The 57,427-nt window shown below is 64.4% G+C and carries 48 protein-coding genes (1 of these 48 only partly in view); 26 read left to right on the top strand and 22 right to left on the bottom strand.

Annotated features, from left to right (window positions below; genetic code table 11):
* Positions 1-60: the end of a hypothetical protein gene (locus ACIQTZ_RS13795; RefSeq protein ID WP_397325095.1), read on the top strand. It extends 138 nt beyond the left edge of the window; the window shows 60 of its 198 coding nt (coding positions 139-198); the start codon falls outside the window, past its left edge; it ends in the stop codon at positions 58-60.
* Positions 57-287 carry a hypothetical protein gene (locus tag ACIQTZ_RS13790; protein ID WP_400335275.1) on the top strand — a complete coding sequence of 77 codons (231 nt, stop codon included), beginning with the start codon at positions 57-59 and terminating at the stop codon, positions 285-287. The genes ACIQTZ_RS13795 and ACIQTZ_RS13790 overlap by 4 nt, the downstream gene beginning before the upstream one ends.
* A gap of 68 nt (positions 288-355) precedes the next feature.
* On the opposite strand, the gene ACIQTZ_RS13785 is transcribed toward ACIQTZ_RS13790, so the two are convergent.
* The 5 genes from ACIQTZ_RS13785 to ACIQTZ_RS13765 are packed head-to-tail and all read right to left on the bottom strand — an operon-like array spanning position 356 to position 5,134.
* On the bottom strand, positions 356-1,387 hold the full coding sequence (locus ACIQTZ_RS13785) for a lactonase family protein (protein ID WP_402981659.1): 1,032 nt from the start codon (positions 1,385-1,387) through the stop codon (positions 356-358).
* Positions 1,388-1,396: 9 nt separating this feature from the next.
* On the bottom strand, positions 1,397-2,227 hold the full coding sequence (locus ACIQTZ_RS13780) for an aldo/keto reductase (protein ID WP_402981656.1): 831 nt from the start codon (positions 2,225-2,227) through the stop codon (positions 1,397-1,399).
* A 45-nt stretch (positions 2,228-2,272) separates the two neighbouring features.
* On the bottom strand, positions 2,273-3,325 hold the full coding sequence (locus ACIQTZ_RS13775) for an SDR family oxidoreductase (RefSeq protein ID WP_402981653.1): 1,053 nt from the start codon (positions 3,323-3,325) through the stop codon (positions 2,273-2,275).
* Positions 3,322-4,293 carry an aldo/keto reductase gene (locus ACIQTZ_RS13770; RefSeq protein WP_400269946.1) on the bottom strand — a complete coding sequence of 324 codons (972 nt, stop codon included), beginning with the start codon at positions 4,291-4,293 and terminating at the stop codon, positions 3,322-3,324. The genes ACIQTZ_RS13775 and ACIQTZ_RS13770 overlap by 4 nt, the downstream gene beginning before the upstream one ends.
* 19 nt (positions 4,294-4,312) lie before the next feature.
* Positions 4,313-5,134, bottom strand: coding sequence for an aldo/keto reductase (locus ACIQTZ_RS13765; RefSeq protein WP_402981650.1), 822 nt, complete (start codon positions 5,132-5,134; stop codon positions 4,313-4,315).
* 186 nt (positions 5,135-5,320) lie between these two features.
* On the opposite strand from ACIQTZ_RS13765, the gene ACIQTZ_RS13760 reads away from it, so the two are divergent.
* Positions 5,321-6,208: a helix-turn-helix transcriptional regulator gene (locus ACIQTZ_RS13760; protein WP_400335284.1), complete on the top strand. Its 888-nt coding sequence runs from the start codon at positions 5,321-5,323 to the stop codon at positions 6,206-6,208.
* A 21-nt stretch (positions 6,209-6,229) separates the two neighbouring features.
* On the opposite strand, the gene ACIQTZ_RS13755 is transcribed toward ACIQTZ_RS13760, so the two are convergent.
* Positions 6,230-6,439: a dodecin gene (locus tag ACIQTZ_RS13755; RefSeq protein WP_400335286.1), complete on the bottom strand. Its 210-nt coding sequence runs from the start codon at positions 6,437-6,439 to the stop codon at positions 6,230-6,232.
* Between the two features lie 190 nt (positions 6,440-6,629).
* Here ACIQTZ_RS13755 and ACIQTZ_RS13750 point away from each other — a divergent pair, with 190 nt between their 5' ends.
* Positions 6,630-7,061, top strand: a complete 432-nt coding sequence (locus ACIQTZ_RS13750; RefSeq protein ID WP_400335288.1) for a universal stress protein — start codon at positions 6,630-6,632, stop codon at positions 7,059-7,061.
* 79 nt (positions 7,062-7,140) lie between these two features.
* Here ACIQTZ_RS13750 and ACIQTZ_RS13745 read toward each other — a convergent pair whose 3' ends face one another.
* The 7 genes from ACIQTZ_RS13745 to ACIQTZ_RS13715 all read right to left on the bottom strand — a co-directional run bounded on the left by ACIQTZ_RS13745 (position 7,141) and on the right by ACIQTZ_RS13715 (position 15,382).
* Entirely contained in the window at positions 7,141-8,835 is a 1,695-nt protein-coding gene (locus ACIQTZ_RS13745; protein WP_402981647.1) for a thiamine pyrophosphate-binding protein, read from the bottom strand.
* The gene (locus ACIQTZ_RS13740; protein WP_402981644.1) at positions 8,832-9,638 is read right to left on the bottom strand and encodes a cyclase family protein; all 807 of its coding nucleotides are present in this window, start codon (positions 9,636-9,638) and stop codon (positions 8,832-8,834) included. Before ACIQTZ_RS13740 ends, ACIQTZ_RS13745 begins: the two co-directional genes overlap by 4 nt.
* Before the next feature lie 9 nt (positions 9,639-9,647).
* Complete coding sequence (locus tag ACIQTZ_RS13735) at positions 9,648-11,243, bottom strand: phytoene desaturase family protein (RefSeq protein ID WP_402981641.1); 1,596 nt, start codon at positions 11,241-11,243, stop codon at positions 9,648-9,650.
* A 13-nt stretch (positions 11,244-11,256) separates the two neighbouring features.
* Entirely contained in the window at positions 11,257-12,972 is a 1,716-nt protein-coding gene (locus ACIQTZ_RS13730; RefSeq protein ID WP_402981638.1) for a flavin reductase, read from the bottom strand.
* 29 nt (positions 12,973-13,001) lie between these two features.
* Positions 13,002-14,240, bottom strand: a complete 1,239-nt coding sequence (locus ACIQTZ_RS13725) for a styrene monooxygenase/indole monooxygenase family protein (protein ID WP_402981635.1) — start codon at positions 14,238-14,240, stop codon at positions 13,002-13,004.
* Positions 14,241-14,293: 53 nt separating this feature from the next.
* On the bottom strand, positions 14,294-15,082 hold the full coding sequence (locus ACIQTZ_RS13720) for an SDR family oxidoreductase (RefSeq protein ID WP_402981632.1): 789 nt from the start codon (positions 15,080-15,082) through the stop codon (positions 14,294-14,296).
* 144 nt (positions 15,083-15,226) lie between these two features.
* The gene (locus ACIQTZ_RS13715; protein ID WP_400335305.1) at positions 15,227-15,382 is read right to left on the bottom strand and encodes a hypothetical protein; all 156 of its coding nucleotides are present in this window, start codon (positions 15,380-15,382) and stop codon (positions 15,227-15,229) included.
* A 159-nt stretch (positions 15,383-15,541) separates the two neighbouring features.
* On the opposite strand from ACIQTZ_RS13715, the gene ACIQTZ_RS13710 reads away from it, so the two are divergent.
* Entirely contained in the window at positions 15,542-16,519 is a 978-nt protein-coding gene (locus ACIQTZ_RS13710) for an AraC family transcriptional regulator (protein WP_402981629.1), read from the top strand.
* 72 nt (positions 16,520-16,591) lie between these two features.
* Here ACIQTZ_RS13710 and ACIQTZ_RS13705 read toward each other — a convergent pair whose 3' ends face one another.
* Together ACIQTZ_RS13705 and ACIQTZ_RS13700 are read right to left on the bottom strand one after the other, a co-directional pair.
* Positions 16,592-17,293 (bottom strand): FadR/GntR family transcriptional regulator, encoded by a 702-nt coding sequence (locus tag ACIQTZ_RS13705; protein WP_402981626.1) that lies wholly within the window; start codon positions 17,291-17,293, stop codon positions 16,592-16,594.
* Between the two features lie 74 nt (positions 17,294-17,367).
* A complete protein-coding gene (locus ACIQTZ_RS13700) occupies positions 17,368-18,159 on the bottom strand; it encodes an alpha/beta fold hydrolase (RefSeq protein ID WP_402981623.1) in 792 nt (263 codons plus the stop codon).
* 131 nt (positions 18,160-18,290) lie between these two features.
* On the opposite strand from ACIQTZ_RS13700, the gene ACIQTZ_RS13695 reads away from it, so the two are divergent.
* The 5 genes from ACIQTZ_RS13695 (at position 18,291) to ACIQTZ_RS13675 (ending at position 23,622) form a co-directional block, all read left to right on the top strand.
* The gene (locus ACIQTZ_RS13695) at positions 18,291-19,793 is read left to right on the top strand and encodes a four-carbon acid sugar kinase family protein (protein WP_402981620.1); all 1,503 of its coding nucleotides are present in this window, start codon (positions 18,291-18,293) and stop codon (positions 19,791-19,793) included.
* Between the two features lie 26 nt (positions 19,794-19,819).
* Positions 19,820-20,722: an NAD(P)-dependent oxidoreductase gene (locus tag ACIQTZ_RS13690; RefSeq protein WP_402946849.1), complete on the top strand. Its 903-nt coding sequence runs from the start codon at positions 19,820-19,822 to the stop codon at positions 20,720-20,722.
* 133 nt (positions 20,723-20,855) lie between these two features.
* Positions 20,856-22,322 carry a GntP family transporter gene (locus ACIQTZ_RS13685; protein ID WP_402981618.1) on the top strand — a complete coding sequence of 489 codons (1,467 nt, stop codon included), beginning with the start codon at positions 20,856-20,858 and terminating at the stop codon, positions 22,320-22,322.
* Entirely contained in the window at positions 22,322-23,197 is an 876-nt protein-coding gene (locus ACIQTZ_RS13680) for a class II fructose-bisphosphate aldolase (RefSeq protein WP_402981616.1), read from the top strand. The genes ACIQTZ_RS13685 and ACIQTZ_RS13680 overlap by 1 nt, the downstream gene beginning before the upstream one ends.
* A 38-nt stretch (positions 23,198-23,235) precedes the next feature.
* Positions 23,236-23,622 (top strand): DUF1304 domain-containing protein, encoded by a 387-nt coding sequence (locus tag ACIQTZ_RS13675; protein ID WP_402981613.1) that lies wholly within the window; start codon positions 23,236-23,238, stop codon positions 23,620-23,622.
* An 11-nt stretch (positions 23,623-23,633) separates the two neighbouring features.
* Here the strand turns inward: ACIQTZ_RS13675 and ACIQTZ_RS13670 are convergent, their stop codons facing one another.
* Together ACIQTZ_RS13670 and ACIQTZ_RS13665 are read right to left on the bottom strand one after the other, a co-directional pair.
* Positions 23,634-24,053: a VOC family protein gene (locus ACIQTZ_RS13670; RefSeq protein ID WP_402981610.1), complete on the bottom strand. Its 420-nt coding sequence runs from the start codon at positions 24,051-24,053 to the stop codon at positions 23,634-23,636.
* 476 nt (positions 24,054-24,529) lie between these two features.
* Positions 24,530-25,546 (bottom strand): Lrp/AsnC family transcriptional regulator, encoded by a 1,017-nt coding sequence (locus tag ACIQTZ_RS13665; protein ID WP_402981607.1) that lies wholly within the window; start codon positions 25,544-25,546, stop codon positions 24,530-24,532.
* A 102-nt stretch (positions 25,547-25,648) separates the two neighbouring features.
* Here ACIQTZ_RS13665 and ACIQTZ_RS13660 point away from each other — a divergent pair, with 102 nt between their 5' ends.
* Genes ACIQTZ_RS13660 through ACIQTZ_RS13645 form a run of 4 tightly spaced genes read left to right on the top strand, consistent with a single transcriptional unit; the run spans position 25,649 to position 30,022 of the window.
* The gene (locus ACIQTZ_RS13660; protein ID WP_402981604.1) at positions 25,649-27,067 is read left to right on the top strand and encodes an MFS transporter; all 1,419 of its coding nucleotides are present in this window, start codon (positions 25,649-25,651) and stop codon (positions 27,065-27,067) included.
* Positions 27,064-28,272: an amidohydrolase gene (locus ACIQTZ_RS13655; protein ID WP_402981601.1), complete on the top strand. Its 1,209-nt coding sequence runs from the start codon at positions 27,064-27,066 to the stop codon at positions 28,270-28,272. Before ACIQTZ_RS13660 ends, ACIQTZ_RS13655 begins: the two co-directional genes overlap by 4 nt.
* A 59-nt stretch (positions 28,273-28,331) precedes the next feature.
* A complete protein-coding gene (locus ACIQTZ_RS13650) occupies positions 28,332-29,672 on the top strand; it encodes an acyltransferase (protein ID WP_402981598.1) in 1,341 nt (446 codons plus the stop codon).
* Positions 29,669-30,022 (top strand): GNAT family N-acetyltransferase, encoded by a 354-nt coding sequence (locus ACIQTZ_RS13645; RefSeq protein WP_400269970.1) that lies wholly within the window; start codon positions 29,669-29,671, stop codon positions 30,020-30,022. Before ACIQTZ_RS13650 ends, ACIQTZ_RS13645 begins: the two co-directional genes overlap by 4 nt.
* Here ACIQTZ_RS13645 and ACIQTZ_RS13640 read toward each other — a convergent pair.
* Positions 30,019-30,363 carry a hypothetical protein gene (locus ACIQTZ_RS13640; RefSeq protein ID WP_402981595.1) on the bottom strand — a complete coding sequence of 115 codons (345 nt, stop codon included), beginning with the start codon at positions 30,361-30,363 and terminating at the stop codon, positions 30,019-30,021. The two genes, ACIQTZ_RS13645 and ACIQTZ_RS13640, sit on opposite strands and share 4 nt — an antisense overlap.
* Positions 30,364-30,794: 431 nt before the next feature.
* On the opposite strand from ACIQTZ_RS13640, the gene ACIQTZ_RS13635 reads away from it, so the two are divergent.
* The 9 genes from ACIQTZ_RS13635 to ACIQTZ_RS13595 all read left to right on the top strand — a co-directional run bounded on the left by ACIQTZ_RS13635 (position 30,795) and on the right by ACIQTZ_RS13595 (position 46,767).
* On the top strand, positions 30,795-32,396 hold the full coding sequence (locus ACIQTZ_RS13635) for a sigma-70 family RNA polymerase sigma factor (protein WP_402981592.1): 1,602 nt from the start codon (positions 30,795-30,797) through the stop codon (positions 32,394-32,396).
* 227 nt (positions 32,397-32,623) lie between these two features.
* Complete coding sequence (locus ACIQTZ_RS13630) at positions 32,624-38,716, top strand: hypothetical protein (RefSeq protein WP_402981589.1); 6,093 nt, start codon at positions 32,624-32,626, stop codon at positions 38,714-38,716.
* A gap of 96 nt (positions 38,717-38,812) precedes the next feature.
* Entirely contained in the window at positions 38,813-39,238 is a 426-nt protein-coding gene (locus ACIQTZ_RS13625; protein WP_402981586.1) for a hypothetical protein, read from the top strand.
* 202 nt (positions 39,239-39,440) lie between these two features.
* Positions 39,441-40,283, top strand: coding sequence for a sulfurtransferase (locus ACIQTZ_RS13620; RefSeq protein ID WP_402981583.1), 843 nt, complete (start codon positions 39,441-39,443; stop codon positions 40,281-40,283).
* Positions 40,284-40,485: 202 nt separating this feature from the next.
* Entirely contained in the window at positions 40,486-42,048 is a 1,563-nt protein-coding gene (locus ACIQTZ_RS13615) for a pyridoxal phosphate-dependent decarboxylase family protein (protein ID WP_402981580.1), read from the top strand.
* The gene (locus ACIQTZ_RS13610) at positions 42,045-43,388 is read left to right on the top strand and encodes a lysine N(6)-hydroxylase/L-ornithine N(5)-oxygenase family protein (RefSeq protein WP_402981577.1); all 1,344 of its coding nucleotides are present in this window, start codon (positions 42,045-42,047) and stop codon (positions 43,386-43,388) included. The genes ACIQTZ_RS13615 and ACIQTZ_RS13610 overlap by 4 nt, the downstream gene beginning before the upstream one ends.
* Positions 43,385-43,975 carry a GNAT family N-acetyltransferase gene (locus tag ACIQTZ_RS13605; RefSeq protein ID WP_402981574.1) on the top strand — a complete coding sequence of 197 codons (591 nt, stop codon included), beginning with the start codon at positions 43,385-43,387 and terminating at the stop codon, positions 43,973-43,975. The genes ACIQTZ_RS13610 and ACIQTZ_RS13605 overlap by 4 nt, the downstream gene beginning before the upstream one ends.
* Entirely contained in the window at positions 43,972-45,813 is a 1,842-nt protein-coding gene (locus tag ACIQTZ_RS13600; RefSeq protein ID WP_402981571.1) for an IucA/IucC family protein, read from the top strand. Before ACIQTZ_RS13605 ends, ACIQTZ_RS13600 begins: the two co-directional genes overlap by 4 nt.
* Before the next feature lie 174 nt (positions 45,814-45,987).
* Positions 45,988-46,767, top strand: a complete 780-nt coding sequence (locus ACIQTZ_RS13595; RefSeq protein WP_402981568.1) for an SDR family NAD(P)-dependent oxidoreductase — start codon at positions 45,988-45,990, stop codon at positions 46,765-46,767.
* Here the strand turns inward: ACIQTZ_RS13595 and ACIQTZ_RS13590 are convergent.
* The 3 genes from ACIQTZ_RS13590 to ACIQTZ_RS13580 form a co-directional block, all read right to left on the bottom strand.
* Positions 46,757-47,734 (bottom strand): class C sortase, encoded by a 978-nt coding sequence (locus ACIQTZ_RS13590; protein ID WP_402981565.1) that lies wholly within the window; start codon positions 47,732-47,734, stop codon positions 46,757-46,759. The two genes, ACIQTZ_RS13595 and ACIQTZ_RS13590, sit on opposite strands and share 11 nt — an antisense overlap.
* 9 nt (positions 47,735-47,743) lie before the next feature.
* Entirely contained in the window at positions 47,744-49,243 is a 1,500-nt protein-coding gene (locus tag ACIQTZ_RS13585) for a SpaH/EbpB family LPXTG-anchored major pilin (protein ID WP_402981562.1), read from the bottom strand.
* Positions 49,244-49,341: 98 nt separating this feature from the next.
* Positions 49,342-53,676 carry an LPXTG cell wall anchor domain-containing protein gene (locus tag ACIQTZ_RS13580; RefSeq protein WP_402981559.1) on the bottom strand — a complete coding sequence of 1,445 codons (4,335 nt, stop codon included), beginning with the start codon at positions 53,674-53,676 and terminating at the stop codon, positions 49,342-49,344.
* Between the two features lie 760 nt (positions 53,677-54,436).
* On the opposite strand from ACIQTZ_RS13580, the gene ACIQTZ_RS13575 reads away from it, so the two are divergent.
* Entirely contained in the window at positions 54,437-55,117 is a 681-nt protein-coding gene (locus ACIQTZ_RS13575; RefSeq protein ID WP_402981556.1) for a ScbR family autoregulator-binding transcription factor, read from the top strand.
* 47 nt (positions 55,118-55,164) lie between these two features.
* Here ACIQTZ_RS13575 and ACIQTZ_RS13570 read toward each other — a convergent pair whose 3' ends face one another.
* The gene (locus ACIQTZ_RS13570) at positions 55,165-56,226 is read right to left on the bottom strand and encodes an FUSC family protein (RefSeq protein WP_402981553.1); all 1,062 of its coding nucleotides are present in this window, start codon (positions 56,224-56,226) and stop codon (positions 55,165-55,167) included.
* A 121-nt stretch (positions 56,227-56,347) separates the two neighbouring features.
* Between ACIQTZ_RS13570 and ACIQTZ_RS13565 the strand changes: the two genes are divergently transcribed.
* Both ACIQTZ_RS13565 and ACIQTZ_RS13560 read left to right on the top strand, forming a co-directional pair.
* Entirely contained in the window at positions 56,348-56,818 is a 471-nt protein-coding gene (locus tag ACIQTZ_RS13565) for an SRPBCC family protein (RefSeq protein ID WP_402981550.1), read from the top strand.
* On the top strand, positions 56,815-57,330 hold the full coding sequence (locus tag ACIQTZ_RS13560; protein ID WP_402981547.1) for a GNAT family N-acetyltransferase: 516 nt from the start codon (positions 56,815-56,817) through the stop codon (positions 57,328-57,330). Before ACIQTZ_RS13565 ends, ACIQTZ_RS13560 begins: the two co-directional genes overlap by 4 nt.
* Positions 57,331-57,427: the final 97 nt, after the last annotated feature.

Here is a 57,427-nt window from a genome sequence, read left to right as displayed (position 1 = left end):
GCGCACAACGGGGTTGCCACGGTGTGGCGGCGCCGTTCAGCCGCCGATATTTCGGCATGAGCAGGAGCATCCTCAGCAGGCCGGAGGACTACCGGCACGTTCCCGCCACCGAATGGACCGGGCTGAAGTCCGGAGACCCGGTGTGGATCTACGACGTAGCCTGGGGCGCGGGAACAGGACGGGTAGACGACATTTCCCAGCACCAGGAACTCCTGTGGGTTGTCCTGGAGCCGGGTGGCCGCAAACTCCTCTGCGGCACCGACGATGTTGAGGTGTGGGCCGCCTAGGAATCACCGAGCTGGCATTTGGTGCCAATGTTTGAGCGGAGCATTGGCACTCAATGCCAGCTCGGCGTTTAAGGGACGGCTGGGATCAGCACACTTGGCGAGCCGGTCTCCACGCGGCTGACAGGGCCGTCCGGCAGTCCCGTGCTCGGGTCCAGGCTGAAACTTACGACGTCGTTGGAGCCTTCGTGCGCCACGTACAGCCAGCCGTCGCGGACCAGGTGATGCCGTGGCCGGTCACCGCCGCTGGGCACATCGGCCACGGGTGCCAGGCCGCCGTCGCCGCCAACCTGCAGGACGCAGATCCGGTTGGAGCCGCGCACTCCAACGTAGGCGAAGCGGCCGTCCGGTGAGATGGCAATCTCAGCCGCCGAGTCGCCGTCGTACGCTTTGTTCACGCTGGCGGGAATCACCTCGGCGAGCTCAAGGATTCCCTGGGGCCCCGGCCGGATCGCCGCCACCTCAACGGAGTATTCGGTGTCCACGAAAACCGTGCCGCTCGAGTGCCTGGCCATGTGCCGTGGGCCGGAGCCTTTGGGCAACACAACGTGGTGGTCGGAACTGAGCCCCTCGCCTGGCCGGTATGTCCAGACGCGGACCAGGTCGTGCCCCAGATCGGTTGTGAGGATCCGGCCGTCGGGAAGCATCAGTGACGAATGTGCGCGGCTGGGCCGCGGCTCGTCCCCATCGGTGCGGTGGGGGTCGACGGCGGCCTCCGCACTGGCGCGCGAGGTGATGGCGCCGTCGTCGTCCAGTTCGTAAAGGATCACTTGCCCGTCACCCCAGCAGGTGACGACGATAAAGCGGCCCTGGGGATCCACGACAACGTGGCACGCCGCCTCCCCGGCAGGCCAAGGTTCGCCGAACGGCTCCAGTTCAGCCACCCCGGTCCGCCGGAAGGCCCGCACCATCTTGCCCTCCTCGGCAACCGCGTAGACCACGGGCCGGCTGGGATGCACAGCCAGGAAGGATGGTGAATTGGCGGCAACGGCCAGGCCCAGGTGAGTGAGTCCGCCCTTGTCATCGGCGGTCAGCGCGCCGATTCCTTCGCCGTTGCCGTCGCGGTCGGCGGTGTAGCAACCGGTCCAAAGCACAGTGGTCATCAGCGGCGCTCAGTGTCCCTGGACGTCGGAGTCGACGCCCGCATCCGGGCCGCCGTCGAGGGTTTGCAGGCCAGCAAGATCGTCCTGGTCCAGCTCGAAGCCGAAAACGTCCAGGTTCTCCTGCATGCGCTGCGGATTGGCGGTCTTCGGTATCGCCACCAAGCCTTGCTGAACATGCCAGCGGAGAACCACCTGGCCGGGCGACTTGCCGTGCTTTTCGCCGATTCTTGCCAGCACCGGGGCATTGAGCAGTTCGCTGCTGGCACCCAGTGGGCTGTAGGACTCCGTGACGATGCCGTGGCTCTGGTTGAACTCGCGGGCCAAGGCACGGGGGATCGACGGGCTCACCTGGATCTGGTTGACCGCCGGGATGATGTCCGTCTCTGCGAAGAGCCGGTCCAAATGTGCAGGTTTGAAGTTGGAAACCCCAATGGAGCGGACCTTGCCCGAAGCCTGCAATTCCTCGAAGGTCTTCCACGTGGAGACGAACTCGTCGCGGCGCGGCAGCGGCCAGTGGATCAACAGCAAGTCCACGTAGTCCAGGCCCAGCCGCTTGAGGGAACCGTCCAGGCCCGCAACGGCCTTGCCGGAGCCCTGGAATTCACCGTCGAGCTTGGTAGTGATGAACAGTTCGTCCCGGTCCACCCCACTGTTCCGGATCCCATTGCCCACTCCGGTTTCGTTCCCGTATTTCACCGCGGTGTCGATGTGCCGGTACCCACGGGAGACGGCCTCCACCACGGCCTCCGCAACCTGGGCATCGTTCAGCGGCCACGTGCCTAGGCCCAACTGGGGGATCTTGAAGCCATCGTTGAGTTCGATGAGCGGGGCAGCGGCCATGGGCGCGATCTCCTTTGCTGAAACGAAAGAAAGGTTACTTGTTTTCTACGCTGGTGAGGCAGTTGTTGGCAACAAGCTGCGGCGCGACCAGTCATGGAGCCTGTCAGTCAACTCCATGAACTCCTGGTTCACCACTTGCAGTTCAGGGTGCCTGTCATGCCAGTCCACGATCTCCCTGGCACCGTCGGCGAAGGGAATGGTCGCCGCGTAATCCGGAACCAATGCCTTGATCTTTGAGTTGTCGAACACCACGGAATGGGACCGGTCGCCCAGCAGGTTCGGCCCGAGTTCAGGGCTGTGGGCAGCAATTGTCTCCGAGGAAACGTGGAACAACTCCGGTTCGGGAACCCCCGCGGCCCGCGCAAACAAACGGTACACCTGGTTCCAGGGAAGGAACTCGTCCGAGGTGATGGTGTAGCTTTCGCCGATTGCCTGCGGCCGGCCAAGGAGCCCAACAAAGGCCTTCGCGAAGTCACGGCTGTGCGTCAGCGTCCAGAGCGACGTTCCATCCCCATGCACCATGACCGGCAGTCCGGCGCGCATCCGGTGAATGTCCGTCCAGCCGCCCACCATCGCAATCTTGGTGCGGTCATAAGTGTGCGAAGGACGTACCACCGTCACCGGGAAATCCTGCTCCCGATAAGCCTCGAAGAAGATCTCCTCGCAGGCAATCTTGTCCCTTGAGTACTGCCAAAAAGGGTTCTTCAGGGGCGTGGACTCCCGGATCGGCAGGGTAGTTGGCGGCTTCTGGTAGGCGGAAGCGGAACTGATGAACACGTACTGTCCTGTCCGCCCGCGGAACAAGTCCAAGCCGGCCCGCGCCTGATCGGGAGCGTAGGAGATAAAGTCCGCAACGGCGTCGAACTCCCGTCCGCCAAGCACCTCCCGCACGGCCGCGGGGTCGCGCACATCCGCGTGGAGAACCTCGGCGCCCTCAGGAACCGGCCGCCCGGCTGACCGTCCGCGGTTGAGGATGGTCAGCCGGTGGCCCAATGCGACGGCGCGTTCAGCCGCCGACGCACTGATGACGCCGGTCCCGCCAATGAACAGGATGTTCCGCGGCGGGACGGTGCCCGTTTCGGGGAGGACGCTGCTCACCAGGCGTAGTCCTCGGGTGCGGGGCGGTGGCCCGGGAAGATGTCATCCAGCCGCTTGAGGGCATCGTCGTTGAGGGTGACATCCAGCGCGCGGATTGCGGAGTCCAGCTGCTCCTGCGTGCGTGGGCCCACGATCGGTGCAGTCACGGCCGGCTGGTGGAGCAGCCAGGCCAAAGCGACATCGCCGGGTGCGTGTCCCAGTTCATCGGCGAAGTCTTCGTACTGCCGGATCTGGTCCTCGTGCTTTTTGAGGGTCTCCAGGGCCCGTCCCTCGGAGCGGCGGACGCCTTGTTCCTGCTGCTTCAGCACACCGCCCAGAAGGCCACCCTGCAAGGGAGACCAGGGAATGAGGCCCAGCCCGTACTGCTGGGCTGCGGGGATGACCTCAAGCTCCAGCTCACGGCGGAACAGGTTGTAGATGGACTGTTCGCTGACCAGGCCGGTGTAGTTGCGGCGGCGCGCGGCTTCCTGGGCCTGCGCGATGTGCCAACCGGCAAAGTTGCTGCTGCCGGAGTACAGGATCTTGCCCTGCTGGACGGCTACCTCAATGGCCTGCCAGATCTCGTCCCACGGAGTATCGCGGTCGATGTGGTGGAACTGGTAGATATCGATGTAGTCCGTCTGGAGGCGCTTCAGGCTGGCATCGAGGGCCCGCCGGATATTGAGTGCGGACAGCTTCGATTCATTCGGCCGGTCCGTCATGGTGCCGTAGAGCTTGGTGGCCAGGACGGTCCGTTCGCGGCGCTCGCCGCCCTTCGCGAACCAGCGTCCGATGATCTCCTCGGTCCAGCCGCGGTGTTCGGTGCCACCGTAGACGTTGGCGGTATCGAAAAAGTTGATGCCGGAATCCAGGGCGGAATCCATGATCGAATGGGAAGCCGCTTCTTCGGTCTTGGGGCCGAAGTTCATGGTGCCGAGGCACAGCCGGGAAACTTTGAGGCCGGAGCGGCCCAGGTGCGTGTACTGCATGTCAGTTACGTCCTTCTCTCTAGAACTGTGTGAAAGCCGCGACGGCGGGATCGGAACCGATTCGGGCACCCGCCTCCAGTGCGGTGACGGTGGCAAGTTCGGATTCGGTGAGGCTCAGGTCCGCTGCGCCGAGGTTCTCCCGCATGCGGTTCGAATCCGCAGACTTGGGGATCACGATGGTGCCTTGGGCGAGGTGCCACGCCAGGATGACCTGTGCCGGGGTGGTCTCGTGGGCGGCCGCAACCAGGGCCACTTGCTCGGCGTTCAGGTCCTTGCCCTGGCCCAGCGGGCTGTAGGCCTCGACGGCGATGCCCAAGCCGCGGCACTTCGTGGCCAGGTCCGCCTGCTGGAACGTCGGGTGGAGTTCGATCTGGTTCACTGCGGGAACCACATCGGCTTCCTTGAGCAGGGTGTCCACATGGTCCGAAAGGAAGTTGGAGATACCGATGGCCCGGATCTGCTTGTCCTGGTGCAGCTTCTCCATCTCCTTCCATGCCTGGGTGTACAGCCCCTGCGACGGGACCGGCCAGTGGATGAGGTACAGGTCCACCACTTCCAGGCCCAATGCCTCGCGGCTTCGCTGGAAGGCGTCGTAGGCCTCGCCCTGCTCGCCGTTGCGGAGCTTGGTGGTGATGAAGAGTTCCTCGCGGGAAAGGCCCGAGGCCGCGATGGCTGCGCCAACGCCGGCCTCATTGCGGTAGGCGGCGGCGGTATCGATGTGGCGGTACCCGGCCTCAAGCGCGTCTTCCACCACCTTCTGCGTTTCTCCGGGAGGAACCTGGAAGACGCCGAATCCGAGCTGCGGGATGGTGACGCCGTTGTTCAAGGTCAGCTCTGGCATGAAAGTCTCCTTCGAATGATTCAGGTAAAGCCGCGATTCCAGAAAGCGTTTTCAATGGGCTCTGTACTGAGCCTATGCAGATTTCATCCGTGAGTCAGCCCCGCTGCGTGATCCTGTTTTTCCTAGGTCTGGCAGTCCTACCCAAAGTGGTGGCCTCGCGGGCGAGGGCGCGGGCAGAATGGAGGGATGGGTCAAAGCGCCGAGTTCGGAAAATTCCTCAAAGTCATGCGTGCGCGCCTCTCACCGGAGGACGCCGGCGCCTTGGGTTCCACCGGCTCCCGCAGGGTTCCGGGCCTTCGCCGCGAGGAAGTTGCCAGGTTGTCCGGTGTCAGCACCGACTACTACACGCGGCTGGAACAGGGCCGGAACATCCATCCGTCCAAGGCGGTCCTTGATTCCGTGGCCCGTGCCCTCCGCCTGGATGCAGGGGAGCAGGCGCACATGATGGACCTGTTGGCCCACTGTGCCAATTCTGCAGCTGGCCCGGGCCCGGTGCAGAAGGTACGTCCGGCGATCCGGCAATTGCTTGATGCCGTGGGCGATGTCCCGGCCATGGTCCTGGGCCGCAGGACGGACGTACTGGCTGCCAACCGCATGGCAAGCCTGCTGTTTACGGATTTCACCTCCTTGCCTTCCGCCGAGCGCAACCTGACGCGTTGGCTGATCCTCGACACGCGGGCAGGAACGTTGTTCCGTGATTGGAAAACCGTGGCTGCCGAGGCTGTGGGTTCGTTGCGGATGGATGTGGGACGCCACCCCAACGATCCCCAGACCAACCAGCTCGTGGGTGAACTCGCCGTCCACAGCGAACATTTCCGCCAATGGTGGGCAGGTCACCGGGTTGCCACGCGCTCGGCAGGCACCGTCCGGTTGCACCATCCTTTGGTGGGCGACCTCGAACTGAACTTTGAAACCCTGGGTCTCCCGGACGACGCCGACCAGCACCTGAGGGTGTATTCCGCGAAGGCCGGTTCGCCGTCGTCGGACGCTTTGACGCTGCTGGGCAGCTTTGGCGAGGCGGGTTCCTCCGAGGTGACAGTTAATGCCGATGTTCCCGAGGAACACCGGCATTAACCAGCGGCTCGAAGCGGGGGCCTAGCGTTCCAGACGGAAGCCAAGCTTGATGGTGACCTGCCAGTCAGCCACGGCACCGTCCTCGAGATGGCCGCGGATTTCCTTCACTTCGAACCAATCCAGGTTCCGCAGGGTCTGGGAGGCGGTGGCAATGCCGTTCTTGATGGCGTCGTCAACGCCCTCGGAGGAAGTTCCTACAATTTCGGAAACGCTGTAAGTGTGGCCGGACATGGTGCTCCTCATCATCGTCATACGAATCCTTCGGAAAATCGGACCCGCCAGGCAGGCCGTTCATGCAGACTAGCCCACGGATCTTCGTGCGGCCAGAGATCTTTATCCGGCTTGGTCATTGCTCGTCCCTGCCGGTGATGACGTGTAGATTTTCTTGCAGCACCACCCAATCGATCTATGAGGAGCACTCATGTCAGAAGTGATCGTTGTCGGCGTTGACAACAGCGAAACGGCCAAGCGGGCGGCCATTGCCGCAGCGAAGATGGCCACCGCACTCGGAGGCGAGCTGCATGTGGTCAGCGGGTTCTCCGATGACCGCATCGAGGAATTCGGCAGCGGCAGCGACCGGATCACCGTTTCCTCGGCAGACTCCGCCGAGTACGTTGCCCGCAAGGTCTCCGAGGAACTCGATGTTCCGGAAGGCAAGGTCAAGTACTTCGCTGCCCGTGGCAACCCGGCCAGCGCGCTGATCAACTACGCCGAGGCGAACAAGGCAACCCTGATTGTGGTGGGCAACAAGCGCATGAAGGGCCTGGGCCGCGTCCTGGGCAGCATCGCGAACAGCGTTGCCCACGGCGCTCCGTGCGACGTGTACATCGTGAACACGGAAGTCGACGCTTAGTACCCAAGTAGGTCGCAGTAGAGCGCGTTTTGAACCGTCAAAACGCGCTCTACTGCTACTCAGTTGGGTGGCCGGGGGGTTAGTGGCCTTGGAAGGCCTCGGCCAGCCACCAGGATCCGCCGTCGGACGCGATCTTGGCGTCGATGACGAGCGGTTTGGTTTGCGTCCCGGCGCGGTAGGCGGCCAGCCAGGGCTCGACGGCGGCCAGGTCACTTTCAGTTTGGACGGTCACCCCGTCTGCTCCGAAACCACGGGCGATAGCGGCGATGTCGGTCTCGGGGAAGACCACGCTGGCCAGGCTTTCTTCCGGCGCTTGGGGTGCGAAGTGATGCACTTCGGCCCCGTACGCGGCGTCGTTGTAGACGATGCACACCAGCGGCAGCTTCATCCGCACGGCGGTTTCAAGTTCGCTGATGCCCATGAGGAACCCGCCATCACCCGCGCCGAGCACAGGCAGCCGGTCCGGCTGTGCCACGGCCGCGCCGATTGCCGTGTAGAGGCCCAGTCCGATCGCCTGGAAGGCCTGCGTGAAGCAGAACCCGAACTCGTCCGGCACGGCAAGGTACTGGCTGGGATAGCCCATGAAGTTGCCCGAATCCACGGACACGATCCGCTCTGCAGGCAGCAACGAATCCAACTCCCGGCTCAGCACCCTCGGGTCAATCCTCGTGGGAGTGGACAGGTCCGGGGTCTCCACGTCCCGCCACCGTGAGCCTTCCTTGATGGCCAGGGCGTTCTCCTCGGTGCGGTACTTCCCAACCGGCTCCGCCTGGACGGACTGCAAGACCGCCAGCGCATCGGCCGCGGTCAGCGCCGAATCACCCAGCACACCCAGCGTGATGGGACGGTTGGCGCCCAGCGAGGCATCCTCGACGTCGACCTGGACCACCTTGGTGCCCGGCGAGATCAATCTCCCGTGCCGCATGGTCCACATGTTCAGCGTGCACCCCCAGCCGACAATCAGGTCCGCGCCGCTGATCAGCTCAGCCGTCAAGGGCGAGGAGAACCCGCCGGAAATCCCGAGGTTGTGCGAGTCGCCGTTGAACAGCCCGCTCGCCACGGCGGACGTCGCCACCAGCGCACCGGCATGGCGTGCCAGTGCCAGGATCTCCTCCCGGGCACCCCGCCCGCCGCGGCCGGCCACGAACACGGGCCTCTCGGCCGCGGCGATCAATTCCACCAGTTCCTGGACAGCGGCAGCGTCGGGGCGCACCTTCAGCGGTTGAGGCACGACGACGGCACCCACCTCGTCCGCGGCGGTGGCACTTTGGACATCCAGCGGCAGGCTGAGGACCACCGTGCGCCGCTCATTGACCGCGGTCCGGAACGCCCTGACCGTATCGGCAACAGCCGTGGCCGGGGAGTGGATTCGTTCGGCCACCGCGCCGACGCTCCGGGCGAGTGCGTCCTGGTCGATCTTGAAATTGGACCTTGTGGCTGCGGCTTGGGTGTCCGCGGTGAGCACGATCATGGGCGTGCGGCTCTTCGCGGCTTCGCCAACTCCCGTGATGGCGTTGGTCAGTCCGCAGCCCTGGTGCGTGGTGACCACACCAACCTTCCTGGACATTCGCCCATAGGCGTCGGCCATGGTCGCGGCACCGCCCTCGTGCCGGGCCGCCGTGAACGGGACGCCCTCGGCCATGAGGGTGCCGGTCACATCGAAGTTGCCGCTGCCCACCACCCCGAAAACATGCCCGACGCCGAGCTTCGCCAGCGTCCGGGCGACGAGCGTGGAAACCCTGACCTGCCCCTTCAACCCCGGCTCGCCGCTCATGCGCGCTCCACCGCGCCCTTTTCCGCTGTGCCCTTTTCCACCAGCGCGTACACGCGGCTCGGGCTACCGGTGCCACCCACGATCGGCAACGGTGCAACAACGAGCGTGGCACCCGTGACCGGAAGTCGGTCGACGTTCCGCAACGACGTCACACCGTACTTGTCCGCGCCCAGCAGGAACGAATGGACCGGGAACATCGGGTCCAAGGAACCTGCCTGGCCCGCGTCGATGCCCACAGTTTCAACACCGAAACCGCTGATCGAAGCGTTGCCTGCAAGCCACTTGGCACCCGCCGCGGAGACCCCCGGAGTGTGGGGACCGGCGTCGTCCGCGTTGACGAAAGCCGCAGCGTCGGAACCCCGGGCCACCCAACCGGTCCGGAAAATCACCCAGCAGTTCTCCGGAAAGAGCCCATGCTCGGCCTGCCACTGCTCAAAATGCTCAGGTTCCAGGAGGAAGTCAGGATCAGCGGCAGCCTCGGACGTCTTATCAATCACCACCAGCGGCCCCACCAGGCGGTGCGGTTCGATCTGATCCACGGACTTTCCGTCCTTGCCCGTGATCCAGTGGACCGGGGCATCCAGGTGCGTCCCGGCGTGCTCGCCCACCGTGACGTCGTTCCACGCCCAAGCCGGGCCGGCGTCGTCGAAATTACTCACCGGAGAAACCGACAGGCCAACCGTGTTCGCGAACGGCTGCGGCAGGTTCAAGATGGGTGTTTCGGAGCTGAGCGGGGTGGTGAGGTCGATGATTTCCACCGAACCCTGGGAAAGGGCTGCAGTAAGCCCGGCCAGAACAGACATTGTTCTCTCCTATCGCGTGGTGTTCTTGGACGATTTGGACGTGAGGCGTTGGGCAACCAGATGCCCCGAACCGCCGGACAAGCCGGGGCCGGGATGCGTCGAAGCCCCGATGTGCCAGAGTCCCTTGACATGGGTATGGTGCCCCGCTGCCCGTGGGAACGGGCGCCAGAGCAGGTTTTGAAAGAGCTCCGCCGAGCCGCCGTAGGGATCCCCGTTGACCGCGTTCGGATTGGCTGCTGCGAGGTCGGTCGGCGCGATGACGTCGGAGGCCAGGACCGTGGCACTGAGACCCGGGGCGAACTCGTCCAAGCGTTCCAGGACGCGGCGGAGGTAGGCGGCCTTGAGTTCCGGAGTCCAGCCCCCTGCCACGGACAGCTCCCCAACCGCATCACCGATCGGCGAGTACGGAACCTCCTGGAGCTGCAGCCACAGGGTTGCCTTGCCTGCGGGGGCCCTCGACGGATCCAGTACGTATTGCTGGCCGACCACGATCGTGGGCTCGGACGGCAGCAACCCTGCTTCCGCCTGTGCACACGCAATGCCAGTACTGTCCGAGCCGGTGCTCACATGGACCAGCGGAACCTCATTCAACCGCGGGTCCAGCCATGACACTGGCTTGTCCAAGGCAAGGTGGATCTGCATGGCGCCGCGGCCGTTCTGGTACTTGCGGGCAGCGGCGGCGAGGTCTTCGGGGGCGTTGGGCAGGAGTCGCGTGTAGAGGGCCTGGGGTGACACGTTGGCCAGCACAGTCGAGGCGGGAACGATTCCTTGCGAGGTCCGCACGCCTGTCACCGAGCCGGACGCCGAGAGGATCTCCTGCGCCTCAGCACCCAGCATGATCCGCACACCGTAGTCCCGCAGCAGCGATTCGAACGCCGCAACGAACCGCGAGGCGCCACCCTTCACCACGGGCAACCCGAAGCCGTGCATGCTCATCGCCATCACGGGCAGCATGACACCTCCCGTGGCCTGGTCCGGGCCGAGCCCTGCGTGCAGGAGCCACGGGGACCACAGTTGGTCGGTCTCCCACCCGTCGAAGCGGCTCCGCACGTAGTTCCGGCCGCTCATCACAGAGTCCCGGATGAACGCCTCGTTCGCCTTGAGCCGCCCGGTCCGCAGGGCTCCGAAGCCCAGCTTCACCACGTCTTTGAGGGAGCGAAGTTCGGCCCCGAAGGCCCCGAAGACAGTCCCCGCATGGCGGCCCAGGTCATCCAACATTGCCAAGTACGCTGCTTGGTCCCCTGGTTCCTTGAACGCTTTCGCTGTTTCAGCAGGATCCCGGTGGGCGACGACCACCCGGTGCTCGCCGGTGGCAGGATCCGTGGCGACGGAAGCCGTCACTGCGCCATCGGTGTTGCAGTATTCCAAGCCGCGCTTGTGCAGCTCAGCGCCCAAAGCGGCGTACGCCCCGCCGGAGACGAACAACGGATGCCACGAGGAAAAGGAATCGTGGATGAAGCCGGGAACGGTCCGTTCGCCCGAGTGGATGAAGCCACCCAGGCGGTCGGCCTGTTCGATCAGGCAAACCTTCTTGCCGTCCAGTGCCAGTTCCGCTGCGGCCACCAGGGAATTGATGCCGGAGCCGATGATGGCAACGTCGTTCATGGATCAACGCCTCTCAGAAATCGGGGTGGCTGGCGGTGGCGTGGTACTTGCCGCTGTGGAACACGAGGGGAGCGCCGCCGTCGTTGTTGTACCTCTCTACTTCGCCAACGTAGATCACATGGTCGCCGGCATCGTGGCGCGACACCGTGCGGCACTGGAATGTGGCCACGGCGCCATCCAACAGCGGAACCCCGGCGATGCCCTCGGTTGTGTCGGCGCCCTCGAACTTGTCCGTAGCGGGCGTGGCGAACTGCCGCGAGAGGACGTGCTGGTCGCTGGCCAGGATGTTGATGGCGAAGTGCGAGGCTTCCTCGAAGTCTGTGAGGCTGGGAGCCCGCTTGCTGGGGCACCACAGGACCAGCGGCGGTTCCATGGAAACGGAGGTGAACGAGTTGGCTGTCATGCCCACTTTGCGGCCGTCAGGGGACACAGTGGTGACCACGGTGACGCCGGTGGCGAACTGGCCCAGTGCACTGCGGAAGTCACGGACATCGAAAACGGCCGAGTCTTCCTCCTTCCGCGCCTGCATGAAGTCGGCGGCAGCCGTCGGATCGAACCACCATGGGTACGACGTCCGCGGATCGTCGAAGCCGGCCACAATGCTGGCCGCCAGGGCCGGATGCTCCGCGGCCTCCCGCAGGAGGGTCACTTGGTGGTCCCGCCGTGGTTTGAGGAGATCGTTGGTCCAGGCCACCGACCATTGGCCCCACCCCCGCCAGAACTCGTCAAACGTCCGCTCCATCCATTCGCGATCAAACGCCTGCGGGCCGCGGCGAAGGATTGAATCGAGGTAGTACTTGGCCGCCAGGGTTGCGTTATTGGAGCCCTGCCCCGTCAGCGGGTCGTTGAGGACGACGGCGTCGCCCAGTCCGAAGACCAGGCTGCCGTTCGGCAACTCCCCGACGGCGGAACGCACCGTAGGCGTGATGCGGCCCAGAAGCGTGGCACCGTCGTCGGTCAGCCTGGCGTCCTCGAACGCGGCGGCCTCATGCGGGAAATGGTCGCGCAGGATCTGCAGGGAACGCTCAAGCTGTCCTTCAGGACTGACGACGCCGGTCCAGCAGTCCATGGGGCCGCCCACCACGCCCTCGAACACCATCATGCGGCAGGGGCCGGACACTGTGAGGCCCGGGAAGGTGAAGAACTCGCCCACTCCCGGCGCCATGGACATCCGGATGGCGGCAGCACCGCCGTCGTCCGTTCCCTCAGCGGTGACGTAGTTCAGCGCGAGAACCCGCTGCGGACGATCGAAAGGCGACTTCGCCTTGTCCCGCGGGAAGATCTGGCCGATCTCGCCCTTTCCCGTGCTGACGACTACCAGCTCATAATCCCGGGACAGCTCCTCGAGCATGCGGGGCGTGACCTTCTCGATCCGGAAGTCCCCTCCATTGGACACGAACCGTTCGATCCAGTGCGCGCTCTTGATGCGCTGGTCAATGGAGCGGGCCGGGCCATCCAGCGGGGCCTCCCACTCGATGGAGTCGCCGCCTTCCACCCGGAAGCGGATGGAGCCGATCTCCGGCGCTCCGGAGCCCTGCACCGCCGTGCCCATCTGCGCCTCGGCGTCGAGTGCGGTGGAGAACATGCACTGGCTGGACATGACCTTTCCCGTGCGGATCTGGGCCGCCGAACGGTCCGAGTACAGCGTGACCGAATAGCCTTCCCGCTGCAGGCCCAAGGCCAGCTGGGCGCCGGATTCGCCGGCCCCGATGATTGCAATAGTGCGCATGGTGAGTCCTTGTTAGCAGGGGTGTGCTATTAAACTTTGGCCGCTTGCAGGCTTGCGAGGTAGTCCGCGGCCTTATCCGGGTACATGAACCACTCCTGGAACTCCGGCGGGTGGTTGAAGCCGTTGGCGAAGCGGTGGGCGATTTCCGGGGCTTGGTTGGCTGCGCCCAGGAGTTCCAGGACGTGCGGCGGGGGAGGAGCCAGCAACGCATTGGTCCACTGGGCAACGTGCTGCGCATAATCCCAGTACCGCTCGAACGTGGCCTGCATGAACGCGGCATCGTAGGAGCCCGCGCCGTGCTTGATGATGCTGTCCAGGTAGGACGCCGCGCACTTGCTCGCGTTGTTGGACCCCTGGCCAGTAATGGGATCGTTCAAAACCACGACGTCGGCCAGGCCCAGTACCTGCCTGCCGCTGGGGAGCGTGGCAATCGGGTGGCGGACGGTGGGGGCAAAACGGCCCTGCAGGACGCCGTTGGGGTCAGTCAGCTCCACGTCCGTGGCGCGTTCCGCTTCCCACGGGAGGAAGGTCTTCAGGATGTTCTTGGAGTTCGCCAAATGCTCCTCCGGCGAGAGCCCGTTCCAGGAGTCCATGGGTCCGCCGGGTACGCCTTCGAACACCATGATTTCGCACGGTCCGGTGGTGGTGAGGGCCGGGAACACGAAGTATTCGCCCACGCCGGGGATGAGGTTGAAGGAAACGGCGGAGTACTCCTCGCGGGGCTTCAGTCCTGTGACGTAAGTAAGGGCAAGCGCGCGCTGCGGGGCATCGTAAGTACTGCGTTCTGCGTCCCGGGTGAAGAGCTGGGCGATCTCTCCCTTGCCCGCGGCGACGATGACCAGCTCGGAATTCACTGCGTAGCGTTCCAGGTCCTCAACGCCGGCATCCTCAAACACCAGTTCACCGCCGCGATTGACGAACTCCTCCATGAACTTGGGGAACTTGACGCGCTGGTCGATGGATTTGGCGTGGTTGTCCAGTCTTGAGGCCCAGTTGATGGCCTTTTCACCCGGAAGTTCGGGGTGCGGGATGGTGAAGGAGATGCCGTCCACTGTGGGGGCGTCCGGCCAGAAATCCAGCCCGAGGGCCTTCTCGTGTTCCAGGGCATTGTGGAAGATGCACTGGCTGGAGGCCACTTTGCCGTCCCGGATCTCGTCCGGGGTGCGGTTGGAAATGGTGGTTACCTGGAACCCGGCGTCCAGCAGGCCGATGCCGAGTTGAAGACCGGACTGGCCGGCACCGACGATGGTGATGTGGCGTTGCGTCATGGTTCTTGTCCTTCTGTGTAGTGGGACGTTCTTCGAAGCTATGGAGTGTGTGTTCAGTTGGCAGCGAGGAGCGGGATGGTTTCCTCGGCACGTTCGGGGCCCAGGGCGGAGTAACCGCCGTCAACCGCCCAATCGGCTCCGGTTACGAAGCTGGCTTGGTCGCCCGCGAGGAAGGCGACGACGTCACCCACCTCGTGCGGCCGGCCCACCCGCTTGAGGGCATGGAACGGGGCCGCGACGGAGTCTGTCTTTTCGAGGTTTCCGTTGCTGAGGGAATCCATGATGTTGCTCCATACCCAGCCCGGGCTGACCGAGTTGACGCGGATATTGTCGGCTGCGAAATCCACGGCCATGCTGCGCGTGACCTGGACCAGTGCGGCTTTGTTGGCCGGGTAAAGCCAGCGGCCGGTTTGGGCGACGGAGCTGGAGATGGATGTGAAGTTGATGATCACGCCGTGGCCGGACTTCTTGAGGTGCGGCCTGGCAGCGTTGCCTGCCATCACCGCGCTGACCAGATTGACGTTGAGGGCCTCGAGCCAGTCTGCCCGACCGGAGCCTGCACCGTCGTCTTTGTACGTGCAGGCGAGGTTCACCAGGATGTCCAGGCTTCCGTGCGTCGCCACGGTCTCTTCGATGAGTTCCTGGATGGCGGCGTCGTCGGTGATGTCTGTGTGGGAGTAGTGAATGCGGTCGCCCAACTCTTTGGTGAGCGTGCCGTCGTCGGGGTCTATGTCGGCAACCACCACGGTGGCTCCTGCGTCCCGGAGCGAGGTAACCACGCCTTGGCCCACCTTGGTTGCTCCGCCGGTGACGATCGCCGTCCTGCCTTCGAGTCCTGACATGGCCAAACCCTCTCCTTTGTGGATTGTGCTGAAGCGGGACTATGACGTGGGTCATATCCGCCCTGAAAGAGACTCTAGGGAGCCGATGCGGTCCGCGAATATCCACGAAGCGCGGGGATCATCCGGAATGCGCAGTTCGTGGAATCAGTCGCCTGGATACTGTTCGTCGGTCTCTTCAACCCATCCCACCCACGGGGCCGCCGTCAGTCGCGTGTCCGGCAGGTGGAGCTGGCGTTCCCACTCCTCGAAGTGTCGTTCCCACTCCTGGCGGCGATCATGTACCAGTTTGATGTTCTTCACGGGTCTCACCTCCCTCCGATGCTGTTGCGGAAATATGACGTACGTCATACTTGTCCTAAGAGCGACTTTAGGCAGCGGCCGGACAACGGAATATCCACTTGGCGTGGGGATCATCCGGAAAGCGAAAAGCTGCGAAAAGACCCCGTAAGTAGGTGCCATATGGTGAGGATCCTTCCCCGCGACGTCCTGCGCGGGCGCCCAACGACGGCCACCAGGGACGTTGACGAGGCGCACGAAAAGATCGCCGAACTGTTCTGCAGCCATGAACTCGCGCCGCGGACCAGCAAGACCGTAGTGGACATGAAGCTGCGTTCGCTGCATCGCGGGGACGTGGGGATCGAGTTCCTGGACTACGGGGCGGATGTGCGCATAGAGCCCGAGGGCCTCCAGGATTTCCATCTGGTGCAGATCCCGTTGGCAGGCCATGCATCCATGCAGGTTGGGGACATCAGCGTGGACTCGAGTCCGCGTGTAGCCTCGGTTCCGCCCATCGACCGGCCCTTCTCCATGGCCTGGGACAGCGGCAGCCCGCATCTGATTGTCTATGTGCGCAGGACTGCTTTGGAGCGGGTAGCGATCTCACTCAATGGCGGTTCCGAGCCCAAAGGCGGGCTCGGCTACGGCATGGACCTCACCACCGCAGCCGGCAGGGCCTTCCTGCGGTCCGTCGTCGAACTTCACGATGACCTGGTCAGTAAGCCGCAGGCCGCGGCGCCCGTGTTTGTGCAGGGTTTGCTGGCGGACAGCATGATGTCGCGGTTGCTGATGGCAATGGAGCCGCCCGCTGACCCGGCGGCAAGGGGTGGTGAGTCTGAAAGCCGGCTCGTCCGGGAGTGCCGCGAGCTCCTGGAAAGGCACGCATTCGAGGAACTGACGGTGCCGGACATCGCCGAGTGCCTGGGTGTCTCCGTTCGTACGCTGCAGACTGTCCTGCGCGCGGAAACGGGGGCTTCGCCGTCGGAGTTGCTGCGGTCGATCCGGTTGGACCGTGCCCGCGACATGCTCCTTGAATCCGATCCGCGGGAGCAGACGGTCACGGCAATTGCTGAACTGTGCGGCTTCACGCATCAGGGCCGGTTCTCGGCGCTGTATCTCCAGACATTCGGCGAGCTGCCGTCCGAAAGCCTGCGCCGCTGACCCAACTAAGTCGCAGTTAAGCGCGTTATGAGCCTTCAAAACGCGCTTAACTGCGACTCAGTTGGGAGGGGGCTACGCCTCCAGCACGTACGTCTTCAGGTCGTCCAGGGTCTGCTGCATGTGGGCGTCCATGGCAAGGCGGGCGTCATGCGGGTTCCGGGAGCCAAGGGCCGCCGCGATTTTCCGGTGGTGGCCGATCGCATGTTCCTGGATCTCCGGAACAGCGGACGTCTCAGTTCGGCGGGCTTCGAGGACGCGGTGCAATGGTTCGAACAACACGGCGACAAAGACATTCCCGGAGGCGTGCAGGATGACATCGTGGAACGCGAGGTCGGCCTCCACGAAGCCGGCGACGTCGTTGACTTCGTGCGCGGCCTGCATCTTCTCCACGTGTTCTTCGAGGATGGCCAGGTCGTGGTCGGAGATGCGCTCGGCGGCAAGTTCGCACGCGCCGGTTTCGAGCATGCGGCGGAGCTCGATGAGCTGGACTGCTGCTTCCGCGTCCTTGGTTCCTTCAGACGCTGCCCTGAGGACGGCCTCCAAGGAAGCCCACTGGTTGAGCGGGTTGACGAACGTTCCGCGACCACGCTCGACGCTGAGGATGCGCTGCGCTTCCAAGGTCTTCATGGCCTCGCGCACAGTCATGCGGCTCACCTCATGCTTGGCGCTGAGCTCAAGCTCGCCCGGGACCAGGGTCCCCGGCGGAAATTCGCCCGCAACGATCCGGTCCAGCAGCTCATCAGCTACGACGCCGACCAGCGACTTGCGCGCCATGTAGTCCCCATTTCTGTACTCCAGACCGTCCGCCCGAAGGATCTTCCTTCCCGGCGGAATGGTTGTCAGACATATTACGCTGGCGGTGGCCAGCTTATTCTCCAAAATTCATTCAAAGTCGTTGCGCACACACACGGCTGCTCCCAGTGAACGTTGTGGCCCGCCCCCGGAACCGGCTTCAGTCGCCGTTTGGGCCCCACCGCGACGAAGGCCTCCATCTGCGCCATGGACCGCACGCGGTCACAGGTTCCGGCGATGACCAGCAGCGGCGCCTGCACCCGCCCGGGTACTGAAGGTTCGACGCCGGTCATGGCCGCCTTCGCGCTCGCGGCCAGCACCGGGAAGGGAATGTCGAATCCTCTGCCGAGCAGCTCCCTGTCCTTCGCAGCGAGGTCCCCATACCAGGCGTCCATGAGCTTGGCCCGGGTTCTTTCGTCAAAAAAGCCCTGTTCCAGTTGTGACTCGAGAAGCTGCCGGAAACCCTCGCTTTGGGGCGCCGGGACCATGCCCACCAATGTCACCGAGGCAACGAGTTCAGGCCTGGCCGCAGCCAGTGTCAAAGAGACGCTCCCGCCCATTGAGTGGCCCACCAAGTGCACGCGCCCGGCTTCCCCAGCCTCGATGGCAGCCGCGACGGAGGCAGCGGCCAGGTCCAACGTCCACGTAACTCCGCCTGGAAGCTCCGCGCCCGAGTGATACCCGGGGAGGTCCACGATCCAAACGGGCCGCCCGGCGTCGAGCAGTAACGACGCCAGCGGTTCCCAGTAGACCGAACCGGAGGCCCAGCCGTGGATCAGCACCACGGGCGTGTGGCCCGGGGCGGGATTCTCCGGCGTCCGCACGTCCACAAACGAGGATGCAGCCATGGTTCCAGCGTAGTGACGCGAGGCACCTTGCGCAGTCAGTAGCCGTGTGTCACACTAGCATTCAAATGTTAGATGTCTGACATCTTACATTCACGAAATTGCCACACAGATTTCCCACGATGGAGTGTCCCGTGATCCTTGAAGCCGATGTTCTGGCCGCTTTCCCGGCGGAAGTCCAGATCCCCGCGCAGCTCGTGGCCGACGCCGTTGCAGCGTCCTCGGCCGTTGCGCCAAAAATCCTGGTTGTCCTGGATGACGACCCCACCGGCACGCAGTCCGTCGCCGACCTTGCCGTGCTGACCCGTTGGGACGTTGAGGACTTCGCGTGGGCCTTCACCCACATCCGCGAACAGCAGACCAAGCCTGCCGTGTATGTGTTGACCAACACCCGCAGCCTGGACCCGGCGGAAGCGGCCGCCCGTAACGAGGAAATCGTCCGCAACGCCCTCGCAGCAGCCGCTCCGGCCGACCTGAGCCTCGGCTTCGTGAGCCGCAGCGACTCGACCCTCCGCGGCCACTACCCGTTGGAACCGGACGTCATCGCCGCCACCGTGGCCGCCGAGACCGGTGAAAGCACCGACGGTGTGGTGATTGTGCCTGCATTCCCCGACGCCGGTCGCGTCACCATCGGCGGTGTGCACTACATGCGGGCCTCCGGAGAAGACGCCGGTGCCCTCACCCCGGTGGCCGAGACCGAATTCGCCAAGGACGCGTCCTTCGGCTTCAGCAACTCCGAGATGGCCAAGTATGTGGAGGAGAAGTCGCAAGGTCGATTCTCCGCAGGGAACGTCATCGTCCTGGACCTGAACATCATCCGTGCAGGTGCCTCGGCGCAGGATCCGTCCATTTCGGCCAAGGCCATCGCCGACGCCATCGAGTCCGCCACCGATTCCACCCCGATCGTGGCCGACATCGTCACCGAGAACGACTTCCGCGCCCTCGCCCTGGGCCTGGAAGAAGCAGAACGCCGCGGCAAGAAGCTCCTCTACCGTGTTGGCCCGCCGTTCGTCCGCGGCCGCATCGGCCAGGACATCCGCGAAGCCCTCACCGGCGAAGAGGCCTACGCGGGCAACACCCCCTCCACAGCCGGCGGGCTCATTGTTGTGGGCTCCCACGTGGGCCTGACCACCCGACAGCTGAACGTCCTTACCAAGGAGCACAGCAGCGCCCGGATCATCGAGATCGACGTCGAGAAGCTCCTTGCCGCCGAAACTGAAGCGGCAGCCGATGCCTTCATCGGCACCGTCGTGTCCGACGTCGTCAAGGCCCTCCGCGACGGTGACGTGATCGTCCACACCAGCCGCCTGCTCATCAAGACCGACGACGCCGCAGCGAGCCTTAAGATCGCCCGCACGGTCTCGGCCGCCGTCGTGGCCGTGGTGAACCGGACCCTGAAGACGTTCCCGCCGCGGTTCGTCATCGCCAAGGGCGGCATCACGTCCTCGGACGTTGCCGCGCACGGCCTGGAAATCCGCCACGGAATTGTCCGCGGCCCCATGCTCCCCGGCATCGTCTCCCTCTGGGAGCCTGTGGACGGCCCGGCGAAGGGCATCCCTTACATCGTTTTCGCGGGCAACGTGGGCGACGACCAGTCCCTTGCCCAGGTCACCCGCAAACTCAGCACCTCGTTCTAAGAGCAAGAAATTCAACGGAGAACACCATGACCAGCAGCAACTACACCATCACCGTCCTGGGCCTCGGCGCCATGGGCCTGCCCATGGCTACCCGCCTCGCGTCCGAGCTGACCGTGCACGGCTTCGATATCGCGCAACCCCGGTTGGACCTCGCAGCGGAAGCCGGCATCAAGACCTTCGCTTCCGCCCGCGAAGCCTCGCAGGACGCTGACGCGCTGCTCCTTGCTGTCCGTAATGGCGAGCAGCTCAACGATGTCCTCTTCGGTGAGAACGGCGTGGCTTCGGTCCTGAAGCCGGGCGCGGTCGTGATCCTGGGCAGCACTGTTGGCACCGAAGCCATCCCGGCCACGGTCGCCAAGCTGGCCGAGTACGGTGTTTCGCTGGTTGACGCCCCGCTGTCCGGCGGCCCGAAGCGTGCCGGTGAAGGCGACCTCCTGATCGTGGTCGGCGCAGAGCCCGAAGCACTCGAAAAGGCGCGCCCCGCGCTGGAGCTCCTGGCCTCCACCCTGAGCATCGTTGGCGACAAGCCCGGCGACGGCCAGGCCCTCAAGACCGTCAACCAACTCCTGTGCGGCGTGCACATCGCCGCCGCCGCCGAAGCCATGGCCCTCGCCGACGCCCTCGGCCTGGACCAGGCCAAGACCCTGGCCGCCCTCGAAGCAGGCGCCGCAGGCTCGTTCATGCTCTCCAACCGCGGCCCCCGCATCCTGGAGGCCTACACCGAAGACGGTGCCGAGGTCCTTAGCCGCCTGGACATCTTCGTGAAGGACATGGGCATCGTAGGTAAGGCAACCCGCGCCGCCGGCCTCGCCGCACCTGTGGCCGCAGCTGCGGAACAGCTCTACCTCCTCGGCCAGGCCCAGGGCCTCGCCGCCGCCGACGACTCCGCCGTCATCAAGGTCGTCGCGCCCGCCAAGCGCACTGCCTAGGCACTCCCGCTTTCCAGCACCCCAGCGTTAAGCACCCCCAGTAAAACCCGCGACGACGGCGGTCCCCCCTTCGCCGTCGTCGCCACCTTTCGCCGGTCTTCTAGACTGGTATGTCAAAGGAGACACTCCCCAAATGAATCCCCTCATCAACTCGTTGATGGTCCGTGCGGCCGACGCGCCCGCCATCAAGCCCGCAGTGGAGCTGGGTACTCCGCTGCTGCTGACCATCGCCGCCGCAGGCATCGCCTTGCTGCTGGTGCTGATCATCCGCTTCAAGATCCAGGCTTTCGTGGCCCTCCTTGCCGTGAGCATCCTGGTTGGCGTTGCCGCTCAGATCCCGCTCAAGGACATCTTCACCGTGGTGACCAACGGCGTGGGCAGCACCATGGGCAAGGTCGCCTTGCTCATTGCCCTCGGCGCCATCCTCGGCCGCATGATCGAGGTTTCGGGCGGCGTCCAGTCGCTGGCCACGCACTTCACCGAGAAGCTCGGGGCCAAGCGCGTCGCCATTGCCCTCACCGCCGTCGGCTTCCTCGTAGCGATTCCCGTGTTCTTCGAAGTCGGCGTGATCGTCCTGGTCCCGATCGTGTATGCGTTCGCGAAGATCGCCAACGTCCACCCCATCAAGTTCGGCCTGCCCATGGCCGGCATCATGCTGTCCATCCATGTGGCCGTTCCGCCGCACCCGGGCATCGTGGCCGGCGCCGGCGTTTTCGGTGCCGACATTGGACTCATCACTCTGATCTCGCTCATCATCTGCATCCCGCTCGGTTTCCTGTCCTACTGGGTTGCCAGCATCATGAACCGCAAGGACTACGAGCTCCTTCCCGGCGTCAAGCAGCAGGTTGACGAGTTCGGTTCCGACTCCCTGGTCCACGTAGGCCACGACGGCCCCGGCGCCCGTGCCATCGCTCCGCCGCGTCCCGGCCTCATCATGTTCCTGATCGCCGCCCCGATCGTCCAGATCCTCCTCGGCACGGTCGGCACACTGACCATTGCCAAAGACAACTACTGGTACGGCGTCGCCTCGTTCATCGGCAACCCGTTCTTCGCGCTGCTCGTTGCTGTCACGCTCTCCTTCTTCCTGTTGGCGGTCCGCCGCCACTGGTCACTGAAGGAAACCGGCGAGATTTTCGAAGGTGCCCTGCCTCCCATCGCCTCCATCCTCATGGTGGTCGCGGCCGGTGGCGTGTTCGGTGAAGTCCTCCGCACCTCAGGTATCGGTGCCGCGCTGTCCCACACCCTGGACAGCCTTGGTCTGCCCGTTATCGTGCTCGGCTTCATCATTTCCCTCGCCCTGCGTGCCGCCCAGGGTTCGGCCACCGTCGCCATCGTGACGACGACGGGCCTGCTCACCTCCGCCGTCATGGAGGGTGGCTACTCGCCCGCCCAGATCGCCGTGATCGTGATCGCCATTGGCTTCGGTGCCCTTGGCCTGTCCCACGTGACCGACGCCGGTTTCTGGACCGTGATCCGTTACTACGGCCTCACAGTCTCCGACGGCCTCAAGACCTGGACCGTCCTCACCACCATCCTTGGCCTGGCCGGCTTCGTCCTGACCTACGTTGCATGGATCCTGGTGGGAGGCCTGGCCCACTGATGCGTGCTTCCTTGGACAAACTGGTCAGCTCTGCCCTGTCCACCGGTTCCGCTGTTCCGGCGTTCACCTGCTACGACTTCACCACTGCGCTGGCCGTCGTCTCTGCGGCGGAGGAGGCCCGGCTTGGCGTCATCCTGCTGGTGGCTCCGAAGACCGCGTCCACCCAGAACGGTCTGCGGCTCATCGCGGCCCTGCGCGGCTTGGCGGATTCAGCCAGCGTCCCCGTCTCGGTCCAGTTGGACCATGCCTCGGACCTTGCCGTGATCCGGGATTCCGTGGCCGCCGGTGCTGACGCCGTACTTGCCGACGGTTCGTCGCTGGCCTACGAGGACAACATCGCTCTGGTCCGCGAAGTCCGTGCCATGCTGGACGCTTCCGGTCACACCGACGTCGTGCTTGAAGCGGAACTCGGCGGCCTCGCGGGCGACGAGGACAAAGCGTTCGGCGCCTCGGTGGAAACGCACGACGCCGGCACGTCAGTCGCGGGGTTGACTGACCCTTCGCAGGTGGCGGACTTCGTTGCACGTACCGGCGCGCAACTGCTCGCCGTCGCGGTGGGGAACGTGCATGGGAAGTACAAGGGCGAGCCCAACATCCGCTGGGATGTGTTGCAGGACGTAGCGTCCCGGACGGACGTCCCGCTGGTGCTTCACGGTGCTTCCGGGATCCCCGCCGATGAGCTGGCCAAGGCTCCTTCCCTGCGTGTGGGCAAGGTGAACTTCAACACGGAACTCCGCACGGGCATCCTCGCCACGCTGGAGTCCGAAACCACAGCCCATCGCGCGGACGGCGAGAACCTGCAGGGCTTGCTGGCTCGATGGAACTCTTCGGCAGCGGGCTTCGCGGAAGCCACGCTGGAGCTACTCAGCGCCTAAGTCCGGTTGGCAGAAATCAGGGAGGCTAGGATCATCACATGACTCTGGCCTCCCTGATTTTTGCCCTGATTGCGGCCCTGCTGCACGTGTATATCTTCACCATGGAGTCCATCACCTGGACCAAGCCCGCCACGTGGAAGCGGTTCAGCCTCATCTCGCAGGAGGACGCCGAGACCACCAAGTCGCTCGCCTACAACCAGGGTTTCTACAATCTGTTCCTGGCCATCGGTGCGTTGGTGGGCATCGTCGTTGTCTGGGCCGGTGCGCCTCAGGTGGGCTGGACCCTCGTTTTCAGTTCGTGTGGTTCCATGCTTTTGGCGGCCCTGGTCCTCGCGGCCAGCGGGCGGAAGTACCTCCGCGCCGCCACCGCGCAGGGCATCACGCCGCTGATCGCCGTCGTACTGGGAATCCTGGCCCTCCTCTAAAGCGTTGCTTCTTAGTGCTCCGGGGGACCGGCCTGCGCTGCAGCTTCGTCCATCCACAGGACTTCCCAGTGGTGGCCGTCGAGGTCGCGGAACGCGCGGCTGTACATGAAGCCGAGGTCCTGGGCGTCGTAGGTTTCCGAGCCGCCCGCTTCGAGTGCCTTGTTGGCCAGTTCGTCCACGGCTTCGCGGCTGTCCGCCGAAAGGGCGACGATGGCCGCCGTCGAATTCTTCGTATCGGCGATGGGCTGTTTGGTGAACTCGCTGAACTTCGCGTGCGTGAGCAACATGGCGTAGATCGTGTCGCTGAGGACCACGCAGGCCGCGGTCTCGTCGGTGAAGTTCGGGTTGATGGTGTACCCAAGGGCGGTGTAGAACGCCTTGGACGCATCAAGGTCGCTGACAGGCAGGTTCACGAAAATGGAGGTAGTCATGGCATTGATCCTGCCGGTGATTCGCCAAACCGTCCAGAGCGACCCACCGAGGTTTCTCCAGTAGGCGGAGGCCGCCAGCACACTGACTGGCGACCTCCGTTTCCCTACGGGATGTTTTGCCAGAACCAGCGGGCAACATCAACGACGAGTCGTATGATGCTGACTACCAGGTTCCAGGCGCCCCATGGCTCCTTGCGTTTCCGCTGGGAAGTCATGCCGGTACCTCCTCCAAATGGAACAGGACGCGGCGCGCCGCCGGGCACTGAACGTTGCTTCGACGGCGCGAGGGCCATAGACTCAAGACGTGGCGTTTTGAGGTTCTATGGCCCTCTTTACCGCATCAATGAGCGCACTGCTCTGAACAGGGACCCGATTGCAGTCGGGTCCATTGTTCTTTAACCGTGCAGTGGGCTGTTGCCCACATGGCATCAGGCTATCGTTTTATTCGCCGCTTTAAGCCGCGCCCTTCCTGTGAATCAGTGTGCCGTCCACAGTGGCAGCGGTACCACGCTGGTGCTTCGGCCCGACGCGTCCAGCAGGTGCCCGAGCCGCTTGTAGGTCCGCACTACTGCCTGGCGCGAGATGACCAGGCTTCCGGGTGCGCGTTGAGCCAGTTCGCGTTCGTAGGCCTGGGCTTCCAGGTAGTCCCGCACCCAGAGGGTGACCACCAGGTTCTGCGCGCCAAGGACCTGTGCGCTGAGTCGGCAGTTGCCCAGCCCGGCGAAGTAGCGGCCGACGTCGTCGACGTACTGCGCTGGAACGTTGAGCACCAGGGTGACCTCGCGCAGTCCCTGTTGCGCTGCCGTTGATGCGTCACAGCGCAGCGTGATGTAGCCGGTTGCCAGGAAACGCTCCACCCGGCGCCGCGCCGTTTGTGGCGAAACGCCGCAGGACGCGCCCAGTTCCGCCCAGCTCGCACGTCCGTCCTTGGCCAGTTCCACGAGCAACGCGGCGTCCAGGTGGTCCGGCGAATACCCCGGCTGCTCGGCCGGCGGCACTGCGGAGACCAGCCTGGCTCGTGCCGGTTCCAAGGTTCCGCTTCGCCACTCCGAGGCCTGCCTGTACAGCTTGGTGACGAAAACAACTTCGCGATGCGTCACCCCGGGCAGTTCGGGGAAGGACCCCGTGACGATGTCCATGAGTTCCTCGTGGCTTGAGGCGAAGCAGTCCACAAAGAGGTCGTGCGAACCCGTGACCAGGGAGACAGTGCCGAACGCCGGCTCAGCGCAGACACGTTCGATGAGGGCCTGGCTGTCGCCGGGTGCAGAGGAAAGGTGAATGAACGCGGACCAGCCTGCGTTCAAATAACGGGGACCGGGCGCAGGGGTGATCCATGCCTGGCCCTGTTCCGAGAGGGCACTCCATCGGCGTGCCACGGTTGGCGCGGAGAGTCCCAAAGCGTCCGCGATCCTGCTCCATTCGGCCCTGGGGTTGATCTGGAGGGCATTCACGATTTCGAGATCCAACTCGCCAATCATGGCTGATTCGTGCATTGATACTCCAGAAAACAAGCAATCCAAACAATTTCATGGCAAGTGTAGTCGCTGAACCTAGTGTTGTGACTCGCATCACCACCTCACGACACTAGGACCTACATGGCAAGCAACACAGCTCCTCCGGCTACAGAGACAACAGCGCACAGGACCATCGCCGGGATGATCCTGGCCATGGCGCTGATCGAATCTCTCAGCGGCGTCACCCAGGGATACCTCAATCCGATCCTTCCCGCGCTGGGACCGGTATTCGAGATCGACGATCCCACCATCAACGGCATCTTCCTGATCTCCAACGTAAGTTTCGCAGTCCTCACGCCGATCATTTCCCGGCTCGGCGACAGCTACGGATACAGGCTGGTATTGCGTTGGTCTACCGCGATCGTGACGGCCGGGGTGCTGATGATGGCGCTGTGGCCGTCGCTCTGGACCGTGACCCTTGGCGTTGTGATGCTGACCTGCGTGGTGGGTTTCATCCCGCTCATGATGGGCATTCTCCGGGTCAGCAGTCCAAGCCACACCCGCACGGGGGTCAGCGTCATGATCGGCATGCTGATGATCATGGTGGGAGCGGGTGGGCTGCTCGCGGGAATCGTCGGAGTCGCCGATCCGACCCTTGGGTTCTGGGTCGCCGTCCCGTTCGCGTTGCTCGCACTGGTCAGTTCGTTCGTCCTGCCCGACGCCGGGGTCCCGACTCGTGAGGGAATCGCCCTTGCGCCGTTGCTGGCTTGCTCGCTGGGCCTGATCGGCTTTGTTGTGGCGCTCTCGATGGCACCGGAATGGGGCTGGCTGGATATCCGCACTGTTGGCGCCGGACTTGCGGGCCTGCTGCTTCTGGGTTACTGGGCCCGGCGCGACTTCAGGGCCGGATCGGGCCGGCGGTTCATGGACCTGAGGATGCTGGCCAACCCGCGCATCCGGACCATTTCGCTCGCCACCTTCTTCTTCGGATTCGCTTCCATCAGCTATTTCGGCACCAACGGAATCTTCCTGCATTCATCTCCCGAAAAATCGGGCTACGGCTTTGCGTTGAGCCCGCTCATGATCGCCATTGTCCTGGCACTGGCCTCGGTGCTGTCCCTCGTGTCCTCACTGTTGACGGCCAAGGCCATGCGAAAGTTCGGGGAGCGCGCCACTCTCGTGGCGGCCGGCCTCCTGTTGGCCTGTGGTTTCCTGGTCATGGCCTTCGCGCACACCTCCTTCGCCGGGTACTGCGTGGGCTTCGCACTGTTCAACGTGAGCCTGGGAATGTACCAGGCGGGCACGCGGGCCCTTTCCGTGGAAGGCGTTCCACTGGAGGAAACCTCGACGGCGGCCGGGCTCAACGAGCTGGGGTTGTCCGTGGGAATCGCCGTGGGGGCGGCGGTAGTGAAGCTGATCTCGTCGGCCTTTGTGGAGTCCGGGCATATCTCCCAAACGGGGCTGTTCTGCATCTGGGGAGCGCTTGCTGCCGCTGCCCTGGTCGCAGCAGTGGCTAGTGCGCGGTACCCCAGGCGTGCCGTCGAGGAGGTGAGCGCATGAGTACCGTAGTTGGCAGCAGCAAGCCGGGTACCGCCGTCGTGCAAGCAACCCAAAGAGACGTGCGAGCGGAACTGGGCGAAGCGGTGGAACGCTGGAAGGCGGACCTCCTTGACCTCAGCCACGCCATCCACGCCGATCCGGAACTGGGCGGGCAGGAGGTCCGTGCGGCGAAGCGCGTGCGGAAGCTGCTGCGGAAGGCCGGATTCACCTTCGACGCCGTTCAGCCGGGACTGCCGACGGCCTTCAGCGCCCGCTACGGAACCGGGGACGTGGTGGTGGCACTATGCGTCGAGTACGACGCCCTTCCCGCGATCGGGCACGCCTGCGGACACAACGTGAACGCCGCCAGTGCCGTGGGCGCAGCATTGGCCTTGGCGGCCGTCGCGGACCGGGCAGGCATGACGGTCAAAGTCCTGGGAACTCCCGCCGAAGAAACCACCGGCGGAAAGGTGGACCTCCTTGAGGAAGGCTTCTTCGATGACGTATCGCTGGCCATGATGGCGCACGCTGCGGCAAGCGACGTCGTGGGCGGGACCTCGCTGGCGATGGGCATGTGGGACGTGCTGTTCGAAGGTTTGCCCGCCCACGCCGCCGCCTCGCCGTGGGATGGAGTCAACGCCCTCGATGGATTGATGATCGCCCAAACGGCTGTCGCGTACGCCAGGCAGCAACTGCCCCCGGGTTCCATCGTGTCGCTGATTGTTACCGAAGGGGGGAGCGCAGTGAATGTGATCCCGGACCGTGCCCGCGCCAGCATCGAAATGCGGGCTCCCAGCATCGACCAACTCAGGATCATCCAGGACAAGACCAGGCGATGCCTGGAAGCCGGTGCTTTGGCAAGCGGCTGCACGCTCCAGATTACCCAGCACGGCAATGACTACGCGGAACTCAACCAGGACGCGTTCCTTTCCGCCGCCTACCGCTCAGCCATGGAAGGCCGGGGAAGGAGGGTCTCCGTCGACACAGCCCCCGTGGCCTCCACGGACATGGGCAACGTTTCCCGGGCCGTGCCGAGCATCCACCCCATGGTCGGCTACGAGGTGCGCGGCGCCGCCCACCACACTGCCGGATTCGCGGCCTTCGGGGCCTCCGCCAGCGCAGACCTGGCTGTCCTCGACGCGTCCTTCGGGCTGGCTGCCGCGGCCTGCGCAGCCGCCGTGGATCCGGTGGAAAGGGAACGACTGGTCCGGCGCACGGCGGGTTGATCGCTGGCCCCCTGTGCGTGCCGGGCGGAGAATGGAGGCAGCACGAGGTTGGGAGGGCCATGGAGGATCCACGGCATCTGGAAACTCCCGCCGGACAGGCCATGGCCGTGCGGCGGGACCCAGCGATCGACCTTGTCCGCTTCACCTGCCTGCTCCTGGTGGTGGCCGCCCACTGCATGATGGTCAGCCCGGTCCTCCACAGGGACGGAACGGTGACCACAGCCAACACCTTGATGGACCAAGGCTGGTTCACGCCCGTGGTGTGGGTGCTCATGATCGTTCCGCTGTTCTTCGTGATGGGCGGGATGACGGGACTGCAATCCTGGCGCCGCCTGCAGGCCCGGGGCGGAACGGGTTTCCAGTTCGCCCAAGTGCGCCTCCTGCGGCTGGTGCGCCCCGCCATGGCCTTGCTTGCAGTCATGTGGGCGGGATTGTGGACAGCCCTTTTGCTGGGCGTCCATCCGCAGGTGATCCAATTGATGGCAACGGGTGCAGCGATGCCGCTGTGGTTCCTGGCCGCTTACCTCACAGCCCAGGTGAGCATTCCCCTGATGGCCCGTTTCCACCAACGCGCACCCCGGCTGACCTTCGGCATCCTGGCGGCCCTCATCATTACGGTGGATTCGCTGCGCGGAGCCATCCCGGTGCTGGCTTTCGTCAACATGGTCTTCGTCTGGTGTGCGGTCCAGCAATTGGGTTTCCTCATGGCCGACGGCTTCTTCCAGGACCGCAGCCGCCCGTGGCTGATCGGGGCCCTAGCCTCAAGCAACCTGGTGCTCGGCGTGGTGACCGGCGTGGCCATCTATCCCGGCAACATGGTGGAGAACATCAACCCGCCCAACTTTTGCCTGCTGCTTCTCGGTATCTCCCAAGCGGCTACCTTGCAACTGCTCCACAACGGCATCCGTTGGCTGGGCTCAGTCAGCTGGATACAGACGCTGATCGCCGTTGCGGGACGCCGGGCCATGACGGTCTACCTGTGGCATTTGCCGCTCTTGGTGGGCATGTCGGCGCTGCTCCTGCTCACTGACTTTCCCAAACCGTCGCCGGAGTTGGCGGAATGGTGGTGGGGCCGGATTCCGGTCTTCTTCGCCGTGGTCGCTTTGCTGGTACCCGTCATCCTTGTCTTCGGCCGGCTGGAAAACCGTCCGACGGCGGCCAGCCACGCCCGTGGTCCCTCCCGGACCGCGGTGGTGACTGCCGGCGTCGTGGTTTTCCTGCCGGTGTTGGATGCCGCCCTTAATGGCCTGACGCTGGCGCTGCTGGGTGGGGGAGCGGCGTGCTTCGCGCTCGCCGTCCTGCTCTTGGGGAGGGTTCCGACGCCGGTGCTGCCGCCCCGGAAGCTGCTGGGGGAGCCCACGTTGCCAGCGCGAGGTTTACGTGCCAATCTCGAATCATGACCGACACCGACTCCTTGGCCGACTCGTTCCGCGCTGGCGTTACCACAGTCCGCAACGACAAATTCCACCGCTACGAACTCCACGTCGATGGGGAGCTGGCCGTCATCTCCCAGTTCATCGACAGGCCGGGTCACATCGATTTCACCCACACCGAGACCAAGCCGCAGTTCAAGGGCCAAGGGCTGGCGAAGGTCCTGGCCCACTTCGCCCTGGACGACGTGGTGGCCTCCGGCAAGCGCATCATTCCCCATTGCCCTTACATCGCTTCCTATCTGCAGAAGCATGAGGGCTATGAGCAGGACGTCGATTGGCCCGCCGAGAAGCCTGTGGGTGAACCGGACAACGACTAGCGCTTCAGCATCCCGGCGTTGGCCAGCCGACGCGGCCGGCGCCGGGGCTTGACGGACGTGACCGGCGTGGAACTCCAATGCCCCAGGCCCGGACGGGTGGACCGCACCGGCCAAGGAGTCCGGGTGCCGGTCAGGGAAACGATCGCATCGTGTTCGTCCGTGACCAGCCGGCCCAAGCACGAGGCCCGGACCTGCATGGCGCTGACCAGGCTGCCCCCATGGGAATGGTCCACCGCGGTGACCCGGTAGGAGAAACTCCGCATAACCCCTTCGCCCGGTGCCAACGACGGAATTGCCAGGTCCTCGCGGGCCGGGCTGGATGCGTAAGTCAGCGGTTCCATGGCCTCGTTGGTGAACGATCGCGGAATAAGACAAATGTTACGAAGATGACTTTTGGAGCCGTTGCTGATCCACGCCGTGAAGATGACTGTGTCTCCGGGGAGAGCCGTGGATCTGTCCGCGCCGTAAACGAGCTTCACGTGGCGCAGCCGGAGCTTCCGTGAAATCGTCCCGGTACGGCTCCCTGGCGGAGAGCCCAGACGGACCCCCGATTGCCCGGGTTTCCGCGCGGATCCGGCAACTTTGGCCACAGAGAGGCCGCGGTACGCGCCATGGCGGATGGATCTTGATGCAGTGATGAGGGGCCTCATGAAGACTTAGTGGCGTCGGGGTGAGCTTCGTGTTGCCGTTCCGGGAGAAATTTTGACCCCCTTATAGTCGTAAGTAACCTTCGATTCAAGTCAGCGGACAATCTGATGTCACACTACTGCTTATGGACCAAGCATTAGAGATGGGAACACGTGGGGGGTCGTCCCTGACTGCGGGTGTGGACAGCGACCCCCAGCTCCTGGATCTGGTGCGCCAGGGAGCGACGGAAGCGTTCGACACCCTCTACAACCGGCACCTCGCGATTGCCCACTACGTTGCCCGGCAGCAAACCGACAACCCCAGCGACGCCGATGACGTGGTTGCTGAATCTTTCGCGTCGATCTTCCAGTCATTGAAGGACGGAAAAGGGCCCAAGGAGTTCTTCCGGTCCTACCTCCTGACCGTCGTGCGGCGCACTGCCTACGAACGGAACAAAAAGGCCAGGCGGACGCCCATGGCCACCGACGACAGCATCCTCGATTCGGCGGTCCATGACGCGGACACCGTGCTGATCGAGTTCGAGTCGAGCACCATGGCCAAGGCCTTCAAATCGCTGCCCGAACGCTGGCAAGCGGTTCTCTGGCATCTGGACATCGAAGGGTTGAAGCCCGCGGCAGCCGCACCCTTTGTGGGCCTGAGCCCCAACGGCGTCTCGTCCCTTGCCATCCGTGCCAGGGAAGGCCTGCGCCAGGCCTACCTGCAGCACCACATCAGCCAGACAGTGGATGAAGCCTGCGACGAATATGCCAGCCAGTTGGGGAAATACGCGCGCAACGCGTTGAAGCGCTCCTCGCAGGAAAAGGTCAGTTCCCACTTGGAGTCCTGCCCACAGTGCACAGCCCTCCTGGTGGAACTTAGTGACGTGGAAGGCCGGATGCGCGGCATCCTTTTCCCCCTGGTTGCAGGCATCGCGTTCACCCCTGGCGCGGCGGCATTGGCCTCAGGATCCGTGGGTTCCGTTGCCGGCGGTTCGACGGCGGCCTTGCCCACCTCGGGCGCGGGCAAGGGCTCCGGTGCTCTATCCAAGGTGGTGGTTGCGGCAGCCGTCGCAGCAGTGGTCGTGGCGGGAGTCGCTGCCTGGCTCCTTCAACCGGTGTCCGACTCGACGGTGGCCGGGGCCCGCAGTGCTCCTCCCGTGCAGCCTGCGGTTCCGGATGCACCCACCCTTCCTGCTGCGTCCAGCACTGCTGCCCCCGCGCCGGCTCCGGCTGCGGTGGAAGCACCTCCGGCGGTCCCGCCGGTCGCCACACCGCGGGAACCCGCCGTCGTCGTTCCCGACCTTCCCGTGCTCCAGCGGAAGGCAAGCGTCATCGACTCCGCAGTGGTGACGTCGACGCCGGTGGCCTCGCCTCCCGCAACCCCGGGCACGGTCTTCCAAACGGTTGAGGCAACATTTGCCTCCGTTCCCGGCTCAAACGCCGTTGAGCGCGACCTCACGGTGGACTTCTCCCTGTCCGGCGCCGGCACGCCGACATCGGGTGAGGCAGTCTTCACACTCCCGGATGACGCGACGTTTATCTCCGGCAGGACCACCGTGCCCGCCGGCTGGGATTGTGTGGCTTCCGGCGCACGCGAGATCCGGTGCACTTCCAGCCAACTGGTTCCTTCGAGTCTTCGCTTCGTGGTGGGAGTTTCCCTTCCCCAGTCAGCGTCTTTGGGGACGCTGGACTGCCGTTTCGGCGGGCAGAACATCGTGACCAAGACGTTCACCGACACCTTCCACTAGGACGTTCCCAAACTTTTTGAACTTTTTCTGAATTCTCGCGTCACGTTTCTCGGGTTGCCTCCACAGGAGCACTAGGTCGCCCCATGTCGGCCGCGTTGGAGGTTGTCCGGCTTTCGACGACACGAATCATTGGTTGCGCGTACTGGATCAATGGCGAACAGCCGAGCCAGAGCCAGGGTCTTAGGTGGCCCCGGCCCTTGCGTGACCTAGAGAAACCAAGAGAATCCATGACACATACACGTCCACGAAAGCTGTTAGCGGGCATCCTCGCTACGGCGATCATTTCGTTAGGGGTAGGTGGCGCGTTGGCGCCACCGGCCACCGCCACAGTTCCGGGGACGCCAGGCGTCACCCAGCCCGGCACCGTGGTCTTCAATGAAGACTTCGAGAACGGCATCGACAATACGCCGCTCGGAGCCCAGTCCTACTCCGCGCCCGGCTCCACGACGTACGTGGGTGCCTCGGGGCAGACGTACACGGGCTCACCCACCTGGATTGATGGCGCACGCTGCAATGGCGTCATCCTGAGCTACGGCAACACCGATACGCCTCCGTGGGCAGTATCGGGTACTGCTGGTTCCGGAACGGAGGACCGCTGTGCCGAGAACGGAACCCGCCGCAGTTACCAGCAGTTGCGCATGCTCGCCAAAGGCATGGGGCAGCAGTTCACTCCCGGATCGCCGGACACCGAGCATGTGACGAGTTCCTTCACGGAGTGCCCTTCGACCCCCACAACCACAGGTTTCTGTGCGCTCATCCCGGCTGGCCCCAAGTTCGGCGTGATGTTCAAGACGGTCAACCCCGTGGCCACCACGGCTGGCCACTACTACACTTTTGGCGTCGATACGGCCTACATCAACTGCATGGCGGCATCTGCGGACCCCTCCTACCAGTTCGCGAAGATCGACGCTGATGGAACCGTGACTCCCATCGGTGATCCGGTCAACGGGTGCCAGACCTCGTCTGACCCGAACGTCAAGGCGTACCAGCAGCAAGTCACCAGCGACATTGGCGGCGTGTTCGGCACAGTCACCAAGACGGTCAACATCAACTCGATGACCACCAACCAGGCCTTCCAGTCCGTGGGTTCATCCATGGGCCTGGAAATGTGGAACAACAACGGCACCACCAACGGCAACGACGGCGCGTTCGACAACGTGCGCCTGGTTGACGTGACTCCGCAGCTGGACAAGTCGTTCTCACCGTCGCTGATCGGCCCGGGCCAGGCGTCCACGCTGACGCTGACGGTGACCAACACCAGCGAACTCAACGCCAAGGACGACTGGTCCATCACGGACACGCTGCCCGCGGGACTGGTTGTTGCAGCTGCCCCCAACATTGGCGGCACGTGTGTCCAGTCCGCCGGCGCCCCGATGGTCACCACGGCGACGGCAGGCAGCGGAGTCATCTCCGTTACCGGCGGCGACCTTGCCCGCGGGCAGGAATCGTGCTCCATTACCGTGGATGTCACCTCGGACTCCGAAGGAACCTACGTTAACGGTGCTGCCAACATCCAGACCAACCTGAACCCGCCGGCTGATGCCACCCTGGTGGTCAAGGCTCCGCGCATCGCGCTGAGCAAGGCGCTGGATGCGCCCCGCCTGAGTGATTCCGACCAGTTCACCATGGAGATCCGTTCAGGCTCGGCAACCGGTGCAGTGGTCAACAGCACTGCCAACTCCACCACGTCAGGAACGGGTTCCACTGTTGCCGCCGGCTCGGGTATCACTGGCAAGTATGTTGCTGCTGCCGGAAGCCCTCACTACCTGACGGAGTCCGGTTCCGGACTAACAGGCTACGCCCAAGCGATCACGTGTACGGATGCCAATGGCCTCCAGCCGGGGCTGCCCTCCGGTGCGGCCTTCACCGGCTCCCTGGCCTTGACGCCGGTGGCTGGTGCGGACATCGACTGCGTGCTGACCAATACCGCACAGCCTGCTCCGAAGATGGAGTTCACCAAGTCGGCTGACGCTTCTGCAGTTCAGTCACCTTCGCGGGTCGGGGACGTGATCACCTACACGTTCACGGCGAAGAACACCGGGAACACGGACTTGACCGGTGTGGTCATCAACGACCCCCTGGCCGGCCTGTCCAACCTGAGCTACACGTGGCCGGGAACACCGGGCACTCTGCTTCCAGGCGAGACTGTGACGGCCATGGCAACCTATGCCGTCACCCAGGCGGACGTCGATGCCGGACACGTAGCCAACTCGGCCACCACCTCGGGCAACCCTCCCACCGGTCCTCCGGTCACTCCTCCGCCCGGAACCACGGATACTCCGCTGACCCCGGGACCGGAGATGAGCCTGACAAAGTCGGCTGACGCTTCGGCGATCCAGAACCCGTCCAAGGTTGGGGACGTGATTACCTATACGTTCGAGGCCAAGAACACGGGCAACGTGAAGCTGATGGGCGTTGCGATCAACGATCCTTTGGCTGGCCTGTCTGCCTTGACGTACAGCTGGCCCGGTGCCGCCGGTGAGCTGCTGCCCGGCCAGTCAGTGACTGCCAAAGCAACGTATGCGATCACGCAGGCTGATATCGATGCCGGCCATGTTGTTAACTCGGCGACCACCACGGGCAACCCGCCCACCGGCCCTGCCGTAACTCCGCCTCCGGCTGGAACGGACACCCCGGTCACTCCTTCGGCGAACATGGCACTGACCAAGTCGGCAGACGCTTCGGCCGTACAGAAGCCTTCGCGCGTTGGTGACGTCATCACGTACACCTTCGAGGCGAAGAACACGGGGAATGTTGTGCTGACGGGTGTTGTGGTCAATGATCCGCTGCCTGGCCTTTCCGCACTCAGTTACACGTGGCCCGGAGCCGCAGGAACCCTGCAACCGGGCCAGTCCGTGACCGCGACGGCAAGCTACGCGATCACGCAGGCCGACATTGATTCGGGCCACGTGGTCAACACTGCGACCACCACGGGCACTCCGCCCAACGGTCCGGCTGTAACCCCGCCGCCCGCCGGCACGGATACACCGCTGAATCCGGCGCCGGCGATGGAGTTCACCAAGTCCGCTGATTCTTCAGCGATCCAGAGCCCCGCTGTTGTGGGCGACCAGGTCACCTACACCTTCACCGCCAAGAACACCGGCAACGTGAAGCTCACGGGCGTCACCATCAACGACCCCCTGGCCGGCCTTTCCGCGCTCGTGTACTCCTGGCCCGGTACGCCGGGCGAGCTGCAGCCGGGCCAGTCTGTGACTGCAACGGCAACGTACGGCATGACGCAGGCCGATATCGACGCAGGCCACGTGGCGAACACGGCAACCAGCACCGGCAATCCGCCCACCGGCCCCGCGGTAACCCCGCCGCCGGCAAGCACGGACACTCCGTTGACTCCTGGTCCGGACATGACCTTGACCAAGACGGCGGATGCTTCCGGTGTCCGGAACCCGTCCCAGGTTGGGAATGTCATCACGTACTCGTTCGAGGCGAAGAACACGGGCAACGTGAAACTGACTGGCGTGGTGATCAACGATCCGCTGGCTGGCTTGTCTCCGCTGAGTTACACCTGGCCCGGCACTCCCGGTGAGTTGCAGCCTGGCCAGTCCGTGACTGCGAAGGCAAGCTACGCGATCACGCAGGCTGACATCGATGCCGGCCATGTTGTGAACTGGGCGACCAGCACAGGTAATCCGCCCACCGGCCCGGCGATCTCCCCGCCGCGGTCAGGAACGGATACCCCGCTGACGCCTGGCCCCGCAATGGAGTTCACCAAGACGGCTGACGCGTCCGGAGTCCAGACCCCGAGTGTTGTAGGCGATCGCATCAACTACACGTTCACGGCGAAGAACACGGGCAATGTCACCCTCACGGACGTGGCCATCAACGACCCGTTGGCGGGCCTGTCTCCGCTGGTCTACTCGTGGCCCGGCGTGCAGGGGATCCTGCTTCCCGGCCAGACGGTGACTGCGACGGCAAGCTACGCGATCACCCAGGCGGATATCGATGCGGGTCACGTTGCCAACAGCGCCACCACCACTGGTGTTCCTCCGACCGGCACCCCGGTCACGCCTGCTCCGGGAACCACGGATACTCCGTTGACCCCGGCTCCGGCCATGGAGTTCACCAAGTCCGCTGACGCTTCCGCGATCCAGGACCCGGCTGTTGTGGGCGACCTGATCACCTACACCTTCGCGGCCAAGAACACGGGGAACGTGAAGCTGAGCGGTGTCACCATCAACGATCCGCTCGCGGGTCTGTCCGCGCTGAGCTACACCTGGCCGGGAACCTCCGGTGAGTTGCTGCCGGGCGAAACGGTAACTGCTACGGCAACGTACGCGATCACCCAGGCCGACATCGATGCGGGTCATGTGGTCAACGAGGCAACCTCTACGGGTACCCCGCCGTCCGGCCCTGCCGTCACTCCACCGCCGGGTAAGACGGACACCCCGTTGACCCCGTCTCCGGCACTGCAGTTCACCAAGTCGGCTGACGCTTCGGCTGTTCAGAGCCCGGCCGTTGTAGGTGACGTGATCACCTACAACTTCACGGCGAAGAACAGCGGAAACGTGAAGCTCACGGGTGTTGTGATCGACGACCCGCTGGCTGGCCTGTCTGCACTGAGCTACACCTGGCCGGGTACTCCCGGTGAGTTGCTGCCCGGCCAGACCGTGACGGCCACTGCGAAGTACGCCCTCACCCAGGCGGATATCGACGCCGGTCATGTCGCCAACAGCGCCACGACCACTGGTGTTCCGCCCACAGGGACGCCCCTGACGCCTCCTCCGGGAACGACGGACACCCCATTGGTTCCGGCGCCCGGGATGGTGTTCACCAAGACTGCTGACTCGTCCGCAGTTCATGACCCGACCAAGATCGGCGATGTCATCACCTACACGTTCACGGCAGGGAACGCCGGAAACGTGACGTTGAAGAATGTTGCCATCAACGACCCCCTGGCGGGCCTGTCCGGACTGAGCTACAACTGGCCGGGCACCCCCGGTGAGCTGCAGCCGGGTCAGACGGTGACTGCTACGGCAACGTACGCGATCAAGCAGGCGGATATCGACGCCGGTCACGTGGCCAACGTGGCAACCGCCACCGGCACTCCGCCGACGGGCACTGCCCTGACGCCGCCTCCGGCCACAACGGACACCCCGTTGACCCCGGCACCGGCGATGGAGTTGACCAAGTCGGCTTCCGCGCCGGCTGCAGGAGGGACCTCCGAGGTCGGAGACCTGATCACCTACACGCTGTCGGCGAAAAACACCGGCAACGTAAAGCTGACAAACGTGTCGATCAACGATCCCTTGGCTGGATTGTCGGCCTTGGTCTACAGCTGGCCCGGAACTCCGGGTGAACTGCAGCCGGGCGAGACGGTGACCGCTACGGCAACGTACGCGATCACCCAGGCCGATATCGATGCAGGTCACGTCGCCAACCTGGCGACCACCACGGGTACTCCTCCGTCTGGCCCGTCGGTTGGCACGCCGCCGGTAGGTACGGACACCCCGTTGGTCCCGGTTCCTGCGATGGAGTTCAGCAAGCAGGCCTTGGTCTCGCTCGTCGCCGGCCCGTCGCACGTGGGCGATGAGATCGTCTACCAGTTCACAGCCAAGAACACCGGCAACGTGAAGCTGACCAACGTGTCCATCGACGACCCGATGGCCGGCCTGTCGGCTCTGAGCTACACCTGGCCCGGCACCCCGGGTGAGTTGCTCCCCGGAGAGACGGTCACTGCCCAGGCGACGTACCACGTCACCCAGGCGGATATCGACGCCGGTCACGTCGCCAACCTGGCGACCACCACGGGCACTCCTCCCACCGGCCCGGCGGTCACCCCGCCTCCGGCCGGCACGGACACCCCGCTGTCGCCTGATGCAGCACTGGAGTTCTCCAAGACCGCGGATGCTTCCGCAGTAGGGGATCCCGCGAAGGTGGGTGACATCGTCACCTACACCTTCACGGCGAAGAACACTGGCAACGTCATGTTGACGGGTGTGGCCATCCACGATGTCCTGCCAGGCTTGTCCGCACTGCGCTATAACTGGCCGGGCACTCCTGGTGAGCTGCAGCCTGGCCAGACGGTGACTGCGACGGCAACGTACGCGGTAACCCAGGCCGATATCAATGCCGGCAAGGTCGTGAACAATGCGACTGCCACCGGCCTGCCTCCGACGGGACCGCAAGTTACTACGCCACCTGCAAGTGCTGTTGTGACTTTCCCGCCGGTTGTTCCGAACCAGCCAGGTGAGTCGCTGGCCTCCACGGGTGTTGTTCTCACCGTGTTGCCCATCAGCCTCCTGGTAGTTGGTGCGGGACTGTTCCTGTTCCTCATTGGACGCCGTAAGCGTTCCGAGGCATAGGGAAGGAGTGCGCGGCAACCGGTCTCCCCATTTCGGTTGCCGCGCACTTTCCATGGCTTCCACGAATCAGCAAAAAAGGAATCAGGTAGTTACTCCATGAAGAAGTCAGTCGTGTGCATGGTGGGCGTGCTGGTCTCAGCAGCCGCGCTCGCTGGTTGTTCCTCGCCCAGCAACCAACCCGGCCAACCGCCGTCGTCCACTACAACCCAGGCACCCACCACCGGTGAGGCTAAACCCGCGAACCCCGGCACCGGCATTATTGAAGCCACCACCATGGCCTCCTGCGATACCGCCGCCGGCAAGGTAGCGGCCAAGGGGACCGTGACTCCACCCGACGGCACCAAGGGGACCGTGAAGATCTCCGTGAGCTGGGTGGATCCCAAATCGTCGGCAGTCCTTGCCAAGGGCGAACAGACCTTCAAGGACGCGCAGGCAGGCAAAGCCCTTGATTGGGCCATCAACGCCGAGGTCCCCCAAAAGGGGTCCGAGGTCAAGTGCGTCCTGGGGGCAGCTGTCCTTTAGCCCGCAGCCCGACTCAAGCAGCAGGGTCGAGGCGCACTAACTGAAGCGGTCGATCGGGTTCATCATGACCTGGTCGACCGCTTCTTTTGCCATTGGGCTGCGTGCCAAAAGAGGAGTCCAACAGTGGGCACGTGAAAGGCCAGCCTTCTCAAATAATGAGATATCAATCTCTTAATGTGAGACGACTCGATACTCTCTCTGAATGACGAACCCTTCTGTGATCCCACCCTTTGTCTCCCTCGATTGGTGCGAAGACCATCGGCCGGATCTCGTCCTTGCAGATGCCCGCTGGTACCTCGATGGCAGTTCCGGGCGCCGGGCCTACGATCAAGGCCACCTGCCGGGTGCCGTCTTCGTGGACCTTGACGCCTGGCTTTCCGGTGATTCAGGCGACGCGGTCGGGCGGAATCCGCTCCCTGATCCGGAAGTCTTTTCGGCGGGCATGTCCTCCCTGGGGATTGGCGACTCAGACGTTGTGGTGGCCTATGACGATGCCGGTGGGGTCATTGCCGCACGGTTGGTCTGGATGCTTCGGGCTACCGGTCGCCAGGCAGCAATTCTCGACGGCGGGATGGCCTCCTATCGCGGACCGCTGGAGTCGGCGCCTGCAGCAAGGGAGGTCGCGGACTTCAGCGTCCGCCCGTGGCCGAACGAGCGTTTGGCCACCATCGAGGACGTGCTGCGTGGCGACTCTTCGGTGGCTGATGCCCGGAACCGGGATCGATTCGAGGGGCTGCAGGACCCGGTCGATCCCCGCCCGGGACACATCCCGGGGGCCGGCAACCTTCCCTGCCGGGAGAACCTTGATGCCACCGGAAGGCTATTGGCGGACGGCGAGCTTCGCCGTAACGTCCGGGCGGCGGGAATCCACACCGCCGATCGGTTCATCAGTTACTGCGGCTCCGGGGTGACGGCGTGCCACAACCTCCTCATGCTGGAGCATCTAGGGCTGGGTGAGGGGCGCCTGTTCGTGGGCGGGTGGTCCCAGTACAGCCGGTCCCCGGAGCTGCCTGTCGAACTCGGGCCGGCCGGAAGGGTGGCCTGAAGCAGCCATTCATTGGCCGAAAGGCGTGACATTTTGCACCCAAATGCCTTCCGGGGAAAGTCAATGACGCGTTACCGCCCGGTACATCACCGAGAAACCGCCTTCCGAGCGAATTAGGTCACAAAAGTTTGACGCAAAGGCCAACCTAAGTAAGGCTTGCCTTTGCTAACTAGCGATCCCAACGCAACGGAAGGAAGCTGTCGTGACGTCACCCAGTGTCGAAGAGCAGATAGCTCAGGAGCAGGATTTCGGCTCCAAAGTGGAGCTGGCACTTGCTGCCACCAACCAACTGTTCAACGCACGAAATTCGCCCAGCTACGTGGCGCAGGTCCTCCAGGGAGTCAATGCCGTCTCCACCAAGGTGCAGCGCACCGCCCAGCCGTTCACCGGCGTCGCGAATGCGGAACTGAAGGCCAAAGTTGGTGCCGTCGACCTCGAGCGACCCCTTCCCGACACCGCCGCCGCCTTGGAGGAGTTGGAGGAGCTCTACCTCAAGGACGCCATCTACTTCCACGACGCACGCTATGCCGCACATTTGAACTGCCCGGTGGTCATCCCGGCGCTGGTGGGCGAGGCCGTGCTCTCGGCCGTGAACTCCTCCATGGACACGTGGGACCAGAGCGCGGGTGCCACCATGATCGAGCGCCGCCTCATCGATTGGACCGCCGAGCGAATCGGCTTCACCGCAGAAGCGGATGGCGTCTTCACCTCCGGCGGCAGCCAGTCCAACTTCCAGGCGCTGCTGATTGCCCGTAACCACGCCGTCGCCAAGCTGCGTACGGACGCCCCGGAGGCCCGCCTGCCGCACCTGCTGGACCGCCTCCGGATCTTCACGTCCGCGGACAGCCACTTCAGCATCCAGAAGTCGGCCTCCATGCTCGGCCTCGGCTTCGATGCCGTCATCGCCATTCCCACTGCCGAAGACCACCGCATGGATCCCGCCGCCCTTGCGGCTGCTTTGGCGGAAGCCCACGACGCCGGGCTGGTACCCATGGCGGTGGTGGCCACTGCCGGGACCACCGACTTCGGTTCGGTTGATCCGCTCTCCGAGCTTGCCGCACTGGTCCGCGCCTATGACTCCTGGCTGCACGTGGACGCCGCCTACGGTGGAGGGCTCATTGTTTCCGGCCGCTACCGTCACCTTCTGGACGGCATCCACTTGGCCGATTCCGTGACCGTCGACTTCCACAAGACGTTCTTCCAGCCAGTCAGCTCCAGTGCTGTGTTGGTCCGCCATGGATCCATGCTCGGCCATGTCACCTACTACGCCGACTACCTGAACCCGGAGAGCGCCGCCAAGGCCGAGATCCCCAACCAGGTGGACAAGAGCATCCAGACCACGCGCCGTTTCGATGCCCTGAAGCTCTGGCTGACCCTGCGCATCATGGGCGCCGACGCCATTGGTGCCCTGTTCGACGAAGCCATCGACCTGACGGGCCGCGTAGGTGCGTTGCTTGCCGATGACGCTGAGTTCGAACTCGCCGCAGCGCCGCAGTTGAGCACGCTTGTGTTCCGTTACCGGCCTCTCATCGGCGGCGAAAAGCTCGACGAGAACGCCGCCGACGCCCTCAATCCCGCCATCCGTGCCGCGATCTTCGCATCCGGCGAAGCCGTTGTGGCAGGCACGAAGGTGGCCGGACGCCACTACCTCAAATTCACCCTCCTCAACGCCGAGGCCTCCCTGAGGGACATTCAGGAAATCATCGAACTCATCCGCCGCACGGGCGCCAGCCTGCTCGCAAACACCACGGAGGCCGCCGCGTGAGCACCCCGGACAACAGCAAGATTTACGACGTCGCGGGCATCGGCGTCGGGCCCTTCAACCTTGGCCTCGCGGCACTCAGCGAGCCGGTGGAAAACCTGGACTGCGTGTTCCTGGAGCGCCGCGATTCCTTCGACTGGCACCCCGGCATGATGCTGGAGCCGGCCCACCTGCAGGTTCCGTTCATGGCTGACCTCGTGACCCTGGCAGACCCGACGTCGCCGTACTCGTTCCTGAACTTCCTGAAGCAGACGGGACGCTTGTACCGCTTCTATATCCGCGAGAACTTCTACCCCTTGCGTGCCGAATACAACCAGTACTGCCAGTGGGTGGCCGGGCAGTTGGATTCGGTCCGATTTAGCACGGATGTGCTGGATGTGACGTACGACGACGGCGTGTACCGCCTTTCGGTGCAGGGCCCTGGCGGCGCTGAGGTGCTTCGCGCGCGGCGCCTGGTCCTGGGCACGGGAACGTCGCCTTACATCCCGGTGTCCTGTGCAGGGATAGTGGATGGCGGGGGACTGGTCCTCCACAACGCCGAGTACCTGTCGAGGAAGAGTGAGCTGCAGTCCAAGCGCAGCATCACGATCGTGGGCAGCGGGCAGAGTGCCGCAGAGCTGTACTACGAGCTCCTCCAGGAAATCGACGTGTATGGCTACCAGCTCAACTGGGTGACCCGCTCCGGCCGCTTCTTCCCGCTGGAGTACACCAAGCTCACCCTTGAGATGACCTCACCCGAGTACGTGGATTACTTCCACTCGCTGCCTTCGGACCAGCGGGACAACCTGATCAAGAACCAGAAGAACCTGTACAAGGGCATCAACTCGGACCTGATCGACGACATCTACGATCTCCTCTACACCAAGAGCCTGTCCGGAATCGTGGACACCCAGCTGCACACGCACTCCTCGCTGACGGCTGCCGAATGGAATGCTGCGACGGGCACCCACACCCTGCAGTTGCGCCACGAAGAGCACGGCCGCGACTACACCCTCGAGTCGGAGGCAATAGTGCTCGCCACCGGCTACTCCTATAAGGAACCCGCCTTCCTGGCCGGTATCAAGGACCGTATCCGTCGCGACGCGAAGGGACGGTTCGACGTCGAGCGCAACTACGGTACCGGCGTCGAACCCGGCGAAATCTTCGTCCAGAACGCGGAACTGCACACGCACGGCTTTGTCACCCCGGACCTGGGCATGGCCGCCTACCGCAACTCCTGCATCCTGCGCGAAATCACGGGGCGCGAGATCTACCCGGTCGAACGCAGCATCGCATTCCAGCAGTTCGGCGCGCCGGCTCCGGTCGTCGTGGACGCCCCTGAGTCTGTAGGAGCAGCAGTATGAGCTTCACGTTCCGCCCTGTGGATCCCGTAGCCGACGCAGCAGTCCTCCACAGCTGGGTGAGCCAGGAATACGCCCGGTTCTGGGGCATGGTTGGATGCGCCGAACAGGACGTTGTGGAGGAGTACTCAAAGATCGCCGCCACGGGTCACCACCAGGCCTTCCTGGGGCTCGACGACGGTGTCCCCGCCTTCCTGATGGAACGCTACCGCCCGGAATCGTCCCCGCTGGCGGACGTGTACGACGTCCAGCCGGGCGACCTCGGGATGCATTTGCTGGTCTCCCCGCCGAGCGGCGACCCGCAACCGGGCTTCACCACCGCCGTCATGCAGGCCGTGATGCAGGAACTGTTCGAGGACCCCGAAACCCGGCGGGTCGTCGTCGAGCCTGATGCCCGCAACCACAAGATCCATGCGCTCAACCAGAAGGTGGGCTTCCGCCCGCACGGCGTGGTGACCCTTCCCGCCGTCGACCCTTCCGAAGACCACAAGCAGGGGCTGCTGAGTTTCTGCACGCGCGAGGATTTCCTTGCCACCCTGACCCCGATTCTGGCCGCGCCTGCCGCGGCGACCAGAGGAGAAGACCAGTGACCAGCACCGTCGAAACCGGCATCGCGCAGTCGGCCGCACCCGTTTCCCACCTCAACCCGGAGAGCTGGGCCGTTGCCAACCGGCACCTGATCCGGAAGGCGATCGCGGAGTTCTCGCATGAACGGATCCTGGTTCCGGACCTGATCCGCGACGAGGGTGCAGGCGTTGGCCTGTACCGCGTGACGAGCGACGACGACACGGTTGAGTACCGCTTCCGTGCAACCGTCCTGGAGCTGGATCATTGGGCGGTCCGGCCGGAATCCATTGCCCGCTTCCGCGACGGCGAGGAGCTGCCGCTGGATGCCCTGGACTTCATTGCCGAGTTCCATGAAGCACTGGGCATCAAGATGGAAATGCTCCCTGTCTACCTCGAAGAAATCAGCAGCACCCTGGCCAGCCACGCCTACAAGCAGGGCAAGCCGTTCGGCTCCGCCGAGCTGGCCGCGGGTGTCACGGGTGGGTTCGACGTGGCTGCGGATTTCCAGGCGATCGAGCACAGCATGACCGAGGGACACCCGTGCTTCGTGGCCAACAACGGCCGCCTTGGCTTCGGGATTTCCGACTACCATGCTTTCGCGCCGGAAACCGGAGCCGTTGTGCGGCTGCAGTGGATCGCCGTGCACCGCAGCAAAGCCGTGTTCACCTCCAGCGCCGGCCTCGATTACCGGACGCACTTCGAAGCGGAACTAGGGCCCGCAACGCTCGCATGGTTCAGCACGGAATTGTCCGCGTCCGGACTCGACCCCGATGACTACCTGCTCATGCCGGTCCATCCGTGGCAATGGGACAACAAGCTCACCGTGACGTTCGCGGCAGAAATCGCCCAGCGCCACATTGTGCACCTCGGCTCGGGGGAGGACGACTACCAGGCCCAGCAGTCCATCCGCACGTTCTTCAACACCACGTCACCGGAGAAGGCGTACGTCAAGACGGCCATGTCCGTGCTGAACATGGGCTTCATGCGCGGGCTGTCACCGCAGTACATGAAGGCAACGCCGGCCATCAACGACTGGTTGCAGGACGTGATCTCGAAGGACCAGGAGCTCCAGAACCGGGGCCTGGCCATGATCAAGGAATCTGCCGCCATCGGGTACCACAACCACTACTACGAGGCGGCTTCGGCCAAGGGTTCGCCCTACCGCAAGATGCTCTCTGCCCTGTGGAGGGAAAGTCCGCTGCCCTTGCTCAAGGAAGGCCAGCAACTGGCCACCATGGCTTCCTTGCTGCACGTGGATGCATCTGGCGTTTCCATGGTTTCTTCCCTCATTGCCCGGTCCGGGCTGGCTCCCACCGAGTGGCTGCGCCGTTACTTCGAGGCCTACCTCGTGCCGCTGGTGCATTGCCTCTTCGAGTACGAGCTTGCCTTCATGCCGCACGGCGAGAACGTCATCCTGATCCTGGAAAACGGCGTGCCGGTGCGGGCCATCATGAAGGACCTGGCCGAGGAAATCGTGGTGATGGGTGACCGGCTTGAACTCCCGGAAGAGGTTTCCCGCATCAAGGCCGAGATTCCTGCCGAAGAGATGGTCCTGGCGATCTTCACCGATGTCTTCGACTGCATCTTCCGCTTCCTCGGTGCGATCCTCGTGGAAGACGGGACGCTCCGCGAGGACGAGTTCTGGGGAACCGCGGCCTCGGTGCTGCGCGAATACCAGGCACGTCATCCGGAGTTGGCAGACCAGTTCGCCATGCACGACCTCTTCGCCCCGGACTTCGAATTGTCCTGCCTCAACCGGCTGCAGCTTCGGAACAACCAGCAGATGCTGGACATCTCCGATCCCTCGGGCGGACTTCAAATGGCCGGACGGCTGGCCAACCCCCTGGCGAAGTTCGCCTAACAAGCCCCGCCGAGGTGGCAGATGATGACAATCGTGGTCGCAGACATTGTCATCATTTGCCACCTCGGCGCGTTATGAGCGCCACGATCTCCGTCCCGTAGGCCTGCGATGACGTCATGGAACCGCGGAACCAGCACAGCACCAGGCGCCGTTGTTGGCGGCTAGTCTAGGCGCATGACCACTCGAGCCAACGAACGTACCGCCCTCGTGACTGGAGCAACAGCCGGACTTGGCGCCGAGTTTGCGCGCCAACTCGCCGAATCCGGCCATCATCTGGTCCTGGTGGCCCGTGACGGTGAGCGCCTCACCGCCAAGGCGGAGGAACTCGAACGCGACTTCAGCATCTCGGCGGAGACGCTCTCCGCGGACCTGACTACCGCCGTCGGGATTTCCGCGGTGGCGGACCGGCTTCGGGATGCCACAAGGCCGGTGGATGTGCTGGTCAACAACGCGGGCATCGGCCTGCTGAAGTCTTTCGAGGACAACGACGTGGACGAGGAGAGGCGGCACCTGCATCTCCATGTCCAGACGCCCATGGAACTGTGCCACGCTGCCCTTGAGGTGATGCTGGTGCGGGGCAGCGGCCGGATCATCAACGTGGCAAGCGTGGCGGCGTTTGCCAACCGCGGCACCTACTCGGCCGCGAAGGCCTGGCAGGTCACGTTCAGCCGGTGGGCAAACCTCGCCTACGCCAAGTCCGGCGTCCAGGTGACGGCCGTTTGCCCGGGCTTTACCCACACCGAATTCCACGAGCGCATGGGCATGGACAAATCCGTGGCTCCGCGTTTCCTCTGGCTTACTGCCGAACGCGTGGTGCGGGAGGGGCTGGAGGACAACGCCCAAGGCAAGGCCATCTCCATCCCCACCCGCCGCTACAAAGTGGTCAGTTTCTTTGCCCGGATTCTTCCCGCGAAGCTCACGTCCGGACCGCCGCGCAGGCCGCTCAAGCCATAGGAGCGGACTCTGCCGGCGTGCTCTGCAAACGTGTTGACCGAGAGGGTCGTCCGGACACCCAGACGTAGGCGCCGGCTGCGACAATGACGCCGCCTCCGATGACCATCCACCAAGGGTAGCCGGGGACGTCCGGAGAGGTGCCTGCTGAGTCCACTTCCGCCTGGGGTGTGGGAATGACCCGTTCGCCGGTGACCAGGATGCGGTGGCTGTTGATGCCCAGGGGCGTGCACGTGACAAGGGTCAGGAGGTCCTTGCCAGGCTGGATGAGGAGGCTCTCTGTTTCTTCCGGCTCCACGATGCGGGTGTCGATCACGCGGTAGGTAAGGACCTCGCCGAACACCTCGATGGTGAAGGTGTCATCGGCTTTGACCTTGTCCAGGTCATTGAACAGTTCCGAGGTTGCAAGGCCCCTGTGACCCGTGAGCACGGAGTGGGTGGAGGGACCTCCAACGGGCAGGGCGGTGCCTTGGAGATGGCCGACCCCATGCTCCAGGACGGCGTCCGACGTGCCGTGGTAGATGGGCAGGTCCACTTTGATCGAAGGAATCCGGATACGTGCCATCAATCCCTCGGAATCGCCGCGGAGCATGTCCATATACGGGCGCCCCGTTTCCGCGTGGGGTTCCTTGGCGAGCGGCAGCCGTTCGTTTGCTGCCACGTCCGCACCGCCGCCGCTGAGGCTTTGGTTGTATTCGCGTGCTTCGTTGAGCCTGGAATGCAGTGTTTCGGCGCCGAGGTCCTTGATTCCCTGGGTGAGTTTGTCGATCTCGTGCGATTGGTCCACTGCGCTGAACCACGCGGCCGCGGCCGGGTAGAGAAGGAGCGCACTTCCGGACATCATCGCCAGTGCCACCAGCAGCGCCACCCCTGGAAGGCGCCACCGGCGCGGCTGGTCCTGGATACCTCGCGAGGCGGTGGAGACCGGCGAAGGCGGGGTGCCCTTTCGACGCCCCGCCTTCGCTTTCACAGTTCTCCGTTACGCGCGTGCGGGTGCCAGGGAGGCACGACGACGCGCGGTGATGATGGCGGTACCAAGGCCAATGGCGATGAGCCCGATGCCACCCACGGTGAACCACAGAGCGCCGTCACCACCGGTCAGCGGGAGCGCAAAGGCAGGAACCTGGTCGTGTTCGAATTCCACGTAGTTCTGCACAGGCGCGGTGGTGGACGAAGGTCCGGCTACCACCTGGGTTTGCACCTGGCTCGGCGTGGGCAACTGGAAACCGGCCGGGGGAGTGATCTCGCGGACGTAGTAGTTCCCCGGTGTGATGATGGGGATCGCCACGAGGCCGTTCGCCCCCGTGGTCCAGTTCTGGATGCCGTTGATGAAGACCGGGTTCTGGCCCAGGTTGGCGTCGTTCTGGTTGAGGAACACCTGGTACACGGCGCCTGCGAGCGGAGTCCGCACGCCGTTCTCGTTCTGGTAGGCGAAAACGGTGAGCTGGCCGATCGGCGTGCTGCCCGTGACGGTCTCGATTGCGTTGTTCACTACGCTCCGTGCCGTGTTGGTGATGATGCCGTTGGCCGGAATGGTGACGGCGCGGCTGAGCACGTTCAGTGTCACTTTCCCGCCGGGCAGTGCGGCCAGGCGTGCCAGGCCAGCGGGTGTGAAGGTGACGGTGAGGTTACGTGTGGCTTCGTCGTAGGCGAGGCTGTAGTCGGTGCCGGCCAGGAAGTTTTGCGTAACATCGGCGGAGTTGGCTACCCGCACACTGGTTGGGGCAACGCCCGTGGGGCCGGTGGCAAGATAGTTGAGCTCGGCGGGCAGGATATCGGTGAGCGTGAAGGTGTTCAGGGTGTCACCACCGGCCAACGTCGGCACGTCCGAGTTGATGGCCCAGCGGATCAGGTCCGGGTTGCGGGCCTCCACCGAGTTGGCGGGAGCGGGGACACGGGTCTTGGTCAGGGCCGTGACAGCGTTCTTCGGGTACGCGTGGACGTCATAGATCCACTGGTTGCTCGGTGCCCCGTTCGGTCCCGTGGGGAACGGCAGCGTGACGAGGAACGGCGCCGAAGGGTTGGTCGCCTGGGCGGGCAGCACAGTCTCGGTCACAAGGTAGAGGCCGATCGGCAAGGTGTCGCCGTTGTTGAACACCGCCACGCCGTTGGTTCCGGTGGTGGCTGTATACGTGTCGTTGGCGTTGACCCGCGAGGCTGCCGTGGCAGGGGTCAGCGCGGAGACCTGCGTCCAGCCTTCCGGCGTCGTAAGGTCGACACCCTGGACCAGGGCGGCGGTGAAGGTGGCGCCCGAGAGCGGCGTGCCGGGGACGGTGACTTCCTGGCCGGTGCCGATTTGCTGACCGTTGTTGGGTCCGAGCGCGAACTTGTGGACGGTCAGGGTTCGGGCAATCGTCGGGTCGATGTTGCCCGGCTGGGTCACGGCTGTTGCCGGTGCGATGGCGGCAAGGGTCGCCGAGACGCCCAGCGCCAAAGCGCCGACGACGGCGGATAGCCGCCTGAGGATGGTGTTGGACATGTGCTTTCTCCTACGAGTGAGGTGCGAGTGGCGGGCTGGACTGGATGAATCTGGATGAAGGCTGGACGGATGTCTGGCACGGTGTTCTGGGGTTGGTTTCACCGATGGGCGCCTCGCATCCGTCGACTTCTGTGCCACACCAGGAGGGCCAGTGACAGGACCAGCATCAATCCCCCTCCGATGTAGTAGGAGTCAGCGCTCGTACCGCCGGTGAGCGGCAAGGTGGTGGGCTGAACGGGGGCGTTGACGAAGCGGTAGACCGCCGTCTGCCCGGCTGCCGGAGCGGTGATGGTTCGTGACGACACCGTGGTCCAGGTTGAACCGACCAATCGCTCGAGGCGGAGTTCCTGGTAAGCAATCCGTCGGGTGGGATCAGTGGCCGCTTCGGAGAGTGTGTAGCTGTGGCCCGGCCTGACATCGAAGGTGTTGGCTGGGTTGCCCGAGGCGACATATTCGGCGCCCGTGCGCGTTTCCGTTGGCAGGACCCCGCCTGCCAGCACAGCCGGAGTGGCGGTAACTTTCCAGTCCGGCGCCTGGAAGCCGGTCCGCGGGCTGACTACCTGCTTGAGCAAGGTGATGGACGCCGTGGCGTTCTGCACGGTGCACGTGATGCTGGCTCCGTTGCTCGGCGTCACATCCCCTGCCGCCGTGACCGCGACGGTGGCACCGGTTCCGGTAACGCACTGCCAGGTGCCGGTTTGGACATAGGTCAATGGACCGTTTGCTTCCGCGAGGCGGTACGCGGCGCCCGGGGTTACGGGGATGCCGGTGGCGGCGGCGGTGCCGGAGCGTCCGGCGGGTCCGGCAAGTGCCCCCGCGGGCCCGGTGGCGCTCAGGGTCCAGTCCGTGGGGAGCGCGGAACCGTAGGTGACTTGCTTGACCAAGGTGAGTGACGCCGTCGGGCGGTTCACCATGGTGCACTCGACGCTGGATGACGGCGCAATCGCCGTGAGGCTTGCGCTGATGGTGGTTCCGGACTGGCTGAACGTCACCGCGCGGGCAGTGCCGTTGACCGTGCAGGATCCGCTGACGAAGGCAAAGCCTTCCTGCTGGATTTCGGAGACCACCACTGTTGCCCGGGACGCTGCCGAGCCGAACAGTACGGTCCAGCTGGCTTGGCCGGCGGCATCGGTCGCCTGCCGCGGTGACAGGCTCGGCAGGGCGGTTGCGGTTCCGGTGGTGGCCGTCGCAGCGGTGCCCACGCTCCAACCGACGCCGGGACGGGTCAGGCCGGAGAACTCCTGGATGGTCTTGGTGATCCGTACGCTCGAAACCGGTGATGGCGAGTTGAAATACGTGCACGTCACATTCACGCTGAGCCGGTTCGGCATGGTGACGGTTCCAGTCGCGGTGCTTCCTGTGCTGAGCCGCACGCCGTCAGCCCAGCATTCATACACCGTGGTGTACACGCTGATGGCCGAGGTGGAGCCGGCTGCCATGGCCTCCGAGACTGTCACCGCGGTGCCGATCGGGACAGGGTAGGGCCCGATCTGTGCCGCTTGCCGTCCGGTGGCCGCGCCGGTGGTTGTTGCCGTGGCGAACGCCGTCAGCGGAGAACCGGCCGAGGCCGTCAGCGTGAACTGGTCGGCCGCGGCCTGGCGGCCCACCACGTTCTTCTGGACGGTAATGGTCGACGGCGACGAGCACCCCGCGAGGTCAACCGAGTTCACTGCCACGCGGGGCGTTCCGCTCACGCGGGCCCACGTAGTGGCGTCGAATTCGTAGGCACTGCCCGCATTGGAGAGGTAGACGGTACCCCGGGGTGAGAAGGCGATGCCGTTGATGTTGGCGAAGGCCGCGTCCGTGCCGGTGGTGGCTTTGGTGGTGGACGTGTTCACGGCCAGTGTCCCACCGGCTGCCGCGGCCAGGGTTTCGGCGGTAACCGTGTAGATCGTAGCGCTGTTGGTGGAGTTGATGGTTGCCGCCCCGACGACGTACAGGTTGCCTTGGGCGTCGAACGCCATGTCGCCGTTGCCGTTGGGCGCCGACCCGGTGGGGAACGCGCCGAGGTAGGCGAAGCGGGTGGCGGTGGGGTTCGACTCGGTGAAGCTCCAGATGTAGAACTGGGAGTTGGCGAAGATCCCGAACAGGTACCGGCCGCTGGCCATGTCCACAGCTCCGGCGACGATGCTTCCAGTGACAGCGGTGCCGCCCGCCGTCGTGGTGTAGGCAGTATTGGCCAGCTTTTCGAAACCGGCACTCGGTGTCCACTTGAGAATCGACGCGACATCCGAGGCATCCGCGGACCGATCAATGGCGTAGACGAGGTTTCCGTTCGAACCGATACCCAAAGCGTTGGCCGCCGTCACGCTGGACCACGAACCGACCGAGGCGAGGCTCCCCGAGACAATGTCGCCCTGCTCCAGCGCACCGGCAGCGGTGACGGAGTAGAAGTGGTTGGCGTCGCAGAAGAGGCGTGTGGCCTGGACCGTGTTGGTGAAGGTACACAGGACGTCGATTCCCGTCTCGTTGGGAATGGTAATGGTGCCCGACGCGCCGGCACCGGACGCGATCACGGTGCCTGAGCGGGTGCACTCATAGCCGTTGGAATAACCCAGGCCCGCGCCGGATGTGGGTGTTTCGTGAATGGTGTACGTGGACCCGGGCTGGACTACCGAGCGGGTGATTTGGGCCGGCTGGATCCCGGTTGCCGTTCCGGTGGTGGTGGTCGAGGCCAGCACGGTGGTTCCGCTTCGCAGCGACAACGTGAACTGGTCGGTGGAGGCCGTGCGGGCGGGGAGGTTCTTGCGCACCGTGATGGTGGTTGCCGGTGCCACCGTGAGGCTGGCCGGCGTGGTGGTGATCAGTCCCGTGGGGGTTACCGTTCCGCTGGTGTACGTTCCGGCAGTGGCTGCCACGACGTCCACCGTGATGGTGCAGGAGGTTGCGCCTGCGGCAAGGTCCCCACCGACGGCCGAGATGGTTCCCGATCCCGCTGCAGCGGTGACGGCAAACGCCGTGCCCGTGACGTTCGTGCAGGTGCCGGCCACCGCGGGAGTCGGTGCGACGACGAGTCCGGTGGGCAACGCCGTCGAGAACCCCCAATCGGATTTGGCGAGCAGGTCTGAGGTGTTGGTGACCGTGTACGTCAGGGTGGTAGGCACCGTCGCCGTTGCCCCCGCCGCGTCGAAGGAAGTATCGAGGGCGGGGCTGACATCGAGGATCCGCACGTTGTCAACGCCAAATCCGCTGCCGGTACCGGTCACGGTGTTCACGATCTGCACGCGCGCGGTGGATATCTGGGCGGGAGTGAGGAGTGCGGTGTTGGTGCCGCTGTAGCTTCCTGCACGCACGGAGGCGGACCATGCGGGGTCCACGATCCCGGAGATCGTGCCCAAGGTGGGAAGTGCCGTGGAGGTGTAGTAGACGTTTCCGGTGCTGGTGCACGGGACCACGGGGGAGGTAAATCCGCCCAGGAGCGTGGTCGCACCCGAGACCAGGTTCAGCGACAGTGAGGCGTTGTTGGTGCCGCACTGGGCTCCGACGGCATTCATGCCCAAGGCGTAGTACCGCGAATCCGTGGGGCTCACGCCCGTTCCTGCTGCCGACTGAAGGACCGTGGTTCCGCCGGCGACCGTGGCGTAGGGAAGGGCGACGAGTGCGTGGTTGACCTGCGTGCTGGAGGTGGAGCCATTGGTGGGAGCGGAGGCGGAGGTGGAACCGGTGACGCCTGCCGCTACCTGGCCCAGGACGTCGGCCATGCGCCGCGCGTCACGTGCGGCCAAGGAGGACTGCCCGACGGCCAGGTAGGGCTGGGTGGGGCAGAATGACGCATTCGGGTAGGGCGAGAGATAGTTCACCAGCACGCCCGTGCAGCTGGTTCCGTTCAACCAACCGCTTGATCCCGTGTATTTGCTGGCCGAGTAGCTTGACAGTCCACTGGCATTGTTGGTGAGTCCGGATTCGAAGGATTCGGTCCAGACCTGGCGGGGCGCGTCTGCGACTCCCGCCGCGAGGAGGCTGACGTCCTTGCCTGCGTTGGCTTCTTTGGCTGCGCCGGCCGCCGCTGGTGGACCGCGGCCGGTTTCAGCGACCGCGTCATCGCCGGCAGCGCCCGGTTCCCCGCTCGGCGTCGTCCCCCCGGGACGCGGCTCAGGCTCGACGGCGGCGCTTGGGCCGGGTGCGGACGGTTCCGGCTTGTCCGTGGGCGTCTTTTCAGCGGTGGACGGAGTGGCTGCTGGCTCCCCTGGTGCGGGGGCAGTGGTGGTGGCCGGCGTTGGCTCTTCAGTCCTGGGCGCTTCCGTGGTGGTGGCCGTTTCGGACGGCGACGCCGAATCCACCGGGGTTGGTCCCGCCGTGGCAAGTGAGACCGGAGCGGTTGCACCCCACCCGCCGAACATGACCACAACAGCGACGGCGGCTGCGACAGTGCGGGCACCTCGCCGTGACGTGGACCGGGCTTTGGGGCGCTTGCTTGGCTTTGCGTGTTTCAACGGGCCAGCGCTCCTCTCGGTTCGTCGTCGGTGGCTGGAAGACCACGACGGAAGGGACGCAGAAGCGTCACCATTTCCGAGAAGAAGCCCCCCAACTTCGGAATCAGCTGCCGTGAAGGCGAGCTGACACCGCCGACCCTAACAAGCCCGTTCGAGGTGGCACAACCCCCCACATTTGACTATTAGTGCAGGTCAGAGTCTGGTAGGGGCGTGAAAATCGATCCCGCAAGGAGAGCTTGGCGTACGGATTTCCCGCTCGTGCGAAGTGCCTGAAATCAGAGATTAGCTAGATAAACTAACTACATCGATCTATGCACTGCTTTGATACCCATGACTGCGGTAGTCCTGCCGCGTGATAGTTAGATAATCTTTATATATTTATAAGGTTGCTGACTTACAAGCGCCAGGCGCGGGTCGTGAATCGAGATCCTGATCCGGCGCTGAAGGCTCCGGCAGGCGCACTGCAGCCGTCTTAATTTTTGTCGTTATGAAATGTGACAGAGACGCTCCTCCCGGGTGCCGATGACCCCTTAACCGAGGTGCGTCGGGAATCTTCCGCATGACGTCCACCTTGCCTAAAAACCGGATGTATGGTTTGTTTTAGGGGTTGCCGGTCGGGGCATCGATTGCTCCCACAGGAGAAGATCTGCCGGTGGGAATCGCATTGGGGGGAGCCCCGACCGGCCACGTAAGATCCTCAGTGGGCCCGTTTCTTCGGAGCTGTTGCACCACGCCAATTCCGAGAGTCGAGGTTCCACCGTTGGTCCTTCAAGACCGAGCCAAGGCGACGCGGGAGGCAATCGTTGCCGGCGCCGCACTCGTTTTTGAGGAGCGTGGGTTTGGCTCCGCGACCATTGCGCTGGTGGCGGAAGCCGCACAGGTGACCAAGGGCGCCCTTTACTTCCACTACAAATCCAAGGACGAGCTGGCCGGCGCAGTCCTGGAAGCGCAGCATTCGATCGCCATGGCGGCCGGCGGACGCATTCTTGGTGAGAACAAACCGGCCTTGGAGACGATTATTCGGCTGTGTGGAGCCTTCGGGAACCTGCTGGTCACCGACCACATTGTCCGGGCAGGCATCCGGTTGACCCTTGAGGCTTCGGCGTTCGGCCAAGAGGTTCGAAAGCCCTACCAGGACTGGCTCGACACCATGAGCCACCTCACCGAGAACGGAATCCAGCAGGGGCACATCCGGGCATCGGTGGATCCTGCAGACTTTTCCCGCTACATCGTGGCTTCCTTCACGGGCGTCCAGATGGTTTCCAATGTCCTCAATGGTCGTGAGGACGTGATGCTCCGGATACAGCAGATGTGGGAAATCCTGTTGCCGGGAATCATCGACGGGAATTCCGGCCTCAGCCCGGCAGAACTCGGCGCCTTGGTGTCGCTCGAATCCACGTCGGGCAACGTAGCCGGCCGTCCCTTAGGAGAATCTGCCTGACTCCCTGACCCCACGACGTCAGCGAATCCGGGCCGCGGGATGCCACGCTATGCCCGGCGCTGCACCACCACAGCCACGGCAATCCCCACAACAGCCCCCACGAACGTTTCCACTGCACGCTCCAGCACCAGCACACCCGGGTCCATGGGCGACGCCAACTGGGCGATGAGCAGGACAACCGGGGTGAAAAACACCATGGCCCACCCGTAATGCCTGGCCATGAACAGCTCCGTAGGGAACTGGCACAACACCACAATGACGGCGAGGACCACGGCGGTATGGCCGGGGAAATACTGCAGCGGAGACAGCGGGCTGGGGAAAAGCACGACTGCCACGACGCCCAAACCGAGGAACGTCCCCACAATGCGGTGGATGCCCCGGTGGACGCGGCTGGGGAGATCCGCGCCTGCAAGGGGCACGGCGGCTGCGGCCATGGCCCAGTGCGGGTGGCCGCTCCCGCTCAGCACGCCAATCGCTCCGGCGCCGGCCACTGCCAGCACGTACCGGGAGGCATGAATCAGGGCGGCCTGCCTGAAGGAACCCCGGAACAGTGGGACATCGCGGACGGCGCCGCGCTCCCAGGTCCTGTGACGCAACCAGCCGGCAAAGCCAACCACAAGGGAGAAGGCGGCGGAGGCAGCACCGATGAGTACCGCCGTCGTGAACGGAACACTGGTGGGGACCGATGCGCAGGCGCCCAACGCCAGGATTCCGAAGAAGGGTCCGATGGGCCTCAGCCGCGATGAATCCGCGTACAGCGAACCCGCACCCGCGAACAAGGTTGCCACCAACACAAGCCACCAGGTGTGGATGTGGTTCACGGACAGGAAGACGCCGATCGTCAGCCCTCCAACCAGGATCACGGCGGCCTGGGCCTGGTGTTTCAGGCGGAGCTGGTGGGTCTCGTTACGGCCGTACATGCCGGTCAAGGCGCCGAACACCGCGTACAACATGAGGTCCGGCCGCCCCACGAGGATCAGAACCAAGGCCGGGGCGGCGACACTAAGGGCCACCCGGACGGCGGACAAGCGATCGTTGTTGGCCGGTCCCAGCCTGTGAAGTTCGCGTGCGTGCGTCATGAACGTGGGCACGGGAACACCACCAATCATCCGGGGCTTGTGGGCGAAAGTCTCAGGTTCGAAAATTATCAGGGTCGGGTCAGGGTCCGCCATAAGCCCGGTCACACGCCGTTAAAGCAACGCACTGTTTGGAGTCTGGAAAGATCGAGATATGCCCGTAGCCTTTGTGTGCCGAACCCGCTCCGCCATGCCGCCGCAGGAGCTTTTCGACTTGTCCAGGAACATCGACGCCCACGTCGGCTCCATGACCAAGAGCCGCGAAAAAGCGATCGCCGGCACCACCACGGGACTCATTGCCCAGGGCGAGTCCGTCACGTGGCAGGCGTGGCATTTGGGAGTCAGGTTCCGCATGACCAGCCGCATCGTGCACATGGAGGCCCCGTCGTCGTTCACTGACGAGCAGGTCAGTGGCCCTTTCGCGTACCTCCGCCACACCCATCAGTTCCGCCCCGACGGTACCGGCACACTGATGGTGGACACGGTGGAGTTCGCCGCACCCTTCGGGGCACTGGGCCGCTTGGTTGAGAAGCTGGTCCTGGCCCGCTACATGCAGAACCTGATCGAAAAGCGCAACGAATTCCTTGTCTCCCAGGCTCCTCCCGTTCCGGACCCGAACAGATGATCCGGCTGGCGCACTCTGACGATCTGGGGCAACTCCAGGACATCGAAACGGCGGCCGGTCAAGCCTTCCGGTCGCTCGGCATGGACCAGATCGCCGATGACGAGTCCTTCCCTGTGGACGTCTTGCAGCGCTATGTCACCGGCGGACGCGCGTGGGTGTACGTGGACGGGCTGGACTTTCCCGTGGCGTACATCCTGGTGGATGTCGTGGATGGCAACGCCCATGTGGAACAGGTCAGTGTCCACCCCGACCACGCGCGCCAGGGCCTTGGCCGCGAACTCCTGCACGCCGCCCGGATCTGGGCGCGGGGGCACGGCATGCAGCGGCAGACCCTGAGCACCTTCCGCGACGTGCCGTGGAACGCCCCGTACTACCGTCGCCTCGGTTTCGAACTGCTCGACGCCGGCACGTGGGGTCCCGAGCTCACCCGCCTGATGGAGCACGAGGCGGAGTTGGGCCTGACCCGGTGGCCGCGCGTGGCCATGTGGCGCCCGGTGGTGCCGCCCAAGTAGGTCGCAGTTGTGGGGGGGGGGGGGGGGGGGAAACCCCCCCCCACCCCCCCCCGGGGGGGGGAGGGGGGGGGGCCCCCGCCCCCCCCCCCGCCCGGGG

The organism is Paenarthrobacter sp. NPDC090520, from assembly GCF_044769205.1.
In the GTDB taxonomy this organism is placed as follows: Bacteria; Actinomycetota; Actinomycetes; order Actinomycetales; family Micrococcaceae; genus Arthrobacter.
The sequence above is the reverse complement of the archived record's forward strand: the minus strand, read 5'-3'. Positions and strand labels throughout refer to the sequence as shown.

What these genes read in the sequence shown, in the direction of transcription:
- ACIQTZ_RS13685 (WP_402981618.1), top strand. Translation starts at nt 20,856, where the DNA reads ATGAATCCCCTCATCAACTCGTTGATGGTCCGTGCGGCCGACGCGCCC.
- ACIQTZ_RS13710 (WP_402981629.1), top strand. Translation starts at nt 15,542, where the DNA reads ATGGTGAGGATCCTTCCCCGCGACGTCCTGCGCGGGCGCCCAACGACG.
- ACIQTZ_RS13785 (WP_402981659.1), bottom strand. Translation starts at nt 1,387, where the DNA reads ATGACCACTGTGCTTTGGACCGGTTGCTACACCGCCGACCGCGACGGC.
- ACIQTZ_RS13750 (WP_400335288.1), top strand. Translation starts at nt 6,630, where the DNA reads ATGTCAGAAGTGATCGTTGTCGGCGTTGACAACAGCGAAACGGCCAAG.
- ACIQTZ_RS13660 (WP_402981604.1), top strand. Translation starts at nt 25,649, where the DNA reads ATGGCAAGCAACACAGCTCCTCCGGCTACAGAGACAACAGCGCACAGG.
- ACIQTZ_RS13770 (WP_400269946.1), bottom strand. Translation starts at nt 4,293, where the DNA reads ATGCAGTACACGCACCTGGGCCGCTCCGGCCTCAAAGTTTCCCGGCTG.
- ACIQTZ_RS13700 (WP_402981623.1), bottom strand. Translation starts at nt 18,159, where the DNA reads ATGGCTGCATCCTCGTTTGTGGACGTGCGGACGCCGGAGAATCCCGCC.
- ACIQTZ_RS13670 (WP_402981610.1), bottom strand. Translation starts at nt 24,053, where the DNA reads ATGACTACCTCCATTTTCGTGAACCTGCCTGTCAGCGACCTTGATGCG.
- ACIQTZ_RS13630 (WP_402981589.1), top strand. Translation starts at nt 32,624, where the DNA reads ATGACACATACACGTCCACGAAAGCTGTTAGCGGGCATCCTCGCTACG.
- ACIQTZ_RS13675 (WP_402981613.1), top strand. Translation starts at nt 23,236, where the DNA reads ATGACTCTGGCCTCCCTGATTTTTGCCCTGATTGCGGCCCTGCTGCAC.
- ACIQTZ_RS13565 (WP_402981550.1), top strand. Translation starts at nt 56,348, where the DNA reads ATGCCCGTAGCCTTTGTGTGCCGAACCCGCTCCGCCATGCCGCCGCAG.
- ACIQTZ_RS13735 (WP_402981641.1), bottom strand. Translation starts at nt 11,243, where the DNA reads ATGAACGACGTTGCCATCATCGGCTCCGGCATCAATTCCCTGGTGGCC.
- ACIQTZ_RS13730 (WP_402981638.1), bottom strand. Translation starts at nt 12,972, where the DNA reads ATGCGCACTATTGCAATCATCGGGGCCGGCGAATCCGGCGCCCAGCTG.
- ACIQTZ_RS13570 (WP_402981553.1), bottom strand. Translation starts at nt 56,226, where the DNA reads ATGATTGGTGGTGTTCCCGTGCCCACGTTCATGACGCACGCACGCGAA.
- ACIQTZ_RS13650 (WP_402981598.1), top strand. Translation starts at nt 28,332, where the DNA reads ATGGAGGATCCACGGCATCTGGAAACTCCCGCCGGACAGGCCATGGCC.
- ACIQTZ_RS13680 (WP_402981616.1), top strand. Translation starts at nt 22,322, where the DNA reads ATGCGTGCTTCCTTGGACAAACTGGTCAGCTCTGCCCTGTCCACCGGT.
- ACIQTZ_RS13690 (WP_402946849.1), top strand. Translation starts at nt 19,820, where the DNA reads ATGACCAGCAGCAACTACACCATCACCGTCCTGGGCCTCGGCGCCATG.
- ACIQTZ_RS13640 (WP_402981595.1), bottom strand. Translation starts at nt 30,363, where the DNA reads ATGGAACCGCTGACTTACGCATCCAGCCCGGCCCGCGAGGACCTGGCA.
- ACIQTZ_RS13705 (WP_402981626.1), bottom strand. Translation starts at nt 17,293, where the DNA reads ATGGCGCGCAAGTCGCTGGTCGGCGTCGTAGCTGATGAGCTGCTGGAC.
- ACIQTZ_RS13585 (WP_402981562.1), bottom strand. Translation starts at nt 49,243, where the DNA reads ATGTCCAACACCATCCTCAGGCGGCTATCCGCCGTCGTCGGCGCTTTG.
- ACIQTZ_RS13780 (WP_402981656.1), bottom strand. Translation starts at nt 2,227, where the DNA reads ATGGCCGCTGCCCCGCTCATCGAACTCAACGATGGCTTCAAGATCCCC.
- ACIQTZ_RS13740 (WP_402981644.1), bottom strand. Translation starts at nt 9,638, where the DNA reads ATGTCTGTTCTGGCCGGGCTTACTGCAGCCCTTTCCCAGGGTTCGGTG.
- ACIQTZ_RS13620 (WP_402981583.1), top strand. Translation starts at nt 39,441, where the DNA reads ATGACGAACCCTTCTGTGATCCCACCCTTTGTCTCCCTCGATTGGTGC.
- ACIQTZ_RS13765 (WP_402981650.1), bottom strand. Translation starts at nt 5,134, where the DNA reads ATGCCAGAGCTGACCTTGAACAACGGCGTCACCATCCCGCAGCTCGGA.
- ACIQTZ_RS13625 (WP_402981586.1), top strand. Translation starts at nt 38,813, where the DNA reads ATGAAGAAGTCAGTCGTGTGCATGGTGGGCGTGCTGGTCTCAGCAGCC.
- ACIQTZ_RS13605 (WP_402981574.1), top strand. Translation starts at nt 43,385, where the DNA reads ATGAGCTTCACGTTCCGCCCTGTGGATCCCGTAGCCGACGCAGCAGTC.
- ACIQTZ_RS13725 (WP_402981635.1), bottom strand. Translation starts at nt 14,240, where the DNA reads ATGACGCAACGCCACATCACCATCGTCGGTGCCGGCCAGTCCGGTCTT.
- ACIQTZ_RS13665 (WP_402981607.1), bottom strand. Translation starts at nt 25,546, where the DNA reads ATGCACGAATCAGCCATGATTGGCGAGTTGGATCTCGAAATCGTGAAT.
- ACIQTZ_RS13790 (WP_400335275.1), top strand. Translation starts at nt 57, where the DNA reads ATGAGCAGGAGCATCCTCAGCAGGCCGGAGGACTACCGGCACGTTCCC.
- ACIQTZ_RS13745 (WP_402981647.1), bottom strand. Translation starts at nt 8,835, where the DNA reads ATGAGCGGCGAGCCGGGGTTGAAGGGGCAGGTCAGGGTTTCCACGCTC.
- ACIQTZ_RS13635 (WP_402981592.1), top strand. Translation starts at nt 30,795, where the DNA reads ATGGACCAAGCATTAGAGATGGGAACACGTGGGGGGTCGTCCCTGACT.
- ACIQTZ_RS13645 (WP_400269970.1), top strand. Translation starts at nt 29,669, where the DNA reads ATGACCGACACCGACTCCTTGGCCGACTCGTTCCGCGCTGGCGTTACC.
- ACIQTZ_RS13755 (WP_400335286.1), bottom strand. Translation starts at nt 6,439, where the DNA reads ATGTCCGGCCACACTTACAGCGTTTCCGAAATTGTAGGAACTTCCTCC.
- ACIQTZ_RS13720 (WP_402981632.1), bottom strand. Translation starts at nt 15,082, where the DNA reads ATGTCAGGACTCGAAGGCAGGACGGCGATCGTCACCGGCGGAGCAACC.
- ACIQTZ_RS13760 (WP_400335284.1), top strand. Translation starts at nt 5,321, where the DNA reads ATGGGTCAAAGCGCCGAGTTCGGAAAATTCCTCAAAGTCATGCGTGCG.
- ACIQTZ_RS13655 (WP_402981601.1), top strand. Translation starts at nt 27,064, where the DNA reads ATGAGTACCGTAGTTGGCAGCAGCAAGCCGGGTACCGCCGTCGTGCAA.
- ACIQTZ_RS13560 (WP_402981547.1), top strand. Translation starts at nt 56,815, where the DNA reads ATGATCCGGCTGGCGCACTCTGACGATCTGGGGCAACTCCAGGACATC.
- ACIQTZ_RS13595 (WP_402981568.1), top strand. Translation starts at nt 45,988, where the DNA reads ATGACCACTCGAGCCAACGAACGTACCGCCCTCGTGACTGGAGCAACA.